The sequence below is a fragment of the Mycetocola lacteus genome (assembly GCF_003667575.1).
Classification (GTDB): domain Bacteria; phylum Actinomycetota; class Actinomycetes; order Actinomycetales; family Microbacteriaceae; genus Mycetocola; species Mycetocola lacteus.
The window spans coordinates 687,608-745,017 of the sequence record NZ_RCUY01000005.1 but is presented as its reverse complement, the minus strand read 5'-3'; the positions used below and the strand labels follow the sequence as shown (position 1 = coordinate 745,017).

Annotated in this window: 54 protein-coding genes, 1 tRNA gene and 1 pseudogene (2 of these 56 running past the window's edge); 39 read left to right on the top strand and 17 right to left on the bottom strand. The window is 66.0% G+C overall.

Going from position 1 to position 57,410, the window contains the following annotated elements:
- From D9V34_RS08935 to D9V34_RS08890, 10 genes are all read left to right on the top strand, one after another.
- Positions 1 to 552 carry the 3' end of an HtaA domain-containing protein gene (locus tag D9V34_RS08935; protein ID WP_121688454.1) on the top strand. It extends 2,004 nt beyond the left edge of the window, so the window shows 552 of its 2,556 coding nt (coding positions 2,005-2,556); its start codon lies beyond the left edge, outside the window; its stop codon occupies positions 550 to 552.
- Between the two features lie 197 nt (positions 553 to 749).
- Positions 750 to 3,911, top strand: a complete 3,162-nt coding sequence (locus D9V34_RS08930; protein WP_183091920.1) for an HtaA domain-containing protein — start codon at positions 750 to 752, stop codon at positions 3,909 to 3,911.
- Positions 3,912 to 4,153: 242 nt separating this feature from the next.
- Entirely contained in the window at positions 4,154 to 4,438 is a 285-nt protein-coding gene (locus D9V34_RS08925; protein WP_121688452.1) for a hypothetical protein, read from the top strand.
- Positions 4,435 to 5,271, top strand: a complete 837-nt coding sequence (locus tag D9V34_RS08920; RefSeq protein ID WP_121688451.1) for a TlyA family RNA methyltransferase — start codon at positions 4,435 to 4,437, stop codon at positions 5,269 to 5,271. The genes D9V34_RS08925 and D9V34_RS08920 overlap by 4 nt, the downstream gene beginning before the upstream one ends.
- Positions 5,268 to 6,182: an NAD kinase gene (locus D9V34_RS08915; RefSeq protein ID WP_121688450.1), complete on the top strand. Its 915-nt coding sequence runs from the start codon at positions 5,268 to 5,270 to the stop codon at positions 6,180 to 6,182. Before D9V34_RS08920 ends, D9V34_RS08915 begins: the two co-directional genes overlap by 4 nt.
- Positions 6,183 to 6,219: 37 nt before the next feature.
- Positions 6,220 to 7,953 (top strand): DNA repair protein RecN, encoded by a 1,734-nt coding sequence (gene recN, locus D9V34_RS08910; RefSeq protein ID WP_121688449.1) that lies wholly within the window; start codon positions 6,220 to 6,222, stop codon positions 7,951 to 7,953.
- Positions 7,954 to 8,217: 264 nt separating this feature from the next.
- The gene (locus D9V34_RS08905; RefSeq protein WP_043321320.1) at positions 8,218 to 9,930 is read left to right on the top strand and encodes a CTP synthase; all 1,713 of its coding nucleotides are present in this window, start codon (positions 8,218 to 8,220) and stop codon (positions 9,928 to 9,930) included.
- A gap of 1 nt (position 9,931) precedes the next feature.
- Positions 9,932 to 10,561 carry an NUDIX domain-containing protein gene (locus tag D9V34_RS08900; protein ID WP_121688448.1) on the top strand — a complete coding sequence of 210 codons (630 nt, stop codon included), beginning with the start codon at positions 9,932 to 9,934 and terminating at the stop codon, positions 10,559 to 10,561.
- A gap of 3 nt (positions 10,562 to 10,564) precedes the next feature.
- Positions 10,565 to 11,467, top strand: coding sequence for a site-specific tyrosine recombinase XerD (gene xerD, locus D9V34_RS08895; RefSeq protein ID WP_121688447.1), 903 nt, complete (start codon positions 10,565 to 10,567; stop codon positions 11,465 to 11,467).
- A 164-nt stretch (positions 11,468 to 11,631) separates the two neighbouring features.
- Complete coding sequence (locus D9V34_RS08890) at positions 11,632 to 12,666, top strand: NAD(P)-dependent alcohol dehydrogenase (RefSeq protein ID WP_121688517.1); 1,035 nt, start codon at positions 11,632 to 11,634, stop codon at positions 12,664 to 12,666.
- Between the two features lie 63 nt (positions 12,667 to 12,729).
- Here the strand turns inward: D9V34_RS08890 and D9V34_RS08885 are convergent, their stop codons facing one another.
- The gene (locus D9V34_RS08885; protein ID WP_121688446.1) at positions 12,730 to 13,380 is read right to left on the bottom strand and encodes a Pr6Pr family membrane protein; all 651 of its coding nucleotides are present in this window, start codon (positions 13,378 to 13,380) and stop codon (positions 12,730 to 12,732) included.
- A 257-nt stretch (positions 13,381 to 13,637) separates the two neighbouring features.
- Here D9V34_RS08885 and D9V34_RS08880 point away from each other — a divergent pair, with 257 nt between their 5' ends.
- From D9V34_RS08880 to der, 7 genes and pseudogenes are all read left to right on the top strand, one after another.
- On the top strand, positions 13,638 to 14,513 hold the full coding sequence (locus tag D9V34_RS08880; RefSeq protein ID WP_030142840.1) for a ParA family protein: 876 nt from the start codon (positions 13,638 to 13,640) through the stop codon (positions 14,511 to 14,513).
- Positions 14,497 to 15,318 carry a segregation and condensation protein A gene (locus D9V34_RS08875; protein ID WP_121688445.1) on the top strand — a complete coding sequence of 274 codons (822 nt, stop codon included), beginning with the start codon at positions 14,497 to 14,499 and terminating at the stop codon, positions 15,316 to 15,318. Before D9V34_RS08880 ends, D9V34_RS08875 begins: the two co-directional genes overlap by 17 nt.
- Positions 15,319 to 15,490: 172 nt before the next feature.
- Positions 15,491 to 16,087: an SMC-Scp complex subunit ScpB gene (gene scpB, locus D9V34_RS08870; RefSeq protein WP_245991979.1), complete on the top strand. Its 597-nt coding sequence runs from the start codon at positions 15,491 to 15,493 to the stop codon at positions 16,085 to 16,087.
- A 23-nt stretch (positions 16,088 to 16,110) separates the two neighbouring features.
- Positions 16,111 to 16,872: pseudogene (locus tag D9V34_RS18135) on the top strand (pseudouridine synthase); the annotation flags it as partial.
- A gap of 922 nt (positions 16,873 to 17,794) precedes the next feature.
- Positions 17,795 to 18,895, top strand: coding sequence for a prephenate dehydrogenase (locus D9V34_RS08860; protein WP_121688444.1), 1,101 nt, complete (start codon positions 17,795 to 17,797; stop codon positions 18,893 to 18,895).
- Positions 18,896 to 19,591: a (d)CMP kinase gene (cmk, locus tag D9V34_RS08855; protein WP_121688443.1), complete on the top strand. Its 696-nt coding sequence runs from the start codon at positions 18,896 to 18,898 to the stop codon at positions 19,589 to 19,591. It abuts the gene before it with no gap.
- Between the two features lie 96 nt (positions 19,592 to 19,687).
- On the top strand, positions 19,688 to 21,205 hold the full coding sequence (gene der / locus D9V34_RS08850) for a ribosome biogenesis GTPase Der (protein ID WP_121688442.1): 1,518 nt from the start codon (positions 19,688 to 19,690) through the stop codon (positions 21,203 to 21,205).
- Positions 21,206 to 21,337: 132 nt separating this feature from the next.
- Here the strand turns inward: der and D9V34_RS08845 are convergent, their stop codons facing one another.
- The 5 genes from D9V34_RS08845 to D9V34_RS08825 are packed head-to-tail and all read right to left on the bottom strand — an operon-like array spanning position 21,338 to position 26,376.
- On the bottom strand, positions 21,338 to 22,180 hold the full coding sequence (locus D9V34_RS08845; protein ID WP_121688441.1) for an ABC transporter ATP-binding protein: 843 nt from the start codon (positions 22,178 to 22,180) through the stop codon (positions 21,338 to 21,340).
- On the bottom strand, positions 22,173 to 22,982 hold the full coding sequence (locus D9V34_RS08840; RefSeq protein ID WP_121688440.1) for an ATP-binding cassette domain-containing protein: 810 nt from the start codon (positions 22,980 to 22,982) through the stop codon (positions 22,173 to 22,175). Before D9V34_RS08840 ends, D9V34_RS08845 begins: the two co-directional genes overlap by 8 nt.
- A complete protein-coding gene (locus D9V34_RS08835; RefSeq protein WP_121688439.1) occupies positions 22,979 to 23,911 on the bottom strand; it encodes an ABC transporter permease in 933 nt (310 codons plus the stop codon). The genes D9V34_RS08840 and D9V34_RS08835 overlap by 4 nt, the downstream gene beginning before the upstream one ends.
- Entirely contained in the window at positions 23,908 to 24,861 is a 954-nt protein-coding gene (locus D9V34_RS08830) for an ABC transporter permease (protein WP_121688438.1), read from the bottom strand. The genes D9V34_RS08835 and D9V34_RS08830 overlap by 4 nt, the downstream gene beginning before the upstream one ends.
- A 12-nt stretch (positions 24,862 to 24,873) precedes the next feature.
- Entirely contained in the window at positions 24,874 to 26,376 is a 1,503-nt protein-coding gene (locus D9V34_RS08825; RefSeq protein WP_121688437.1) for an ABC transporter substrate-binding protein, read from the bottom strand.
- A 182-nt stretch (positions 26,377 to 26,558) separates the two neighbouring features.
- Here D9V34_RS08825 and D9V34_RS08820 point away from each other — a divergent pair, with 182 nt between their 5' ends.
- Entirely contained in the window at positions 26,559 to 27,077 is a 519-nt protein-coding gene (locus tag D9V34_RS08820) for an SIP domain-containing protein (protein WP_121688436.1), read from the top strand.
- Between the two features lie 83 nt (positions 27,078 to 27,160).
- Here the strand turns inward: D9V34_RS08820 and D9V34_RS08815 are convergent, their stop codons facing one another.
- The 3 genes from D9V34_RS08815 to D9V34_RS08805 all read right to left on the bottom strand — a co-directional run bounded on the left by D9V34_RS08815 (position 27,161) and on the right by D9V34_RS08805 (position 30,550).
- Entirely contained in the window at positions 27,161 to 27,523 is a 363-nt protein-coding gene (locus D9V34_RS08815; RefSeq protein ID WP_121688435.1) for a Fe-S oxidoreductase, read from the bottom strand.
- Positions 27,524 to 27,688: 165 nt separating this feature from the next.
- Complete coding sequence (locus D9V34_RS08810) at positions 27,689 to 28,447, bottom strand: PspA/IM30 family protein (protein ID WP_121688434.1); 759 nt, start codon at positions 28,445 to 28,447, stop codon at positions 27,689 to 27,691.
- Between the two features lie 63 nt (positions 28,448 to 28,510).
- On the bottom strand, positions 28,511 to 30,550 hold the full coding sequence (locus D9V34_RS08805; RefSeq protein ID WP_183091919.1) for a TPM domain-containing protein: 2,040 nt from the start codon (positions 30,548 to 30,550) through the stop codon (positions 28,511 to 28,513).
- Between the two features lie 222 nt (positions 30,551 to 30,772).
- Here D9V34_RS08805 and D9V34_RS08800 point away from each other — a divergent pair, with 222 nt between their 5' ends.
- Entirely contained in the window at positions 30,773 to 31,519 is a 747-nt protein-coding gene (locus D9V34_RS08800) for a gamma-glutamyl-gamma-aminobutyrate hydrolase family protein (RefSeq protein ID WP_183091918.1), read from the top strand.
- A 103-nt stretch (positions 31,520 to 31,622) separates the two neighbouring features.
- Positions 31,623 to 32,468 (top strand): DUF3097 domain-containing protein, encoded by an 846-nt coding sequence (locus tag D9V34_RS08795; RefSeq protein WP_121688431.1) that lies wholly within the window; start codon positions 31,623 to 31,625, stop codon positions 32,466 to 32,468.
- A gap of 77 nt (positions 32,469 to 32,545) precedes the next feature.
- Here the strand turns inward: D9V34_RS08795 and D9V34_RS08790 are convergent, their stop codons facing one another.
- The 4 genes from D9V34_RS08790 to D9V34_RS08775 form a co-directional block, all read right to left on the bottom strand.
- Positions 32,546 to 33,745 (bottom strand): MFS transporter, encoded by a 1,200-nt coding sequence (locus D9V34_RS08790; RefSeq protein ID WP_121688430.1) that lies wholly within the window; start codon positions 33,743 to 33,745, stop codon positions 32,546 to 32,548.
- 166 nt (positions 33,746 to 33,911) lie between these two features.
- Positions 33,912 to 36,680 (bottom strand): hypothetical protein, encoded by a 2,769-nt coding sequence (locus tag D9V34_RS08785; protein WP_147441665.1) that lies wholly within the window; start codon positions 36,678 to 36,680, stop codon positions 33,912 to 33,914.
- Entirely contained in the window at positions 36,677 to 37,354 is a 678-nt protein-coding gene (locus D9V34_RS08780; RefSeq protein ID WP_121688428.1) for an ABC transporter ATP-binding protein, read from the bottom strand. The genes D9V34_RS08785 and D9V34_RS08780 overlap by 4 nt, the downstream gene beginning before the upstream one ends.
- Positions 37,355 to 37,510: 156 nt before the next feature.
- Positions 37,511 to 38,677, bottom strand: a complete 1,167-nt coding sequence (locus D9V34_RS08775; RefSeq protein WP_121688427.1) for an MFS transporter — start codon at positions 38,675 to 38,677, stop codon at positions 37,511 to 37,513.
- A gap of 185 nt (positions 38,678 to 38,862) precedes the next feature.
- On the opposite strand from D9V34_RS08775, the gene D9V34_RS08770 reads away from it, so the two are divergent.
- The gene (locus tag D9V34_RS08770; RefSeq protein ID WP_183091917.1) at positions 38,863 to 39,435 is read left to right on the top strand and encodes a TetR/AcrR family transcriptional regulator; all 573 of its coding nucleotides are present in this window, start codon (positions 38,863 to 38,865) and stop codon (positions 39,433 to 39,435) included.
- A gap of 98 nt (positions 39,436 to 39,533) precedes the next feature.
- On the opposite strand, the gene D9V34_RS08765 is transcribed toward D9V34_RS08770, so the two are convergent.
- Positions 39,534 to 39,606, bottom strand: a tRNA-Arg gene (locus tag D9V34_RS08765).
- Between the two features lie 96 nt (positions 39,607 to 39,702).
- The gene (locus D9V34_RS08760) at positions 39,703 to 40,374 is read right to left on the bottom strand and encodes a hypothetical protein (RefSeq protein WP_147441664.1); all 672 of its coding nucleotides are present in this window, start codon (positions 40,372 to 40,374) and stop codon (positions 39,703 to 39,705) included.
- A gap of 106 nt (positions 40,375 to 40,480) precedes the next feature.
- On the opposite strand from D9V34_RS08760, the gene argS reads away from it, so the two are divergent.
- The gene (gene argS, locus D9V34_RS08755; RefSeq protein WP_121688424.1) at positions 40,481 to 42,148 is read left to right on the top strand and encodes an arginine--tRNA ligase; all 1,668 of its coding nucleotides are present in this window, start codon (positions 40,481 to 40,483) and stop codon (positions 42,146 to 42,148) included.
- Positions 42,149 to 42,235: 87 nt separating this feature from the next.
- Complete coding sequence (locus D9V34_RS08750) at positions 42,236 to 43,081, top strand: LmeA family phospholipid-binding protein (protein WP_183091916.1); 846 nt, start codon at positions 42,236 to 42,238, stop codon at positions 43,079 to 43,081.
- Between the two features lie 26 nt (positions 43,082 to 43,107).
- On the opposite strand, the gene D9V34_RS08745 is transcribed toward D9V34_RS08750, so the two are convergent.
- Positions 43,108 to 43,308 (bottom strand): hypothetical protein, encoded by a 201-nt coding sequence (locus tag D9V34_RS08745; RefSeq protein WP_121688422.1) that lies wholly within the window; start codon positions 43,306 to 43,308, stop codon positions 43,108 to 43,110.
- A gap of 143 nt (positions 43,309 to 43,451) precedes the next feature.
- Between D9V34_RS08745 and D9V34_RS08740 the strand changes: the two genes are divergently transcribed.
- From D9V34_RS08740 to D9V34_RS08700, 11 genes are all read left to right on the top strand, one after another.
- Positions 43,452 to 43,916, top strand: a complete 465-nt coding sequence (locus D9V34_RS08740; protein WP_147441663.1) for a hypothetical protein — start codon at positions 43,452 to 43,454, stop codon at positions 43,914 to 43,916.
- Positions 43,913 to 44,233 (top strand): type VII secretion target, encoded by a 321-nt coding sequence (locus tag D9V34_RS08735; RefSeq protein WP_121688420.1) that lies wholly within the window; start codon positions 43,913 to 43,915, stop codon positions 44,231 to 44,233. The genes D9V34_RS08740 and D9V34_RS08735 overlap by 4 nt, the downstream gene beginning before the upstream one ends.
- Before the next feature lie 3 nt (positions 44,234 to 44,236).
- Positions 44,237 to 45,802, top strand: a complete 1,566-nt coding sequence (locus D9V34_RS08730; protein WP_121688419.1) for a TNT domain-containing protein — start codon at positions 44,237 to 44,239, stop codon at positions 45,800 to 45,802.
- Entirely contained in the window at positions 45,795 to 46,349 is a 555-nt protein-coding gene (locus D9V34_RS08725; protein WP_121688418.1) for a hypothetical protein, read from the top strand. Before D9V34_RS08730 ends, D9V34_RS08725 begins: the two co-directional genes overlap by 8 nt.
- A gap of 3 nt (positions 46,350 to 46,352) precedes the next feature.
- Positions 46,353 to 46,796: a hypothetical protein gene (locus D9V34_RS17530; protein ID WP_147441662.1), complete on the top strand. Its 444-nt coding sequence runs from the start codon at positions 46,353 to 46,355 to the stop codon at positions 46,794 to 46,796.
- A 705-nt stretch (positions 46,797 to 47,501) separates the two neighbouring features.
- Positions 47,502 to 48,107, top strand: a complete 606-nt coding sequence (locus D9V34_RS17525) for a hypothetical protein (RefSeq protein WP_147441661.1) — start codon at positions 47,502 to 47,504, stop codon at positions 48,105 to 48,107.
- A 91-nt stretch (positions 48,108 to 48,198) separates the two neighbouring features.
- Positions 48,199 to 48,636: a hypothetical protein gene (locus tag D9V34_RS17520; RefSeq protein ID WP_147441660.1), complete on the top strand. Its 438-nt coding sequence runs from the start codon at positions 48,199 to 48,201 to the stop codon at positions 48,634 to 48,636.
- A 538-nt stretch (positions 48,637 to 49,174) separates the two neighbouring features.
- A complete protein-coding gene (locus D9V34_RS08715) occupies positions 49,175 to 49,618 on the top strand; it encodes a hypothetical protein (RefSeq protein ID WP_121688416.1) in 444 nt (147 codons plus the stop codon).
- A gap of 353 nt (positions 49,619 to 49,971) precedes the next feature.
- A complete protein-coding gene (locus D9V34_RS08710; protein ID WP_220700566.1) occupies positions 49,972 to 50,232 on the top strand; it encodes a hypothetical protein in 261 nt (86 codons plus the stop codon).
- Positions 50,233 to 50,323: 91 nt separating this feature from the next.
- Positions 50,324 to 50,662, top strand: coding sequence for a hypothetical protein (locus tag D9V34_RS08705; RefSeq protein WP_121688414.1), 339 nt, complete (start codon positions 50,324 to 50,326; stop codon positions 50,660 to 50,662).
- Positions 50,663 to 50,849: 187 nt separating this feature from the next.
- A complete protein-coding gene (locus tag D9V34_RS08700; RefSeq protein ID WP_220700565.1) occupies positions 50,850 to 51,035 on the top strand; it encodes a hypothetical protein in 186 nt (61 codons plus the stop codon).
- Positions 51,036 to 51,226: 191 nt separating this feature from the next.
- On the opposite strand, the gene deoC is transcribed toward D9V34_RS08700, so the two are convergent.
- A complete protein-coding gene (gene deoC / locus D9V34_RS08695) occupies positions 51,227 to 51,925 on the bottom strand; it encodes a deoxyribose-phosphate aldolase (protein WP_220700564.1) in 699 nt (232 codons plus the stop codon).
- A 172-nt stretch (positions 51,926 to 52,097) separates the two neighbouring features.
- Between deoC and D9V34_RS08690 the strand changes: the two genes are divergently transcribed.
- The 5 genes from D9V34_RS08690 to D9V34_RS08670 form a co-directional block, all read left to right on the top strand.
- On the top strand, positions 52,098 to 52,703 hold the full coding sequence (locus D9V34_RS08690; protein WP_121688413.1) for a CGNR zinc finger domain-containing protein: 606 nt from the start codon (positions 52,098 to 52,100) through the stop codon (positions 52,701 to 52,703).
- A 146-nt stretch (positions 52,704 to 52,849) separates the two neighbouring features.
- The gene (lysA, locus tag D9V34_RS08685; protein WP_121688412.1) at positions 52,850 to 54,268 is read left to right on the top strand and encodes a diaminopimelate decarboxylase; all 1,419 of its coding nucleotides are present in this window, start codon (positions 52,850 to 52,852) and stop codon (positions 54,266 to 54,268) included.
- On the top strand, positions 54,265 to 55,581 hold the full coding sequence (locus D9V34_RS08680; RefSeq protein WP_121688411.1) for a homoserine dehydrogenase: 1,317 nt from the start codon (positions 54,265 to 54,267) through the stop codon (positions 55,579 to 55,581). The genes lysA and D9V34_RS08680 overlap by 4 nt, the downstream gene beginning before the upstream one ends.
- Positions 55,582 to 55,709: 128 nt before the next feature.
- Entirely contained in the window at positions 55,710 to 56,666 is a 957-nt protein-coding gene (gene thrB / locus D9V34_RS08675) for a homoserine kinase (RefSeq protein WP_245991967.1), read from the top strand.
- 152 nt (positions 56,667 to 56,818) lie between these two features.
- Positions 56,819 to 57,410, top strand: the start of a protein-coding gene (locus tag D9V34_RS08670; protein WP_183091915.1) for a DUF7927 domain-containing protein. 2,849 nt of this gene lie beyond the right edge of the window; the window shows 592 of its 3,441 coding nt (coding positions 1-592); the start codon lies at positions 56,819 to 56,821; its stop codon lies off the right edge, out of view.

Here is a 57,410-nt window from a genome sequence, read left to right as displayed (position 1 = left end):
ACTGGGCCGACCACTGGGCCGACCACTGGGCCCACGACGGAGCCTTCGACTGGGCCCACGACTGAGCCTTCGGCAGTGCCGAGTACGGATCCCTCCACCGTGCCCTCGGTCGATCCGGGCGCCCCGGATAACCGCACCGTTGTGCCCGTGACCATCGGCAGTTCTGCGGCCGTCGCCGGCGGCAGCGTGCACCTGCGGGCAGCCGGATTCGCGGCGGGGGAGACGGTCGAAATCTGGCTGCACTCGACCCCGGTGCGCCTGGCAACCGTCACCGCGGATGCGCGGGGCCTGGTTGAGGTCACCGTGACGATCCCCGCCACCACGCCGGCGGGCGCTCACGCGCTCAAGCTGGAGGGCACAACCGCGCGCGGTGAGGTCCCGGTCACGGTTTCGGCGGCGCTGTCCACCGGTGATGTTGCCCCCGTCTCGGCTGGCTCAGGCCAGCTCTCGCAGACCGGTGCCAATATCGCCGGAGTGCTCATCGCCGGCAGCGTGCTGCTGCTTCTGGGGCTGGGGTTTGTGCTCAAGCGGCGTCGCGAAGAGGGGATTTAGCTCCTCGCTATGGCCGGGGCCCGTGTACACGATCGGTGTGACGGGCCCCGGCTTTTCGGGTTATGTGGGAGGAAAATTCTCCGAGAAATAGGTTAATAAGGCATCCCTAACCTAAGCTAGGTAAGGCTAGCCTGATTAACAGCGACTGTGGTCGGGTGATGCTCCTTCCCCCACACCACACTCGGAAAGAGTCCTTCGTGATTACTCTTCATCGAGCGCTGAGTGTTGCGCCGCTGATCGGCGCGCTCGTGCTGGCACCGCTCATCGGTGCCGCACCCGCGCAGGCAGCCGGAGACAACACCCGCTCCTACACCTATTCGTCCTCGGTCGCCGCCGGTAAGCAGGCCCGATCGTTCGCTCTGGATGAGCGCAATGGGGCCCTCTATGTGCCCACCGACGATTCGAAAACCAAGACCGGCGCGCTAACCCGGGTGAGCACCTCGACCTTCACCGTGGGCGACACCTCGATCCCGTTCAGCAGCGGCATCGACAAGCTCACCGTCGACCCGGCCACCAACACCGCCTTCGTCCCACGTGCGCGCACCGCGGCCGACGATAAGAGCGGCATGCAGGGAACCCTGGATGTGGTGGACCTGGGCACCGGCAGCGTCGTGAAAACGATCGCCGGGACACCCACCAGCGTGAGCTCGATGGCGTTCTACCCGGCCACCCGGACCGTCTACCTGGCCACCTCGACCCAGGTGGTTCCGGTGGGCATCGACGCCGGCACCGTGGGCGCGCCCATCTCGGTGAGCGGTGCCAAGTATCCGTCGCTGACCAACATCGTGATCGATCCAGCCGGCGGCAAGCTCTGGGTGGGCGATAAGGGCAGCGCGGATGTGATCACCGCCATCGATCTGAAAACCAACACCTGGCTCTCCGCGATCCAGATTGGCGTGGGCACGTTCGAATTCCCCGGCGGCCCGATCGGTGGTTACCTGACCTCGCTGGGCATCGATCCGGTCCTGCACCACCTCTACGTGGCCTATGACGCCGACTGGATGAGCGATGACCAGGACGGCAAGCTCGTGGTGGTCGACACCGACACCAACCTGATTCTGGGCAGCCCGATCGGGCTCGGTGACACCACCCGCGGCATCGCCGTGGATGCCCGCAGCCACGAGGTCTATGTGACCTCCAGCGCCGACGCTGCCCTGCGCGTGATCAGCCCTGACACCTGGACCTCGAAGATCGCCGTGGACTTTGTGACCGCCGGAGTGGTCCGCGACTACGGTGCCGGCAGCGCCAACCTCTGGGCCGTGGCCGCAGACCCCACCAATAACGCGGTGTTTGTCTCCCACCCGTATGATGGCAACCCGATCAGCGCAACCAACTCGGCGATCTCGAAGATCGCGGTGGCCGGAGCGCTGCCGGTCGTCAGCGCGCTGGCCCCGGCCCCCGGCCAGGACGGCACCGCCCCGACCAAGCCCGCCGAGCCCAACCCGGCCTTCACCGGGCCGAAGGCACCCGCGCTCGCCGCGGCACCCGCCGGTGCCGTCGAGACCAGCGGAAACGCCCTCACCTGGGACATCTCGGACTACGCCAACGAGTGGGAAACCCACCCGTATGGCGAGGTGGCCGTGGACCGCGCCGGACTGTTCACCTTCTCGGGTGGACAGGGATGGAGCGATCCGAAAACCGGTGCCGCCCAGATCGGCTGGAGCGACGCGATTGAGTACCGTCCCTACCCGGGCCTTGCCCCCGATGTGTTCCTGACCTTCGCCAACCCCTACCTGATCCGTCAGGCCGACGGCTCGGCCGCGCTGAGTTTCGACGTGGCCTGGGGCGAGTCCAAGACCAACGTGTCGGCGGGATTCAAGCGCGTGACCGTGGCCACCTTTGCCACGCTCAAGCTTGAGGAGCAGTCCGATGGCACCACCAAGATTTCCGGGACCCCGGACTTTGCGGGTCGCGTGTATCAGGCACCGGGTGAGGCAGCATCGCCCAACTCGTTCCCCAAGTCGTTCATCGACTACCTGACCCCGGGCCTGCGCGGCTGGTGGATGACCACCTCGGCCTCGGCCGACGGTAACGCTCGCAAGGTCCCCAACCCGCTTTCGGGCACCTTTACCGCAACCACCACCCCATCCACCGCCAACGGTCCCGCCGTGGATGGGGGAGAGGGAGCCGGGTCCACCCCGACGCCCGAGCCCTCGACGGATCCCAGCACCCCGCCGACCAGCCCGACCCCCGAGCCCTCGACCGATCCCAGCACTCCGCCCGGGAAGCCCGGTAGCATCACCGGGTCTGTAGTCTGGGGTGTGCACGACGCGTTCCGTAAGTACATCCTGAGCGATATCGCCAAGGGTTCGATCACCGGGACCGAGGGGGCCGTGGCCGATGCCGCCGGCATCGTCACCTTCCCGCTGACCGAAACCACGAAGGTGCCGACCGACTCGATCGCCTTCTCCGGTACCGTGACCTACCTCGGCCACCTGGTGGGCGACACCTGGCAGCTGCGCAGCGTGCTGAAGGATCCGCGGATTGAGATCTCCGGCACCACCGCCTCGATCTTCGCCACCTACTCGGCACGGTCGATGGGCGGCGCGGACACCCCGGCGGGTGCCCCGGTCCTGATCGCCACCGCTGACCTGTCCGGCTCGGTGCTGAAGACCGACGCCAACGGCTCGATCACGGTCACCGCCGCACCGACCGTGCTGGCCGAAACCGGACGCGACCTGTTCGGTGGAATCTACCCGGCCGGCACCGCGCTGGCACCGTTGTCGCTCAAGGTGACCGTGACCCCGGCCACCGAGCCTTCGCCGGAGCCTTCGCCAGAGCCTTCGACCGGGCCGAGCGTGCCGCCGACCAGCCCGGAGCCTTCGACCGGTCCCTCGACCAACCCCAGCGTGCCGCCGACCAGCCCGACCCCGGGCCCCTCAACCGAGCCGTCCGTGCCGCCGACGAGCCCCGTGCCGTCCACCGGGCCGAGCACCCCGGACACCCGGGTCACCGTTCCGGTTTCGGTCGGGAAGTCCGCAGTGGCCGTGGGCGGGACCGTCCACGTGACGGCCTCCGGATTCACCCCCGACGAACCGGTGGAAATCTGGCTGCACTCGACCCCGGTGCGTCTGGCCGTGGTCAACGCGGATGCCCAGGGCCGTATCGACACCGTCGTGGCGATTCCCGTGGGCACCCCCGCCGGAGCCCACACGCTGATGCTTGAGGGCAAGACGGCTCGTGGCGAGATTGCGCTGACCGTAACCGGTGATCCGTCCGCACCCGCCGCAACCGGTGGCGCGGGCGAGCTCTCACAGACCGGTGCCGATGTGGCCGGAGTCCTCCTGGTGGGTGGGGTTCTCCTGCTGCTGGGTCTGGGCTTCGTGCTGAAGCGTCGGCGCCTGGCCGCGGCCGAGTAGCCCTCCGGCAGCCGCGTCACACAACCCGGCCGCCGAGAAATAAAACCTGGCCGCCGCGCCGTGATGCCTTCGGGCACCAGGGCGCGGCGGCTTTTGTTGGTGCGAGCGACCTGATGCCTTTGGGCACCGTGGCGCGGCGAGTTTTGTTGGTGCGAGCGACCTGATGCCGGGAGTGATGCGTGATTGGATGCGGGCGCGGGCGGGGCGTCGTCCGTGACGGTGGTCCACGATACGCTGGGACCGTGAGCGATACATCCGATCCCCGCCCCGGCGTAGGCCTGCCCGGCCCCCGCCCCGGTGAACGTGCCAGCCGCGGCGAAGAGCGCACCGCGTCTTCCGCGGAGCACACGGCTCCCGCGGAACACGCAGCCACCGCGGAGCAGGCCTCCATTGCCGAGCGCGCTCGGGCTGCCGAGGCGCTGGAACTGGATCAGCGTGCCGAGGCGCTCGCCGAGATTGTCCGCGATCTGTCCGAGACCCTGGATGCCTCCGATCGCATCACCCTGACCTCCGAGGAGAACCGATGATCCGCCTGGATGCCGCCCTAGCCGAGCGCGGCCTTGCCCGTTCCCGTTCGGCCGCGGCCGCGCTGATTGCCGAGGCGCGGGTCCGAGTGGACGGTGCCACGACCCTCAAGGCATCCACCAAGGTGTCCGAAAACCAGGAGCTCTCGGTGGACGGCGACTCCCACTACGTCAGCCGTGCCGCGCATAAGCTGCTGAGCGCGCTGGATAACTTCCCGGTGGATCCCACCGGCCGCGTCGCGCTGGATGCCGGCGCCTCCACCGGTGGCTTCACCCAGGTGCTGCGCGAGCGCGGCGCCCGCGAGGTGTTTGCGGTGGACGTGGGTCACGATCAGCTCGCCGCGTCCGTCCGCGCCGATGAGGGTGTACGCGTCTTTGAGGGCCTCAACGTACGCGACCTCCAGGGGCAGCACCTGCAGCATAAGAGCGTCACCAACTCCCTGCCGAGCCTCGTGGTCGGCGATCTCTCCTTCATCTCGCTGACCCTGGTGCTGCAAGCGCTGCGTGATGCGGCGGAGCCCGGGGCCGACTTCCTGCTGCTGATTAAGCCGCAGTTTGAGGTGGGCAAGTCGGGGATCAAGGAGGGGATCGTGCGCAAGGCCGACCTCCGCGCCCACGCAATTGCCACCGTGCTGTGGCACGCCTGGGACCTGGGCCTGGCCACCGCGGGCCTGCTGCCCAGCCCGATTACCGGCGGCGCGGGCAACCTGGAATACCTGGTGTGGTTCCGCGATGCGAAGATTCACGACGCCGACCCTGCCGCCACGAGCGGAAATCCGTCAGAATGGGAAGAGACGGTGAAGAAGCTCGCCGCGGAGGGGAAGTCCACGGCATGACCACGGCCAATTTACGCCCGATCCTTGTTGTTTCGCACACCGGACGGGACGACTCCATCGAGGCCGCCCTGCACGTCATCAACCAGCTGCGCCTGGCCGGGGCCACCCCGGTCCTGGAGCGCAGCGAACGCGATGACATCTGTGCGGCCGGCGTCGAAACCGGCCCGGTCCTGCTGCTGGATGAAGATATCTCCGCGGCCGACCTGGAGATCGTGATCGTGCTGGGAGGCGACGGGACGATCCTGCGCGCCGCCGAACTCGTGCGCCGCCATCCGGCCCCCCTGCTGGGCATCAACCTGGGGCATGTGGGGTTCCTCGCCGAAAGCGAGCGCGACGACCTGGACGATGCCGTACACCGGGCAATCAGCGGCGACTACGTGGTCGAGGAGCGCCTGACCCTGGCCGTGGCCGTGGAACAGGACGGCGAGATCGTCTACGAGACCTGGGCCCTCAACGAGGCCACCGTGGAAAAGGCTAGCCGCGAGCGCATGCTCGAGGTGCTGCTGGAGGTGGATGATCGTCCGCTGTCCTCCTTCGGATGCGACGGCGTCGTAGTTTCCACCCCGACCGGCTCCACCGCCTATGGTTTCTCCGCCGGTGGACCGGTGATCTGGCCCACCGTGGAGGCGATCATGCTGGTGCCGTTGAGTGCCCACGCACTGTTTGCGCGGCCGCTCGTGGTGGCCCCCGAATCCTCGATTGGGATCCGCCTATTGCAGCGCAACGCCGGGACCGGCGTGCTGTGGTGTGACGGACGTCGCACCTTTGAGCTGGGCCGCGGCGCGCACGTGATCGTGCGTCGCTCGGGTGTCCCGATCCGGTTGGCACGCCTGCACCAGGGGCCCTTCACCGATCGACTCGTACAGAAGTTCCGCCTGCCGGTGACCGGCTGGCGCGGAGACGGCAAGTGACCGATACTCGGGCAACACGCACACGCGGAGGAGCGTCATGATCGAAAGCATTGACATTCGGGATCTCGGCGTGATCGCGCAGGCATCGCTGCCGCTCGGTCCGGGATTCACCGCGATCACCGGGGAGACCGGCGCGGGCAAAACCATGGTGGTGACCGCGCTGGGCCTCCTGCTGGGTGGCCGGGCGGATGCCGCCGCCGTGCGCCGCGGCGCGCATCAGGCGAGTGTGGACGGGCGCTGGAACATCGACGAGGCAACCAGCGTGGCCGAGCGTGTGCGTGACGCGGGCGGGCTGCTGGATGAGATCGGCGTGAACGAGGCGGGGGAGCACCGGGTTGAACTGACCCTGGGCCGCTCGGTATCCGCCGAGGGCCGCAGCCGCGCGCAGGTGGGCGGCCGGTCAGCCCCGATCGGCGTGCTGGCCGAGCTGGGTGAAAAGCTTGTGGTGCTGCACGGACAGTCCGATCAGATGCGTCTGCGCACGGCCTCCGCCCAGCGCGATGCGCTGGACCGCTTTGCCGGCAAGAAGCTGCGCCGCGCGCTCACCGCCTACACCACAGCCTTCGAAACCTGGAAAACCACCCGCGAAACCCTGGCGATGCTGATCGAGCAGCGCGACCTGCGCCATGCCGAGGCCGAGCGCCTGCGGATCGCGCTGGAGGAGATCGAGGCCGCCGATCCTCAGCCCGGCGAGGAGGATGAGCTGACCGCGCTCGCCGAACGCCTCACCAACGTCGAGGACCTGCGCCTGGCCGCCGCCAGCGCCCGCGAGGCGCTCTCGGCCGAGGAGATCGAGGGTGGTGCAGACGTCTCGGCGCTGCTGGATCACGCACGGCGTCAGCTGGAGCGCGCGGTGGGCTTTGACGCAACCCTTGCCCCGATCGTCGAACAGCTCACCGGGCTGGGATACCAGGTGGCCGAGCTGACCGGCGAACTCTCGACCTACCTGGCGACCCTCGACTCCGATGGTGCCCACGAACTCGAACAGATTCAGGAGCGCCGCGCGCTGCTCTCCAACCTGGTGCGCAAGCACGGTCCGCGCTACGAGGACGTGCTGGAGCTGCGTGCGGTGGGCTCCCAGCGCCTGTTGGAACTCGACTCCGACGAGTCCCGGATCGACGAACTGGGTGCCCGGGTCGAAACCGAGCATGCGGCCGTGCTCGCCACCGCCGCCGAGCTGACGGCCGTGCGCACGGCCGCCGCCACCCGGATGTCGGCCGCGGTCTCCACCGAGCTGACGGCGCTGGCCATGGCCCAGGCCAAGGTCATCGTGGCCGTGGAGCCGCTGCCCGAGCCCGGCAGCCACGGTGCCGACCAGATCACCTTCCTGCTGGCCCCGCACAACGGTGCCGAGCCACGTCCGGTGGCCAAGGGCGCCTCCGGCGGTGAGCTCTCTCGGGTCATGCTGGCCCTCGAGGTGGTTATCGCGACCAACGAGCCGCTGCCCACGTTCGTGTTTGACGAGGTGGATGCCGGGGTCGGCGGGGCGGCGGCGATCGAGATCGGCCGACGCCTGGCGTCCCTGGCCCGCAGCGCCCAGGTCATCGTGGTGACCCACCTGGCCCAGGTTGCCGCCTTCGCCGGAAACCACCTGGCGGTGGTCAAGGACGACGACGGCCGCGTCACCGCCTCGAGTGTGCGACAGCTGCGCGAGGACGAGCGCCTGGCCGAGATGGCCCGACTGCTCTCGGGTCTGGCGGATTCGGAAAACGCGCTGGCCCACGCCGGGGAGCTACTCGCCCTGGCGGCTTCGGAAAACGCGGCTCCGTGAGTTCCGGTGCTTCACGCGGGGGAACTGCTCGCCCTGGCCGCTTCGGAAAACGCGGCTCCGTGAGTTCCGGTGCTTCACGCGGGGGAACTGCTCGCCCTGGCCGCTTCGGAAAACGCGACCCCGTGAGTTTTCTCGCTTCATACGACTCACCGAGTGCCGCGGCCCCCGCCGCGGCACTTTCCCCCGCCATCACGGCGGACTCCTCCTCTCCAGAACCCCGGCGCTAGCCGAGTCCCGATATTGCTGATAGGATCAAAGCCCGTGGTGAATAAATCAAACGCGGTATCTCAGAACGACACAACCAAGCATATTTTTGTGACCGGTGGTGTCGTTTCTTCGTTGGGCAAGGGGCTCACCGCCGCGAGCCTGGGCAACCTGCTGACCGCCCGCGGTCTGCACGTGGTCATGCAGAAGCTTGACCCGTACCTGAACGTCGATCCCGGAACGATGAACCCGTTCCAGCACGGCGAGGTCTTCGTGACCGACGACGGCGCCGAGACCGATCTTGATATCGGACACTACGAGCGCTTCCTCGACATCAACCTGTCCCAGGCGGCCAACGTGACCACCGGACAGATCTACTCGGAGGTCATCGCCAAGGAGCGTCGCGGCGAATACCTCGGTGACACCGTGCAGGTTATCCCGCACATCACCGATGAGATCAAGCGTCGCATGCGTCTGCAGGCCACCGAGGAACCCCGCCCCGACGTGATCATCACCGAGGTGGGTGGCACCGTTGGTGACATCGAATCCCAGCCGTTCATCGAGGCCGCACGTCAGCTGCGCCACGAGCTCGGCCGTCGCAACGTGTTCTTCGTGCACGTCTCCCTGGTGCCCTTCATGGGTGCCTCGGGTGAGCAGAAGACCAAGCCGACCCAGCACTCCGTTGCCGCCCTGCGCTCGATCGGTATCCAGCCCGACGCGCTGGTGCTGCGCTCGGACCGCCCGGTCACCGAGGCCAATAAGCGCAAGATTGCGCTGATGTGTGACGTCGAGGAAGAGGGCGTCATCAACACCGTCGACGTGCCCTCGATCTACCTGATCCCCTCGATGCTCAACAACCAGGGCCTCGACTCCTACATCATCGACCAGCTGGGCCTTGAGGCCGGCGAGGTCGACTGGTCCGGCGAATCCGGCTGGAACACCCTGCTGGACGCGGTCGCCGAGCCCAAGCACGAGGTCAACATCGGCCTGGTTGGCAAGTACATCGACCTGCCCGACGCCTACCTCTCGGTCACCGAGGCGCTGCGCGCCGGTGGATTCGCCAACCAGACCAAGGTCAACCTGAGCTGGATCCCCTCGGATGACTGCGAGACCCCGGAGGGTGCCGCCAAGGCCCTCGCCGGACTCGACGGCATCTGCGTGCCCGGAGGCTTCGGCATCCGCGGCATCGAGGGCAAGCTGGGCGCGCTGAAGTTCGCCCGCGAAAACAAGATCCCGACCCTGGGCTTGTGCCTGGGTCTGCAGACCATGGTCATCGAGTACGCCCGGAACGAGGCCGGCCTGGCCGGAGCATCCTCGACCGAGTTCGACGAGAACACCGAGTTCCCGGTGATCGCCACCATGGCCGAGCAGGTCGACATTATCGCCTCGGGCGACATGGGCGGAACCATGCGCCTGGGCGAGTACGAGGCCGCACTGGCCCCGGGCTCGCTCGCCGCCGAGGTGTACGGATCTGAGCTCATCACCGAGCGTCACCGTCACCGTTACGAGGTCAACAACCGCTACCGCGATCAGATCGCCGAGGCCGGACTGGTCTTCTCGGGCACCAGCCCGAACGGTGACCTGGTGGAGTTTGTGGAGCTGCCGCGCGAGGTACACCCGTACTACATCGCGACCCAGGCCCACCCCGAGCTGCGCTCGCGTCCGAACCGTGCTCACCCGCTGTTCCGTGGCCTGGTGGCCGCGGCGCTGGAGCGTCACGACGCGACCAAGCTGTTCGCCGAGAACGGTGCCGAGAGCGTGGTCGCCGACTAACATGACCGAACAGCTCCGGGACGTTCCCTCACACCCGCCCATCGCCTCCAGCGAGGCGGTGTTTGAGGGAGCGGTCTGGAACATTCGACGTGATGTGATCCAGTACCCCGGCGGTGATATCACCCGGGAATACATGGATCACACCGGTGCGGTTGCGGTGCTGGTACTGGATGATCAGGAGCGTGTGCTGCTGATCCGCCAGTACCGGCACCCGATCCGCACCCGGGACTGGGAGCTGCCCGCGGGCCTGCTCGACATCGTCGGGGAAGACCCGCTGATCGGCGCGCAGCGCGAGCTGGCCGAGGAGGCCGACCTGGCCGCCACCGACTGGTCCCTGCTCTCCGAATTTGCCACCAGCCCCGGCGGCAGCGACGAGGTCATTCGCATCTACCTGGCCCGCGGTATCAGCGACCTGCCCGCGTTTGAGCGCGAGGCCGAGGAAGCCGATATCGAAAAGCTGTGGGTTCCGCTTGAGGAGGTCGTGGAGGCCGCCCTCGATCGCCGAATCCAGAACTCGCTGCTCGTGGTGGGTGTGCTGGCCGCCGAGGCTTCGCGCCGTCGCGGATGGGCGAGCCTGGGCGATGCCCACGAGCCCTGGACCCGGCACCCGAAGTTCTCGACCGAGGACTAGCCCGTGGCCGCCGATCCCACCCGGCAGCTGGAAAACTATCTGCGCCATCTGAGCATCGAGCGGGGTCGCTCACACAACACCCTGCTCGCGTATCGGCGTGACCTGAATCGCTATCTGGTGTGGCTTGGCGAGCAGGACATCGCCGACCTGGGAAACGTCAGCCCCGAACACATCGCGCTGTTTGGGCGCTCGCTCACCGAGTCGGGTCTCGCCGCGGCGAGTGTCGCCCGCATTCTGTCGGCCGTCCGCGGCTGGCACCGGTTCCTCCTGGAGGAGGGTGAGCTGGAACGCGATAGCGCCCGCGAGGTCCTCCCGCCCAAGCTCCCCTCACGCCTGCCCAAGGCGCTGCGCATCGACGAAGTCGAGGCGCTGCTGGCCGCCGTGGCCGGGGATGATCCCCAGTCGCTGCGTGATCGCGCCCTGCTGGAACTGCTCTATGCGACCGGTGCCCGGGTCAGCGAGGCCGTGGACCTGAACGTGGACGATCTGATCGACGGCGACATCCTGCGCCTGCGCGGCAAGGGCAATAAGGAACGCATCGTCCCGGTGGGCTCCTACGCCCGCGCGGCACTGGACGCGTACCTGGTGCGTGCCCGCCCAATCTTCTCCGCCCGCGGCCTGGCCACTCCGGCACTGTTCCTGGGGGCGCGTGGATCCCGGGTGTCCCGGCAAAACGCCTGGCTGATCATCCGTCGGGCCGCCGATCGGGCGGAGATCAGCAGCGAGGTATCCCCACACTCGCTGCGTCACTCATTTGCGACCCACCTGATGCAGGGCGGGGCCGACGTGCGCGTGGTTCAGGAGCTGCTGGGGCACTCCTCGGTGGCGACCACCCAGATCTACACCCGGGTGACCGCCGATTCGCTGCGCGAGATGTTTGTGCAGGCGCATCCGCGGGCACGATAGCCGGATAATTCGGCTCGCCGGGTGCACGCCGGGGGACCGAGGTTCACGGCGTCGGGCCTCGGGGTGCAAACCCCGACGGGGGCGGCTTTTCCCGCGACGACGCGAGTAGCGTGGAGGTGCGGGGACAAACCGTACCTCGCGGAGGAGGAGAGCACCACATGAACATGAAGGCCGTACAGTACGTGGAAATCGGCCGTGCACCCGAGGTGCGCGAGATCCCCATTCCCGAGCCCAAGCCCGGTCAGGTTCGGCTGCGGATTACCGCGGCGGGCCTCTGCCACTCGGACTGGTTTGTGATGGGGCTGCCGCAGTCGGTCATGGGGCATGCACTGCCGATGACCCTGGGCCACGAGGCCGCCGGAATCGTGGACAAGCTCGGCGAGGGTGTCACCGAGTTCTCGGTCGGCGACGACGTGGCCGTTTACGGCCCCTGGGGCTGCGGCGCGTGCGATGAGTGCACCCGCGGCCGCGAAAACTACTGCCCGAACGCGGCCAAGCTGGGCATCCGTCCGCCCGGACTGGGTGCACAGGGCGGCATGGCCGAATACATGATCGTCGATAGCGCACGCCACCTGGTGTCCCTCCAGGGCCTCGACCCGGTCGAGTTTGTGTCCCTCACCGATGCCGGGCTGACCCCGTATCACTCGATCAAACACCAGCTCGCCAACCTGCCCGCCGGCTCGACCGCCGTGGTGATCGGGACCGGTGGCCTCGGTCACGTGGGTATTCAGATCCTGCGGGCGCTGACCCCGGCCACGGTCATCGCGCTGGATGTGAACGAGGAAAAGCTCGCCCACGCCCGTGAGGTGGGGGCCCACCACGTGGTGCTCTCCAACGCCGACGCCCCCGCGGCGATCCGCGCGCTCACCGGCGGTGTGGGAGCCGACGTGGTCTTCGACTTCGTAGGGGCAGCCCCGACCCTGGAAACCGCCCGGGCTTCGGTGCGGATCGACGGGGCAATCGAGGTTGTGGGCATCGGCGGCGGTAGCGTCCCGGTGGGCTACGGCACGGTACCCGCCGGTGCCAGCGTACGCGCACCATTCTGGGGGAGCCGCAGCGAGCTAATCGAGGTACTGGCGCTCGCCCGCACCGGACAGCTGAAGGTCAGCGTTGAGCGCTTCGATATCGCTGATGCCCCCACCGCCTATGCCCGCCTGCACGACGGTTCGATCGTCGGCCGCGCGGTTGTGGTGCCGTAACCGGCCCGTCTCGTTACAGAGAAATGGCCCGGAATCCTTGGATTCCGGGCCATTTTTGGGTGACTAGCGGGGGTCGCGTCCCGGGCGGAGACGGGCGATCCAGTACACCACCGCGGCCGACACCAGGAAGGCCACTACGACGCCCAGACAGTAGAGCGCCACGACGCCGTAGCCGTTTGCCGGGTTGAGGAAGGGGTAGGGAACCCAGCCGTCGGTCGCGCCGCGGATCAGGACCACGATGGTCCACACCGCCGGATACACGAGCACCCACCAGAAGGTGCGCCAGGGGAGGGCGACCCGGTCGGTGAAGATGATCCAGTCGAGGACCGCGATGATCGGGAACAGGACGTGCATCACGAAGTTGCTCCAGGGCAGCGAGGCCCCGCCATCTACCCCGACCAGCAGCGTGTTGTAGACGATGCCCACCACAGCCATATAGGACACCGCGAAGCCGCGGGCGAGACTCCACCCGAGGGAGGGGACGCGTCCACTCAGGCTGCGGATGGCCACCGCGATCAGGACCACACCCATCAGCAGGTTGTTCTGGATCGTAAAGTAGCCAAAGAAGTTAAACGGGTTGACCGGCCCCTGGCTTGCCGAATGGATCAGCGAGCCGGTGATTGCCGCCAGCGTGAGCAAACCAAACGCCACACGGAGAACGCCCGCGACCGGATGGGCCGCGAGGCCGAGGCGAGGCTGTGTGATGGTACTCATGATCTCCCTAATGCTGTGGGTGGCTCGATGTTCCGCTGAGGGGAGTCTAGGGGCAGCGAGGCCCGCGGGAAAAGAGAAGGCGGTCGAAGAACATCGTGGCGGATCTGCGTCCGCCGCCAAAACCCCTGAGGAACCGCCACGCTCGGAGCGTCGGCTTCGCGGAAATGGCGGACGGGCGCGCCCTCGGTGGTGATGTGGGTGGTCGCCGGTAGAATCGGTATGCAACCGCAGGAATTCGCCGGACGTTGGGATACGCAGTGGCAAGAGCAGGACAGAACACACCGCTTGAGGGCATCGACTTCGGCCCGACCGGCCGCATTCAGACCGAGTTCCCCGAGCCGGCCCCGCTGTCCGAGCACGGTCCCGCCCGCATCATCTCGCTGTGCAACCAGAAGGGTGGCGTGGGCAAAACCACCACGACCATCAGCATGGGAGCGGCGCTTGCCGCCTACGGACGCCGCGTCCTTGCCGTCGACTTCGACCCGCAGGGTGCGCTGAGCGCCGGCCTCGGCGTGGTTGCCCACGACACCCCCACGATCTACGACCTGCTACTGGGGCACACCAAGGACCCGCACGAGGCGATCGTCTCGACCAAGGTGCCCGGGCTCGACCTGATCCCCGCCAACATCGACCTGTCCGCCGCCGAGGTACACCTGGTGGGTGAGGTTGCCCGCGAGCAGATCCTCGCCAGCGTGCTGCGCAAGGTCAGCGCCGAATACGACGTGATCCTGGTGGACTGCCAGCCCTCGCTCGGCCTGTTGACAGTCAACGCCCTCACCGCCTCCCACGGCGTGCTCATCCCGCTGGAGTGCGAGTTCTTCGCGCTGCGCGGTGTGGCCCTGCTGATCGAGACCATCGATAAGGTGCGCGACCGGCTGAACCCGGCGATCAAGCTCGACGGCATCCTGGCGACCATGTATGACTCCCGCACCCTGCACTCGCGCGAGGTCCTGGAGCGGGTTGTTGAGGCGTTTGGCGACTCGGTGCTGGAGACCGTGATCGGTCGCACCGTGAAGTTCCCCGACGCCAGCGTGGCCGGGGTTCCGATCACCGATTTTGCGCCGGAGCACCAGGCCGCCAAGGCCTACCGTCAGCTCGCGCGTGAGCTGGTAGCGCGTGGTGCCGTCGCCTGATCCGGTGCGTGAAGCCCCGGAAGCCGGGGTGTTTCGGGTTGCCCTGGATAACTTCGACGGCCCGTTTGACCTGCTGCTGACCCTGATCGGCAAGCGCGAACTCGACATCACCGAGATCGCCCTTTCGGCGGTCACCGACGAGTTTTTGGAGTACCTGCGCGGGCTCGATGCGGCCGAGGAGATGGACAAGGCCTCGGAGTTCATCGTGGTCGCGGCAACCCTGCTGGATCTGAAGATCGCCGGGCTGCTGCCCCAGGGCGAGGTGGTGGACGCCGAGGACGCGGCACTGCTCGAAGCCCGCGACCTGCTGTTCGCCCGGCTGTTGCAGTACCGCGCCTTCAAGGAGGCCGCGCGCTGGTTTGAGGAGCGACTCCGGGTGGAATCAACCCGGCATCCGCGTACCGTGCGCCTGGAGGAGAAGTTCCGCGCCCGTACCCCCGAACTGCACTGGACGCTGGGACCGCAGGACTTCGCCGCGCTCGCGCTGATCGCGCTGACCCCGCGGGAGATCCCCACCGTGGGCCTCGACCACCTGCACGCGCCGCTGGTGAGCATCCGCGAGCAGGCCGCACACCTGGTGGCGATGCTGCGCGGGGGAGAACCGAAGAGCTTCCGGGAACTGGTGTCCGGGGTGAGCGAGCGCGGGATCGTGGTTGCCCGTTTCTTGGCACTGCTGGAGCTGTACCGCCATGCCGCGGTGACCTTTGAACAGATCGAACCGCTGGGTGAACTCACCGTGACCTGGAGCGCGCTCGACTGGGATGCCCACAACCTCGTGAACCTCGGAGCCGACTATGACAACTGAGCCGCTGTCCGCTGAAACCCTGGCCCCTGAAACCCTGGCCGCGGAGCCGACGGTTGCGGGCGCCTCGATGGCCGAGCCACTGGCTACGGAGGCGCTGGCTAGTGGATTCTCGGCTGACAAATCCCCGGCCGTCGATGCCGCGGGAGCCGATGCCACGGAAGCCGAACCCGCCGTGGACTCCCCGCTCGCCCCGCACGCAGCCGCCGACCTCCCGCTGGAGCGTGCGCTCGAGGCGATCCTGATCGTAGCCGACGAACCCCAGCCGCTGGTGGACCTGGCCTCGGCCGTGGGGGCCCCGCTGCGTGAGGTGCGCCAGGCGATCGCCAACCTGGTGGCCGACTTTGACGGGCTGCTGGCCGGAAGTGTGCGCCGCGGATTCGAGCTGCGTGAGGTGGGTGGCGGCTGGCGAATCTACGTCCGCACCGACTACGACGAGGTGGTGACCGACTATGTGCACACCCAAAATCCCGCCCGTTTATCGCCCGCAGCCCTGGAAACACTGGCCGTGATCGCCTATAAGCAGCCGATCACCCGCGGTGCGGTAGCCGCCATCCGTGCAGTCAACGTAGACTCGGTGGTGCGCACGCTCGCCGGCCGTGGCCTCATCACCGAGGTATTCACCGATTCCGAGACCGGCGCCATACACTACGGCACCACCGATCTGCTGCTCACCCAGTTGGGACTGAACTCCCTGGATGAGCTCCCGCCGATCTCACCGCTGCTGCCCGATGGTGCGGACGGATTCGACTCCGACCTGCGCCCTGCCTGACCACAGAATAGGAAACCTCGCGGATGCCCGCTTCCCCGCTTCACCCCACCAACCAGCCCGACGGCGTGCGCCTGCAGAAGGTACTCGCTCAGCGCGGTGTCGCCTCGCGCCGCGTGTGTGAGGACATGATCACCGCCGGTCGGATCGAGGTGAACGGTCAGGTTGTGACCGAACTCGGTCGCCGCATCGACCCCGAGGTTGACCTCGTCTCGGTGGACGGCCAGGCCGTTCAGCTCGACGAGACTAAGCGTTATGTGATGCTGAACAAGCCGGTGGGTGTGGTTTCCTCCCTCGCCGATGAGAACGGTCGTCCCGACCTCTCGGCGTACACCTCGGAGTTCGAGGAGCGCGTGTACAACGTGGGCCGCCTCGACCAGGAGACCTCGGGTCTGATCATCCTCACCAACGATGGCGAGCTGGCCAACGTTCTCGCGCACCCCTCCTTCGGTGTGACCAAGACCTATATTGCCCGGGTTTCCGGCACCATCACCCAGGCCACGATCACCCGCCTGCTGCGCGGCATCGAGCTGGATGACGGCCCGATCCGCGCCGACCGTGCTCGCCTGGTGGACGAGTCGGGCAAGACCTCGATGATCGAGATCACCCTGCACTCGGGTAAGCACCGCATCGTGCGCCGCATGCTGGCCCACGTCGGTCACCCGGTCATCGACCTGGTGCGCCGCTCGTTTGGACCGCTGCACCTGGGAACCCTGCCGCAGGGCCGTTACCGCGAGCTCAGCGCCGCAGAGCTGGGTCGCGTGCTGACCCTGGCCCGCAAGGCCAGCGCCCAGCCCGCCGAGCACATCGAGATCGATCACATCGAGCGTCGTCAGGCCGAGCGTGAGCGCGAGGACCGCGAGGCCAAGCGCAACGGCGGCTACCGTGCTCAGCGCGGCGGCGAGCGTGGCGCCTACGTGCCCACCGAGCGTGGCCCCAAGCGCACCGGCCGTGACGAGCGTCGCGGCGAGCGTGGACCGCGCGAGGGTGGACCCCGTGAGCGTGGATTCAACCGCGAGGATCGTGCACCCCGCGAGGGCGGCTATGGCCGGGACAACCGGAGCGAGGGTCGCGGCGGTTATGACCGCGCTCCGCGTGAGGGCGGCTACAACCGCGATGCACGCGGCGGCTATGACCGGGCTCCCCGCGAGGGCGGCTATAAGCGGGATGACCGTGGCGGTCGTCCCGAGCGCGGCGGTTACGACCGGGATAACCGGGCACCCCGTGAGGGCGGCTACAGCCGTGACAACCGCGGCGAGAACCGTGGCGGTTACTCCCGCGACGAGCGTGGCGGACGCGGCGGTTATGACCGCGGACCACGTGAGGGCGGCTACAACCGCGACAACCGCGGCACGGACAGTCGTGGCGAGAACCGTGGCGGTTACTCCCGTGACGAGCGTGGCGGACGCCCCGAGCGTTCGGGCCACGGCGACCGTGCCGGCCGTCCCGAGCGCGGTGACTACCGTGCCCGCGGTGCGGGGGCACAGGACCGCGGCGGCCGCTCCGGTGGCGAGCGTCGCGATGACTATCGTGGTGCCGGCCCCAAGAGCGCCGGCCCGAAGAGCGCCGGACCCAAGCAGCCCGGCCGTGGCGGCGAGCGTCGCGATGGCGGCCCGCGCGGCGGCGGCGAGCGTTTCGGCCGGGACGACCGCAAGCGCTACTAACAAACCGAGGTTTGTCACCACACCCGATCTGAGATAAACAGGAACGATGGTAGAACAGAAATCCAACGCGACCCGCACCCAGGGTCCGGTCCGCATCGTCGGTGCGGGCCTGCTGGGGGCGAGTCTCGGGCTGGCGCTGCGGGAGAAGGGTGTCGAGGTCATCCTCGATGACGCCTCACCCAGCAACCTGCGTTTGGCCGTCGACTACGGTGCCGGACGACTGCCTGCCGCGGGGGACGCCCCTCGCCTGGTGATCGTATGTGTCCCGCCGGATGTGGTGGCTGACGCCGTGGAGCGCGCGCTCGCCGACTACCCCGACGCCGTGGTCACCGATGTGGCCAGCGTCAAGCTGGCACCGCTGCGCACCCTCGAGGCGCGCGGCATCGACCTGACCCGCTACATCGGTTCGCATCCGATGGCCGGACGCGAGCGCGGCGGGGCAATCTCCGCCCGCGCCGACCTGTTCTTCGGGCGTCCCTGGGTGATCTGCCGCGACGAGGAAACCCGCCGTGAAGACCTCGCCCTGATCGAGGCCGTGGCACTGGATGTGGGTGGCGTGCTGATCGAAATGACCCCCGAGGAGCATGACGCCTCGGTGGGCCTGGTTTCGCACCTGCCGCAGCTGGTGTCCAGCCTGCTCGCCGCAGGCCTCGCCGATGCCCCCGATACCGCGATCCAGTTGGCCGGTCAGGGCCTCCGCGACACCACTCGGCTGGCCTCAAGCGCGCCCGAGCTGTGGCTGCAGATCCTCGCCGCTAACTCGGGTCCCGTGGTGGAGGCACTCGAGGCGATGATCGCCCGTCTCGGCGCCGTGACCGACGCCCTGCGCGACCCGGACGCCCCCGGTGCCCGCCGCGCGGTGGCCGATGCGATGGCCGCCGGCAACTCCGGCGTCGCCCGGATCCCCGGGAAGCACGGTCAGTCGCAGCGGTTTGCCACCATCGTGGTGATGGTGGACGATACTCCCGGCCAGCTGGGCCGGCTCCTCACCGAGCTCGGTGAGATCAATGTCAACATGGAGGACCTGCGTCTGGAGCACTCACCGGGTGCGCAGATCGGCCTGGCCGAGATCGCGGTCCTTCCCGAGGTTAAGCAGCGCACCATCGAGGATCTCGGGGCGCGCGGCTGGAGAATCGCGAGCGTATAGATGTCAAACGTATTTGTGGTGGCCGTTGATGGCCCGGCCGGCAGCGGCAAGTCCTCGGTTTCCAAGGCCGCGGCGAAGCAGCTGGGTTTTGCCTACCTGGACACCGGTGCCGCCTACCGCGCCCTGGCCTGGTACCTGGATGACGCCGGAATTGACGGGGGAAACACCGCGCTGGTGATCGCCTCGCTGCCCGGGTTCGACTACCGCATCGGTACCGATCCCGACGAGTATTTTGTCCTGGTGGGATCCACCGAGGTCACCGATGCCATCCGCGAACCGCGCATTTCGGCGCTGGTGAGCCAGGTGGCCCGGGTTCCCGAGGTTCGCACCTTCGTCAATAACCTGTTCCGCACCATTATTGCCTCGACCGAAAAGCCGGGTATTGTGGTCGAGGGACGCGACATCACAACCGTGGTGGCTCCGGACGCTCCGGTCCGGATTCTGCTCACCGCCTCGGAAGAGGTGCGCGCCGCACGCCGGGGAGCCGAGCTCACCGGTGATGCCGCCAAGACCGCGGCCGAAGCACTCGCCAAGCGGGATCGTGCCGATTCCGCCGTGACCGAGTTCATGACCGCCGCCGAGGGTGTTTACACCCTCGATTCCACCCACCTCGATTTCCCGGCCACCATTGCCGCGGTTGTCGAGCGGGTACACAACGGGCTCGCAACACCTGAGCCAGCACACACAACCGAATAGACCCTCCGGTGTCCACCGACCCCGGAGGTACGATCGCCTAGCGGTCACCATCGAGCCCGCAACACCTGGGCTCCCTTCAGAAAGAGAACACCGCAGATGTCACCTGACAACTACGAAGACCTGCCCGCGGATGAGGATTTCGCCGAGCGCCTCGAAGGCCTCGATGACGAGCTCATCAGCCAGCGCGCCAGCGCGCTGCGCCTGGGCCTAGACGACTATGAGCTGGATGAGGACGACTTCGACGTCCTCGCCGGCGTCACCGATGACCCCAACGCGATCCGCTACCTGCCGGCCCTGCCGGTCGTGGCGATCGTGGGCCGCCCGAACGTGGGTAAGTCCGCGCTGGTCAACCGTATCCTCGGCCGCCGTGAGGCCGTCGTGGAGGACACCCCCGGCGTGACCCGTGACCGCGTCACCTATAAAGCCGAGTGGAACGAACGCAAGTTCTCCCTGGTCGACACCGGTGGGTGGGAGCCCGATGCTCGCGGTATCGACGCCTCCGTCGCCGCCCAGGCCGAGGTAGCTATCGAACTCTCCGACGTGGTGATGTTTGTGGTTGACTCCAACGTGGGTCCCACCAGCACCGACGAGCACGTCGTGAAGCTGCTGCGCAAGATCAACAAGCCCGTGTTCCTTGTGGCCAACAAGGTGGACGATGTGCGCCAGGAGCCCAACGCCGCCTCGCTGTGGTCGCTGGGCCTGGGCGAGCCGTGGCCGGTTTCGGCCCTGCACGGTCGCGGCGTCGCCGACCTGCTGGATGCCATCATGGGCAAGCTGCCCGAGGTGTCCGCGGTTGCCAAGCAGGAGGTCGGCGGACCCCGTCGTGTCGCCCTGCTGGGTCGTCCGAACGTGGGTAAGTCGAGCCTGCTGAACAAGGCCGCCGGTGAGGAGCGCGTGGTTGTCAACGACCTCGCCGGAACCACTCGTGACCCGGTGGATGAGCAGATCACCCTGGCCGGTAAGGTCTGGCGTTTTGTGGACACCGCCGGTATCCGCCGCCGCGTGCACCTCTCCCAGGGTGCCGACTTCTACGCCTCGCTGCGCACCTCCGCGGCCCTGGAGAAGGCCGAGGTCGCGGTTGTGCTGATCGATGTGACTCAGCCGATCTCCGAGCAGGACGTCCGCATCATCGACCTGGTGCTGGAATCCGGCCGTGCGCTGGTGCTCGCCTTCAACAAGTGGGACCAGCTGGACGATGACCGTCGTCGCTACCTGGAGCGCGAGATCGAGCAGGACCTGGCCCACGTGGCCTGGGCCCCGCGCGTGAACATCTCGGCCCGCACCGGCCGTCACCTGGAGAAGCTGGTTCCGGCCCTGGAGCTTGCGCTCGAGTCGTGGGACACTCGCATCCCCACCGGAAAGTTCAACGCCTTCCTCACCGAGCTCGTGGCCGAGCACCCGCACCCGCTGCGTGGTGGCAAGCAGCCGCGCATCCTGTTTGGTACCCAGGCGATCAGCCGTCCGCCGACATTCGTGCTGTTCACCACGGGCTTCCTGGACCCGGGTTACCGTCGATTCATCACCCGCCGTCTGCGTGAGGTGTACGGCTTCGAGGGTTCGCCGATTCAGGTCAACATGCGTGTGCGCGAGAAGCGCGACCGCACCAAGAAGTAGTCGCAACGCATAAACGCGGCCGTCCGGTTTTCCGGGCGGCCGCGTTTGTGTGTGCGGGCGATTAGATCTGACCGATTCGGGATGCGGCAGGTGCCTGGGTGGGGCGGCGATAACGGCCGAGGCCGCCGCGTTTTAGGCGTCGGGGAGCGGGAGCGCCGAGGACAGCAGCCGGGCGGTGTAGGGGTGCTCGGGGGCCGCGAAGACCCGGGCGGTGGGGCCGTGCTCGACGATGCTGCCCGCGTGCATCACCGCGACGTTCTCGCACAGCTCCTGCACCACACCGAGATCGTGGGAGACCAGGATCAGGCTCAGGCCCAGCTCCTCCCGGAGCGAGACCAGGAGCTCAAGAATCTGGGCTCGCACGGTCACATCCAGCGCGCTGAGGGGTTCGTCCCCCACCAGCAGGGTGGGCCGGTGCACGATCGCTCGGGCAATGGCCACGCGCTGACGCTGGCCGCCGGAGAGCTGGTGCGGGTATCGATCGGCAAACTCAGCCGGGAGTCCCACCTGAACCAGGACCTCGTGGACCCGTGCCCGTCGGTTTTCGGACAGGCCGAGCCCGATCAGGGGTTCCGCGATGATCCGGCCCACGCTCATCCGCGGATCCAGCGAGGCATACGGATCCTGGAAAACCACCCCGGTGTGCTTTCGGAACCAGTTCAGGGTCTTGCCACGAATCTGCTTGCGCACCGATCCCTCGGCGCTGACAATGGTCTGCCCGTGGAAGTCGACCCGTCCGCTGCTCGGGGCATCCAGAGCGGTCAGCAGACGTACCAGGGTGGACTTGCCTGAACCGGATTCCCCGACGATGCCGAGGCTTTCCCCGTCGTGCATCACTAGATCGGTGGGGGCCAGCGCCACCCGCTCGCCGCGTCCGGCGGTGCCGCGGGGCACATGGTAGCTGCGGCCGAGCCCGACGGCCTGAAGCAGTGGGGGGCCGGGGAATGCCTGTGCGGGGAGGGGCGGGTTAGTCATTGGTGGATTCCTCCCGAGCGATGGGAGCCGGGCGGAACGCGGTGCGGCGCGCGGCGGCCAGCAGGCGACGTCCCAGCTCGGACTGTGGGGCCTCCAGCAGGGCCCGGACCGGCGTGGATTCGACCACCCGGCCGTCGGCCAGGACCACCGCGTGGTCGGCGATCTTTGCGAGCACCGCCAGGTCGTGGGTGATAAACACCAGGCCGCTGCCGCTCTCGCGCACCAGGGAGTCAAACGTGTTGAGGATCTCGGACTGCACGGTCACATCCAGCGCGGTGGTGGGCTCATCCGCCAGCAGATAGCGCGGACCGGCCGACAGCGCGGCGGCGATCGAGACGCGTTGCCGCTGTCCACCGGAGAGCTCATGCGGGTAACGGCGCAGCATCTCGGCGGGCTCGGGCAGCCCCACCAGCTCGGCCAGTTCGAGCGCGCGGACCTGGGTCTGCGCCTTCGAGAGGCGGCCGTGCAGGCGCGCGGGCTCGGCGATCTGCCGTTCGATCCGGCGCAGCGGATTCAGGGCGGTACGCGGTTCCTGGAAGACCATCGCGATCCGGTCCCCGCGGATGGCCGCTAGTTCTCGATCCGGGCGGCCCAGCAGCTCCTCGCCGTCCAGCCGGATGCTCCCGCTCGCCCGGGCACCCTCGGGCAGTAGCCCCAGGATCGCCAGCGCGGTGAGCGACTTCCCCGAACCGGACTCGCCGATCAGGCCCAGCCGCGCGCCGGGGGACACCTCGAAGGAGACCTCGTGCACCACCGTGCGTGCGCCGAAGTCGATGCGCAGATTCTCGACGATCAGGCTCATCGTGTTCCCTCCGGTGTCTCGGGTGTCTCCGACATCGAGGCGGCTTCAGATGTTTCCGGGGATACCGGCGCGATGCGAGCGGGCACCGTCTCGGACAGGATCGGGTCGGCCAGGGTGGGGTCGGTGACGTCCCGCAGTCCGTCGCCCAGCAGGTTGAAGCCCAGTACCGTGATCGTGATCACGGCCCCCGGCCAGAACACCGAGAGCGGCTGGATGCCGATATAGGTCTGTAGCTCGGAGAGCAGGCGGCCCCAGGACGGCGTATCCGCCGGGGCACCGTAGCCGAGGTAGCTCAGCCCCGCCTCGGCGAGGATCGCGATGGCCATGCCCCAGGAGAGCTGCACGATCAGCACCGGAAGGATGTTGGGAATCACATGGCGTCGTAGGATTCCCAGGCTGCCGATGCCCGAGGCACGCGCCGCCAGCACATAGTCGGCGGCGAGGACCGCGCGAATCTCGGGCCGGGTGACCCGGGCGATGTTTACCCCGAACCCGATCGAGACCGCCACGATCACCACGAGCAGCGAGCCACCCCAGGCGGCCGCGAGCAGCATCGCGATCAGCAGGGTCGGGAAGGCGATCAGCACGTCGATCAGCACCGCCACACCCTCGCGCACCCAGCGCCGGGTCAGCGCGCCGAGCGAGGCCAGCAGCAGTCCCAAAATGCCCGCGCCGAGCGCCGAGCCCACGGCCACCAGCACGGTGACCCGGGATCCGGCGAGGATCAGGCTGAAGATATCGCGACCGGAGTTATCGGTCCCAAACGGATACGCCCAGGTGGGGGCGAGCCAGCGCCGGGCCGAGTCGGTGAAGACCGGATCGTGCGGGGTCCACACCAGTGACACCAGTGCCGACAGCACCAGCACGGCGACCACGATGGCCCCAAACACGCCTGCGGGATGCCGGAACAGTTTTCGGAGCGGGTTCATCGAGCCACCTCCCTCTGGCGCGGATCAAGCAGGCGGTGCACCACGTCGACCAGGGTGCCGATGATCAGCACGATCGCGGTGAGCACCAGGATTTCGCTCTGCACCTTGGTAAGGTCGCGGTTGCCCACATCGGCCACCAGCATGCGTCCGATCCCGGGCAGGGTAAAGAGGTTTTCTACCAGCACCGTTCCCACCAGCAGGCCGGCGACCTGGATGCCCAGGACCGAGACGATCGAGAGGGCAACGCTCGGCAGGCCGTGGCCCAGCAGCGCACCGGTGCGGGTGCGTCCGGCGGCGGCGGCCGTGCGTACAAAGTCCTGACCCATCACGCCCAGGGTCGCCGAACGCACGAAACGGAGCATCGCCGCGCCCTCCACGATTCCGATGGTGAGTGCCGGGAGCAGCAGTGAGCGCAGCGCCGCCGCCGGATCCGACCAGCCCGCGCGCGGGAAACCCTGTGCGGGCAGCCAGCCCAGCCACAGCGAAAACACGATCACCAGCAGCATCCCGGCCCAGATCACCGGAACCGCGGCCAGCGCCTGTGCGCCGCCGCTCAGCACGAAGCCGGCCGGACGTCCGCGACGCAGCGCGGCGGCAACTCCGAGCGGACCGGCGATGGCCAGCCCGATCAGCATCGAGAGCAGCGCGAGCGGCAGCGTGACCTGCGCCTTCTCCCAGATTTCTCCGGCCACCGGCGTTCCGGTGACCACCGAGTTGCCGAGGTCGCCGCGCAGCAGTCCGCCGATCCACTCGCCATACTGAACCGGCAGCGGACGCTCAAGCCCCAGACTGTCGCGGATCGCGGCCAGCCGTTCCGGGGTCGCGTCGGTGCCGGCGATCACCTGGGCGACGTCGCCGGGAAGCAGACGCAGGGCCAGGAAGATCAGCACGCTGGCCACCGCGAGCCCGAGGACCAGCAGGAGGGCACGCGTCAGCAGGAATCGGGTCATAGGGTACAGATTTTACTCGGAAACCGCGAGGTTTCCGAGGTACAGCCGCGAGGTCGTGGAATCGGTGGGGAAGCCGGTGACGCCCTTACGGATCGCGGTCAACGCGGTGCCGGTAAATAGCCAGTCGGCGGGGTTGTCCTGGGCGACGATCTTGGCGGCCTCGGCGAGCTTCGCATCGGCGACCTTGGGGTCGGTGGCCGCCACGGATTCCTTGTAGAGCTCCTGAACGTGCGGGTTGTTGTACCCGAAGTAGTAGGTGGGGTCGGTCCAGTTGGCGAAGTCGCGGGACTCGGCATGGTTGACCAGCGACAGGTCAAAATCGTGGTTGGTGTAGACGTCGTTGAGCCAGGTGGGGAACTCGACCCGGTTGACCTTGAGGGTCACACCGATGTTCTTGAACTGCGAGGTCAGCACGTTGGAGATCACGGTGGGGTAGTGGTTGGCCACGGTGAGGGTCAGCGTGAGATCGCTCTGTCCGGCCTCGGCGAGCAGCGCCTTGGCCTTCTCCGGGTCGAAGGGAACCAGCCCGGTCAGGTCCTGATAGCCGGGATCCAGCGCGGGGATCGGGCCGCCCTGGGGAACGCCGGCCCCGCCGATCGAATCGATGATCGCCTTGTGATCGATGCCCAGGCGCAGCGCCTCGCGCACCTTCGGATCGGCCAGTGCCGGCACCTTGGGGTTGAACACCAGCGTGTACTTATCGGTGGTGCGGCCCTTGGTGAGGGTGACGTCCTTATCGCGTTCGAGCTGCGGGCTCAGGCTCGCATCCACACCGGTCTGCACGTCCAGATCGCCGGTCAGGGTCGCGTTGATCGCCGCGGTCGGGTCCGGAATATAGGAGAACACCACCTCGCGCACCTTGGCCTTGGTGCCGTAGTAGTTGTCGTTGCGCTCCAGCTTGAGGCTGTCGCCCTGCTTCCAGGCGCCGGCCTTGAGTTCGAACGGCCCGGTGCCGTTGGCGCTGGTGGCCAGATCGTTGGTGGCCTTCTCCTCGAGGATCTGCCCCGCCCGGCCGCCGAGGTTCCACAGCAGGTTGCTATCGGGGTTGGCAAGTTCGATGACCACGGTCTTGGGGTCGGGGCTGGAGACGCTGCGGATCGCGGCAAGGGTTGCGTGATCCTTGATCGAGGCATCGGTGACCACCTGGTTGAGCGACCACACCACATCGCTGGCCTTCAGCTCGGCACCCGAGTGGAACTTCACGCCGTCGTTGAGGGTGAAGGTATAGGTCAGGCCGTCGGCGGAAATCTCATGCGACTTCGCCAGCGAGTCGACCACCGAGCCATCGGCCTCGCGGCGCACCAGCCCCTCATAGACGTTGTCCAGCAGGACCTGGTCGAGGGCGACGCCGGAGGTCTTGCGAATATTCAGGTCCGTGGGCTCCAGGATGAGTCCCACGTTGACCGAGGCATTGGTACCCGTGTTGTCCGAGGTGGACGGGGCAGCGCAACCGCTGAGGGCCAGGACCGTGGCCAGACCGGCGGCAAACAGAAGCCGGGAACGAGGGGTGCGCATGGGTGATGCCTTTCAAACGTTCGGAAGGGCGGTGAGCCCCTCCCTATTTTCACCTACTTTTCCCCGAATTATCGCCGTCGAACGCCCCGCTGTCCATTTGTGACGTAATCGAGAAGACGGCACACGCGTGCGGAAAATCGGCTCTGGCATTTGGGGTTAGGTAAGCCTATACTGAAGAGGAAATGATCTCGACCACTGCCGCACCCAGCACCCGCCGCGCCCCGCACTCTCCCGCCGGACACGCTCACCGCGTTACCCATTTGGTAGCCGGCACGTTTGCTGAACTTCCGGAGATCGAGGCGCTGCTCGCCACGCTGCCGATGTGTGCCACCGGCCGCGTCTTTGTGGAGGTTGATACCGCCGATCAGGTGGGGCTGCTCAGCGCCCCCAGCCGGATGGTGGTTTCCTGGCTGGTGCGCGCCGAGCGTACCGGTGCCCCGGGCACCGGACGAGCCTGCGCCCCCGGCGAAGCGCTCTCGCGGGCGGTTCAGGCATGGGCGGCCGAGATGCTGTGCGCTGAGACCATCGAGACGATGGACATCGCGGACGCCGCGGAGGTCTCTGACCGTGACGCAGCGGCGCGGGTGTGGCTTTCGGGCCCCTACACGGCCGTGGCCGACTGCTTTGACTATCTGACCGAGTCGCTGAGCCTCCCGGCATCCGCCGTGGATACTCCGGCCCGGTTCGGGTTGCGCCGCTAGTTCAGCCCGACGGGTCCTGGGTGTTGTGCCGCTAGCCCGGCCCGCCCGGTCGTGGGTGTTTTACCGCTAACCCGGCCCGTGTCCTAGCGGCGGGGCAGGTAGCCGCCGTCCTCCAGGCCGGCCTCGATCTCAAATCGGTTCTTCAACGGATTGCGCCCGGCCAGGGCATACAGCAGGGGCATCAGCATGCCGTAACGCTGCCACTGACGCTTGTGGATCGCCTCGTGTCTCAGGACCGTGGGGGAATCATTGGTATCGGTCAGATACACCCCGCCCACGCACACGCCGCCGCGGCCAAAGGCCCAGTTCGGCAGCCCGGTGAAAACGATCAGTCCCGCCTCGCGACGGATGCGTCCGGTTGACCAGATCGCGCCCCAGACGCAACCCACGGAGGTGGCGTAGAGGTAGCCAAGCCGGCTGATCCAGGAATCAACAAACGGGTTCATGATCTGCTCTCTCACGGGGAAGGTTACTGCGCTCACGCTACCATCGGGACCGCCGCCTGCATCGGTGCGTGGAGACGCCGAGGGCGAACAGGTGGGGTGCGGAAATAGAACGGGAGGGGAGGCACGCGCCAGCGTCCCTCCCCTCCCTCGATCGGTGCCGCGAGACTACTCGATCGCGGGATAGGCGGTGTTGGGCGTCACCGCCGGAGCCGACTTCCCTACCTTGAGGGCGGCGAGACGGGCGTCCACCTCGGAGAGCTCGCCGAGGTCGTCCAACGACTCGAACTGTGCATCCAGGGTCGAGGAGGCCAGCTCGGCTTGGCCGCGCACCTTGGCCTCCTCGCGGCGAATCTTGTCCTCGAAGCGGGATACCTCGCTGGTGGGATCGAGGATGTCGATGCTCTTGACGGCATCGGCAACCTTGGACTGAGCCTCGGCCGACTTGGCCCGCGCGACCAGTTCGCTGCGCTTGGACTTCAGCTCCTCCAGCTTCTGCTTCATCCCGGTCAGACCGGCCTTGAGCTTATCCACCACGTCGGTCTGCGCGGCGATCTGCGGCTCGGCGGCGCGCGCCTCGTTCTCGGCACCGATCTGGCGTTGCAGGGCTACCTTGGCGAGATTGTCAAACTTATCGGCGTCGGCGGCGTTGCCCGCCGCCCGATACTCATCGGCCTTGCTGCTGGCGGCCAGCGCTTTCTTGCCCCAGTCTTCGGCGGCCTGAACGTCCACGCGATGGTCGTCCTCGAGCAGGCGCAGGTTGCCGATGGTCTCGGCGATCGCACCCTCGGCGTCGGAGATTGAGCCCGTGTAGTCCCGGACCAGCTGGTCGAGGATCTTCTGCGGATCCTCGGCCGAATCGAGCAGGGCATTGATGTTGGCTTTGGCGAGGGTCGCGATGCGACCAAAAATGGACTGCTTTGCCATGATGTGCTTCCTTTCGATGGTGTTGCTGATGATGAAGGTGATGCCGATGAAACCCGTGTGGGGCTAGAAGCGTCCGCCTCCGCCGCCGGAGCGTCCGCGTCCGCCGGAGGAACTGTTTCCGCCGCGTCCGCCGCCGCCGCCGCCGCTGCCACGCCCGCCGCCGCTGCCACGCCCGCCGCCGCTGCCACCCCAGCCGCCGCCCCCGAAGCCGCCGCCTCCGCCGCCGCCGAAGAGCGAGTTGAGGATGATGCCGCCGAGGATCGCGCCGCCCAGACCTCCGCCGCTGTTCCCACCGGTGCCGCCGCCAAACATGCCGCCGTCGCCGCCGGAGAATCCACCCACATCACGCTGAGCGAGGGCGAGGGACTGACGGGCGAGCGCATCGGCGCGCTGGGCGTGGGTCAGCGCGGTGGCCGGATCGGAGACGGCGAGCTCGCGGGCCTGAACCAGCGAGCGTCCGCCCTCGGCCAGGGCTGTACGAGCGTCGGCACCAATCGCCCCGCGGCGGGCAACAATGTAGTCCTCGGCCGCCGAGAGCTGCGACTGGGCCGACACCAGGGTGGCCTGGAGGGAGGAGGACTGACGCTCGGCGCTGGCCTGGATTCCGCGGGCTTCGGCAAGGACCTGGGTCAGAGCCTGATCGGTTTCACCCAGCTTTTCCAGGGCGCGGATCGGGTCGGTGTCGCTGCGTGCGGTCTCGACCGACTGCGCGGCCGCATCGATGATCGGGGCGAAGCGTCCACTGCCTTCGGGCAGTCCTCGCAGGGCCGCCAGGTCGTGTTCCAGGTCGGCGATCTGAGCGGCGACCTGGGCGCTCGCCGCAGCCAGTTCCTCGCCGTGCCGGGTCACCGCGGAGGTGAGGACCGCGACCTGGGACGCCGCCTCCTGAGCCGCATGGATCGCGACCGCCGCGGCCGAACGATCCTCGGCGGCGAGCTTCTGCTCAGCCAGCCCCAGCGCGTTGCGGGCGAAGGACACCCGTTCGGTGGCCTGGGTCACGTTATCCGCGACCGGTGCCAGGGCCGAGGCCGCATAGCGAGTGTTGAGGGCGGCCAGGGCCGCCTGGGCCTGGGCGATTCCGGTCTCGGCGCGATCGGTTTCGGTGCGCACGGCCTGGATTAGGGCCGGGGCATCGGTCTCGATCTTGCGCAGTTCCTCAAACGCCGCCGTCTCGTTGGTGAGCGCGGTGATCGAGGTGGTGCAGAGCTCGATGATCTGGATGTTCCAGTCCCGGGTCTCCTGCTCGGTGTCGGGGATATCGTCGGTGAGCTTCTGCTTGAGTGTGAACGCCTGAGCCAGGCTGGTGCGCGCATCCTCCAGCGCACCGGCGAACGCGGTGCTCGCCTCCTCCCCGTACTGGGCGATCGCGAATCCCAGCTCCTGTTCGGCGGTTTTGACCGCGTCGTCCGCGGCAATCAGTGCGCTGCCGGCCTCGCGCTCGAGCTCGGCGAGGGGACGCTGCTGCGGGGCATCGGAGCGGGCAGTGCCCGCGCGCCGGCGGCGAGTGACAAAGAAGAGGACGATTGCCACCGCGGCGATCACCAGGATCAGCAGCAGGATCCAGCCTCCGCCGCCTCCGCCGCCCGTTCCCCCGAGCCCGTCGATGGCGGCCTGGGCGGCACCGGCAAAGTCGTTCTGGGTGAGCTTGGGTTTGATCTGGTCCTGCTCGATCTGGGTGAGGCGATCGTCGCTGACCGGTCCGTTGGCCGGGGCCGACAGGAAGAAGCTGCGTCCCTCGGTGGCAATCGCCAGCAGGTACTGTTTGGGGCCGAGCCCGTTGTTGGTCGCCACGGTATCGGCCCAGCGCTGCGCATCCGAGGGGTTTTCGAAGGTGTCAACCAGGACGATCCACAGGTCCAGGCCTGATTTTGACGACAGCGCTCGGCTCGATTTTTCCAAACCGGTAGCCTGTGAACTGCTCAGCGAATCGGTGAGATCCAGCACGCGGCCGCTTTCCAGCTGCACCGGGGCCTGCCCGGGGACGCGGGCCGAAACCCCCGCCGAGGGAGCGAATACGAGGCCTGTGATCAGCGCGGCGAGAAGGAGTAGCGGCAGAAGGAGTGGGGCGAGGGAACGGCCTTGATCAGCCGCGGTGCCCGCCATTGGGTGCCCTGTTTGGCGCATACGTCGCCACCTTCCCCTGGTATTTCGCCGTGCGTTAGGCCGATTCTAGGGCCCACCAACGCCGTTAGTCCACAAACGATTGGCATCAATTCGGGGGATGTTCCCGCCAGTATGACCGAAGATGACAGCCCAGGCTCGCATCTTGGCGCGTTAACCCGCAGAATGGTAGAAATGTCTGCCGATCGTGAAAGGAGCCCCGACATGACCACCACGCGTGAACTCGCCGTCATCGAGGTAGTTTCCCAGCGCCCGCACGCACGGGCTTACGAACGGTACACCCGGGCGATGATCGACGGGCTTGTGGCCCGGGCAGAACTCGCCGGATGGTCGGTTACCCGCGTCTGCGCGGAGGACCTCGGCACCGAGCGCCTGCTCGAGCGCACTCAGAACGCCGACGCGATTGTTGTGTGTGGTGGCGAAGACATTGACCCGCGCTTCTACGGAGGCAGCGAGGTGTATGAGGGCCGTGGTAAGCACTATCCCACCGCCGACGCCGCCCAGATCGCCGTGGTCCGCCGCGCCGCGACCGCCGGTACCCCGCTGCTGGGCATCTGCCGCGGACACCAGATCATCAACGTCGCCTTCGGGGGCACGCTCGTGGAGCACATCGAGCACCCCGGTCACCGCAACGAGTTTCTGCCGATCGAATACCTGCTGACCGAGCACCCGGTGCAGCTGGACCCCGAGTCGGACCTGGCCGCAACCCTGGGCGAGTCCTACATCCTGGGCCAGAGCGCCCACCACCAGGTCATCGAAACCCCCGGTGCCGGGCTGAGCGTCGTGGGTTGGGCTCACGACGGACTGCCCGAGGCCGTCGAGCACGCGACCCTGCCAATCACCGGCGTGCAGTGGCACCCCGAGGCACCGGCCGCACCCACCGAGCAGCTCGATGCGCTGCTGGCGGGCTTGGGAAGCCGGGTTCGCGGTCGTTCGCTGGTTGCAGCCTAGACACGCACTCGGGTCTTCCTTCCGGCCGTGCTGTACATCCGCTCATCCGGCCCGAACCGGCACGGTTTTGAACCGCGTCGGCTCTCCGAGATAGGTTAGCCGGGTGGACTTTGATCAATACGGCGACGACGTACTGGCCGGCAACTGGCGTACCCGCGGCACCCTGACCTCGGCTGAAATCCCCGCCGACAACGGCTTGGTGGTGGAAGAGGTGCAGAGCGGCTGGGTTGGCGCGGTGGTGGGCATCGAAACCCGCATGGTCAAGCTGGAGGATCGGCACGGCAAGGTACGGGTGTTCCCGCTGGGCCCCGGATTCCTGGTCGACGGCAAACCGGTTTCGCTGGTGGTGCCGAGCCGAACCCAGACCCCGATACGCAAAAAGACCGCATCCGGGTCCTTCGCCGTGGCCGATGCTCCGGCTCGGGTTGCGCGGGCCAGCCGCATTCTGGTGGAGGGACGCCACGATGCCGAGCTGGTGGAGAAGGTGTGGGGCGATGACCTGCGCATCGAGGGCGTCGTGGTGGAATACCTCGGCGGCATCGATGATCTCGATGCACTGATCGCCACCTATCAGCCCGGTCCCGGCAAGCGGATCGGTGTGCTGGTGGACCACCTGGTGCCCGGATCCAAGGAGAGCCGGATCGCCGAAAAGGTGCGCGCCGGTAAATATGGCGACTCGGTTCTGATCGTGGGGCACCCCTATATCGACGTATGGCAGGCGGTCCTGCCTAGCCGACTTGGAATTAAAGAGTGGCCCACCGTGCCCCGCTCGATCGAGTGGAAAAAGGGCATCTGCAAGGCGTTCGGTTGGCCCTACGACGACCAGGCCGACATCGCCCGCGCCTGGCAGACCATCCTGGGCCGGGTACGCACCTTTGCCGACCTGGAGCCCGCCCTGCTCGGCCGGGTCGAGGAACTGATCGACTTCGTGACGGGCGAGCCCGAATAGGCGCGGCGCGCCTGAGCCGGCGAATAAGGAGGGGCCGGTCGCACCTTGCGACCGGCCCCTCCTTATGTCCGGGCGGATTAGACCGCGGCGGCGGAGAGTTCCGCGGCCCGGGCCCGGGTGAACTCGCCCCCGCGCAGTCGGCCGGCGATTAGCAGGACCACCAGTGCACCCAGGGTCATCGCCGCACCCACCCAGAGCGGGGAGGTGTAGCCGAGGCCCGCGCCGATGGTCAGGCCGCCGAGCCACGCACCAACCGCGTTACCGATGTTGAACGCGGCGACGTTGGCGCCCGATGCCAGGGTCGGTGCCGCGGCCGCATGCGACATGATGCGCATCTGCAGGGGCGGGACGGTGCCGAAGCCGAAGCCACCCATCAGGAAGAGCGCGGCGATCGTGATGATCGGGTTCTGTGCGAAGGCCGCGAAGAGTGCCAGCACGATGGTCAGCCCGATGAATGCAATCAGCAGGGTGCGGGCGGGGAAGCGGTCGGTGAGCTTACCGGAGATGATGTTTCCGATTACCATGCCGGCCCCGAACACGATCAGCAGCCACGGGACCGCGCCGGTCACGAAACCGGAGACATCGGTGAGCGTAAAGGCAATGTAGGTGAACGCTCCAAACATTCCGCCAAAGCCCAGGATGGTGAGCACGATCGAGTACCAGACCTGCGGGTTTTTGAACGCCGCAATTTCGCGACGCAGCACGCCGGGGGCGGGTTTCTCGCCGGAGTTCGAGGTGTTGGGCACCAGGATGATGATGCTGATAAACGAGACGATGCCGATGATCGTGATGGCCCAGAAGGTTGAGCGCCATCCGGCCGCCTGGCCGAGCAGGGTTCCCAGCGGGACTCCGGCGACGTTGGCGATGGTCAGCCCGGCAAACATCGTGGCGATGGCCGCGGCCTTACGCTCGGCGGTTACCAGACCGGTAGCGACCACGGTTCCGATGCCGAAGAATGCGCCGTGGCAGAGGGCCGCGAGGATCCGACCCACCAGCATCATCGAGTAGTCGGTCGCCAGGGCCGAGACGAGGTTGCCGGCGATAAAGAGGATCATCAGGCCCAGCAGCGCCTTTTTCTGATCGAAGCGCAGTAGGGCGGCGGTAAGCAGTACCGCGCCGAGTGCGACGCTGAGCGCGTATCCGGAGATCAGATATCCGGCGGTGGTTTCGCTCACGCCGAAGTCGGTGGCGACCTCGGGGAGTAGGCCGAGGATGCCAAATTCGGTGAGGCCGATGCCGAATCCGCCAATGGCGAGGGCATAGAGGGCGAGGGGCATGGGGTCTCCTTGAGTGCGACTGGGCGCGCATCCGGGATGCCGTCCAACAATAATATCCCGCGCCCGCAGTAGTTGCAGGCGCGGGATATATTGTTGCACGCGCGGGATATCCGCGCAAGCACGACGGCGTGGCCCGGGTGCGACCGGGGGAGAAAACCCGGGGAGATTAGGGCTTCAGGGCGCGGCCCAGGCCGCGTGCGCGGATCAGCGCTATGGCACCCAGCGGAAACAGCACGCCGGCACTCGTACCCAGGAAGATGACCGCCGGGCTCAGGATCGCCGCGGGGGAGAACTCGGCCGGTATCGCCCAGAAGAGGAGAATGACACTCAGTGCGGCGATGCCGCCGATCCCCGCCAGCTCGATCGCGGTCAGACGCCGCAGCCTGGACCGGGTCCACCCGCTCACCCGAACCAGGGTTGTCGCCTGCCGGGCGAAGGCCTGATTCTGGCGTGCGGTGGTGCTTGCCGTGAGTACACATGCGGCCAGCATCCCCACACCCATCGTGGCGAGCAGCGCGGGGAGTTGCGCGGTCCCCAGCAGCGAGCCCAGCGGCGTACGCGCGGTTTCGCGCAGCGCCACGGTGAGCAGACTCGAGGCGAACAGGGCGGCGGACACCAGGAAACCCAGCAGGATGCCCTGGGTGAGGATCGTGGGTATCCGGCTAATCGTGAGTCGCCAAGTTGCCGTACGCACCCGAACCTTCCCGCCCCGCCCCGGCGAGGTTGGGTGAGGTGAGCGGGTGTGTTTGAGTGGGACCTGTGCTCGCCGCCGGCGACGCGGCTCGGCCAGGCTGCGTCGGGCCACGACCATCACCAGAACCGCCACCGCACTCAGACACAGGCCCGTCAGGATCGCGGTATCCGCCGCGCGGGTGGGAACCAGCAGCATGCCGAGAACACCGGCCAGGGCCACCGCCGTAAGAACCGGCACCCCCTCGGCCGCGAACCAGCGAGCACGGCGAGCCCGGGTAAAACCGGCTACCGTGAGCACGGCATTCGTGCGGCGATTCGCGCGCACCTGCACCATCCCCAGAACCGGCAGCATGAGTAGGGTCACCAGGACCGCGCCGATCCCGATGCTGCGCGCGAGCGAGGTCAGTGTGGAGACGGTGGATTGAGCCACGTTGAGCGAGAGCGCCTCCACCTCAACCCAGCCCAGGGGAGAAACCTGCTGTCGATCCTGCGGCTCGGTGACCCCGAAGGCATAGTCGGGAACCCAGACCTGGACGCGCTGGCGTGATGATCCGGCTACGATGAACGCCTCGAGACCCAGATCCTGGATCGCCGCGGCAACCCGGTCGATGCGCGCCAGGGACTCGGCCGAATAGGTCTCGGCACCGGCCACCCGGACCCTGATCGCGGTTACCGGTGCCTCCACCCCGAGGGCGTGGGCACCCCGCAGCGAGGTGAGTGCGGTGGCGGGTTGAGCCACAATTCCCAGCCCCGACAGTACGGGTTCCAGCGGGGTGGGGGTGATCGGGTTCCCGCGGGCATCGGAAACCCGGGTGGCACGCACCGGATCGTAGGCACCGAGCGGTGCGGCATCCTCTTTGCCGGTGACGATCTGCGCATTACGGTATTCGCCCACGATCAGCGGGGCCCCGAGCCTGGTCGATCCGGCGCTGCCGACCCGCAGCGCGCTGGGGGGCTGATCGGAGCGGAACGTTTGGGTCTGACCCGGCGTGAGTCCGTCGGGTTGCTGGCGTGAATCCAGGGGGAGCGAGCGGATGAATCCCTGTGGTTCCAGGGTGGCGGCGGGCAGATCCGGGTCCGGGGGCTGAATGTGCGAGGGAGCCGGGGAGAGCACGGTGGCCCCCACACCGGTGACCGCCGTCGGCTGAACGTAGGTGGTGGGAATGCGGGCATCGGTGCCGGGCCAGGGAATGACGATTCCGGAACCGGCGAACGGGGTGAGCGCCGCCGCGGCATCCACGGTGGCTTCACCCACCGACGTGAACTCCGTGTCCGTGTCACCGTGTGTCCCCAGTTCGAAGCCGACGCGGAGCGCGAGTTCGGGGAGCGCGTCGCGGGCAACAACCACCGGGGCGATCGGTGCATCCGCGCCGTACTGTCCTCGCAGGGCTGGGGTGTTGCGCAGCTCCGGAACCAGGGCTTCCAGAGCCTGGCGGGTGGGGCTTTCGGGGCCGAGGTTCGCCAGAAGCTCGCCGCTGGCCGGGGAGGAGTTCTCGTCGGTCGCGGCCAGTGCGGCGTCGGCGTCGGCCAGTGCCGTGAGTGCGGCGGGGGCACGGTCTCCGAGCAGGCGTCGCTCGGCATCCGGATCCACCGCGAACACGGTGGAGGCGACCGAGGGAAGGGGCCAGATTCCCAGCCTCAGGGTTTCCCCGCTCAGGGTGACCTCGGCTGGGACATCTCCGGACACGGCAATGGTATCGGCGGATGGCCCCACTTCACTCTGCCCGTCCCAGGCTCGTGCGTCGATGGTGAGGGTGGCCGAGCGTGCGTCGGCGATGCGGGGACCGAGACCGTCGTTGGTGGTCGCGGTCCAGGTGAGCCGGATGGTGCGCACCGGATTCTCGCGCAGCAGCGAGGCGGGAATCTGGATGATCGGGAAGTCTCGCACATCCCCCATCCGGCCGAGGAAACCGATCGGGGCGGAAATCTCGACCCCGTCGATCTCGGCGACACGGGCCACCCGTTCCGGCGCGATGGCCGGTGCCGAGGTATTGGCAAAGTTGGGATCAAGAAGCGTCGGTCCGCCCGAGAAGTGATCCTCCGCGGGAGCGCGGACCAGAATATCGTAGGATCCGCGCCAATTCTCATCCACCGCGTCCTGCAGGGCGGCCAGCCCCACCCCGGCCGTGAGCGGCTGGCAGAGGAGCGCGGCCGCCAGGCAGAGCACCGCCCAGACCTCGGCTCGGCGGCGAGACCAGCGGCGAATACCGCCGGGAGTTCCCGAGGTGCGCCGCATGGTCACAGGTGGATGATTCGGTCGGCGCGGTTCAGAACCAGATCGTCATGGCTGGCAACGAGGATCGCGGCCCCCTCCGTGCGCGCCTCATCGAGAACGTCCAAAACCAGGGTGGCGCTTCGCGCATCAAGACTCGCGGTGGGCTCGTCAAAGATCAGGAGCGGGACGGCACGGAGCAGAGCCCGGGCAATTGCCGCACGCTGACGCTCTCCACCCGAGCACTTCCGTGGCCAGGATTCGGCGAGGTGTCCGATGCCCAGGCGCGTGAGTACCGCGTGGGCGGCGTGGATATTCGCGGTGCTCGGGCGTGCGATGCCAAGCAGGACGTTTTCCACAATGCGCAGTTCCTCCAACAGCGAGGAGCCCTGATCCAGATATCCCACGGTGGCGCTCCGCCAACGTTCGAGGGGGCGATCGGGCAGGGCGTGAAGGCGTGTGCCCGCCCAGAAAAGCTCCCCGGAGGTGGGTCGGACACCGCCCGCGCACACTTCGAGCAGGGTGGATTTACCGGTTCCGCTACGCCCGGATACACACACCATCTCGCCAGGGGAGACCTCGAGGTTCAGGTCGTCGAGCACCGGAACGGAGGTGCCGTCCGGACGGGTTCGCACCAGCGTGACACCGTGTGCCGTGAACCCGGCCGAGTGTGTGCGCGCCGTGGTCGTTCCCTGCTCGCTCATATCTCACTTCCTCGGCCGCAGATGAGGGGGTGGGATGCCCCGGGTCTCCACCACGCTAGGCGGTTTGAGACCCGAGGTCAATCGTCCAAACTTCACTCTCGTTGCCCCTGTTGCCAGTTTCCGGGCGGGTGACCGAAGTGAGGCCGAGTGATGAGCCTAGGCGGAAACGCGCTCTCGCACCGGGCGCGAGGCGAGGGTGATCACCCAGCCGATCGCCACGATCAGCGCGGCGAGCAGCATCAGTGGCGTGCCGCCCGCCAGGTCAAAGATGAGGCCACCGGCGAGGGACCCGATCGCAATCGAGCCGTTGAAGACCCCCGACCACATCGAGGAGCTGGACTCAACCATTGCCGGGTTGGCCACCCGAATCCACGCCTGCAGGGCCACACCGATTCCCCCATAGGCGGCCCCCCAGAAGGCCAGGACCAGTAGCGCGAACCAGGTGTGAGTCGCCGCCAGGGGGATGAGGGCGGTGCCGATGGCGATTCCCGCGAGCGCCCAGAGCAGTGCCGTGCGCGGCGATTTTCCGGCCACGGCGCCGATGGCAAAGTTCCCGGCGATGCCGGTGAGCCCGAATACGGCCAGCGCGATCACGATCAGGGTGGGGGTGGTCTCGGGGTTGGTTTCCAAGACCGGGCGAATGAACGTGTAGGCCCCGAAGTGGCCGATGACCACCAGGGCGGTGATGATGTAGCCCGTGCGCACGCCGCGATCGCGCCACGGGCTGAAGAGTCCGTCGAGGCCCGTGCGTTTGGTTGTGGGAAGGGCGGGCATCGCGATACGGGCAAAGATCGCCGCGAAGGCACCGAGCGCAGCCAGGGCCCAGAAGGCCGTGCGCCATCCGGCGAGGTTGGCAATCAGGGTGCCCAGGGGGAGGCCCAGCACCATGCCGATTGACACACCCGAGAAGATCGCGGTCATCGCACGCGCGATGTGGGCGGCGTCGGCGAGGCGGGCACCCAGGCCGCCGGAGCTGGCCCAGACGATTCCCATCGAGATGCCGATGAGGACGCGAGCGAGGGCGAAGACGGCAAACATGGTGGCCACGGCGCTGAGGACGTTGGCCACCGCCAGCAGAATAAGGAACGCGATTAGGGCTGTGCGTCGGTCCAGGCGCCCCAGGATGACCGGGGTGAGAGCGGCCACCACGGCCGCCATGATGCCGGTAATGGTGAGCGACATTCCGGCCAATCCGGGGGCGATGTCCAGGGCGTCGGCGATCGGGGTGAGCAGACCCACCGGCATCATCTCGGCTGTGACCACGCTAAAGGTGGAGAGGGCGACCGCGAGGACCGGTGACCAGCGGAAGGGGGGAGTGGGCATGCTGAGGGCTTCTTTCAAGCGGGATAAGGTTTTGCATACGCAATGTATGTGAGTGATGTTAGGTCACATACGTCATGTATGTCAATTCATATGCGCTGCGTATGTGAATGTTCTTTTGTGGGTGGGCGCGCTACGATGGCGGCGGAGGAATGATGCCCAAATCAGAACGTCGAACGCGCACCGAAATGCTGGATCACACGCGGGAGCAGCTCCTGGCGGCCGGTCGGCGCTTTTTTGCCGAGCAGGGCTATGCGGCGACCTCGATGGACGAGCTCACGGCCTCGGTGGGGCTCACCCGAGGCGCGCTCTATCACCACTTCGGTGGCAAGAGCGGACTGATGGATGCGGTGGTGCGCTCGATGGATGACGAGCTCTGCGTCGAGCTGCGCGCGATCCTGCGCTCCACCGAGGACCCCCTGCTGGCCCTCGCTCGGCGAGGCCGCGCCTATATCGAAAAGACCCAGGCCCCCGAGTTTCAGCGCATCATGTTCACCGATGCGCCGGCGGTGGTAACCGACGCGGTCGAGGAAACCGCCCGTGCGTGCATCGCTACCCTGGCCGAGGTGGTTCAGGATGCCAAGGATCGGGGGACCGTCTCGGAGCGGGTGTCTCCCGTGGTGATAGCCACAATGCTCAACGGTGCGCTGGCCGATGCCTCTCGCTGGGTGGCTGCGGCGAGTGGCGATGCAGAGCGCGAGGAACGTCTGGATGCGGCCATCGAGTCGGCCGCAGCCCTGGTGGAGGGCCTGCGGCTCTAGGTACACGATCGCATCGGTGTGACGGCGATCGAGCCGGCCCTAGTCGCCGGGTTAAACCAGAAACTGCGACAGGGAAACCCTGTCGCAGTTTGCATTTGTGCCCCCGGAGGGATTCGAACCCCCGACCTGCGGTACCGGAAACCGACGCTCTATCCCCTGAGCTACGGAGGCGCACGAGAGCTACATTAGCACTAAATGTGATGGTGCTTGAACCGGAACGGCGCGTCGCGAATGCGACACGCCGTTCCGGTTCCGAGGACGTGCGAGCTAGAGCTTCGCGGCCTTCAGTGCGGCAATCGCCGGGGTGCTCAGCTGCTCCAGCGCACCGGGCTCGGTGAACTCCTCGGAAGAGAGGGTGAGCCAGTAGTTGCCCACGAAGATCTGGGCCTCATTGATGCGCTTGTTGTTCTTCAGCAGAACCGGTCCGAAGTATCCCTCATCCGGCGGCGTCGTGTAGGTGGGAACCTGCTGACTGGTTTCGGCGGCCTTATTCTTGAGGTCCTCAAGCTCCGAGGGGTCCAGTGAGGCGACGGCGATGTCAATCGTGATCCCGCTGGAGTTGTTGGTCAGCTGGCAGGCCATGCCGCCGATTCCCTGAATCGTGGCGGCGGTGCTTCCGGCTGCCGGTGCCGCCTGGGTCGCCGAAACGTTGGGGTTATAGGCGTAAACGGTCTCGGGCGTGAGTAGCTGATCGCAGGTCAGCGGCACGACGCCGCTCTCAAGCGGTTCGGCGGTCGCACTCGGCGCGGAGGAGGGCGCGGTGCTCGGGTCGCTCGACGCGTGCGGCGTGGCCGACGGCTTCGCCTGCGAGGACGCCGTGGGGCTCGCACTGGCATCGCCCGACGAGGTCGGGGCGCAGCCGGTGATCAGCAGCAGGCCGACGCCAGCCAGGGCGAACAGGCTCGCGCGACGCGCGGAGCGGGGAAGAAGCGTGTTCACGATGGGGTTCCTTTCAAAGCGGACAGGTTGACGTTAGCAATAAACGCGCCAGGATGCCGAAATCTCGGGGTACTTTGAGCATTCCTGACGCCTGTAGACTGGCTTGGTGACTCCTGATGATCTCTCCCTCGCCCTGTACAACATCGTGCTGCCTCTCTCCGAGGCCGCCCGCGCCGGTTCCTCCGACGAGATCGCGCGTGAGGACATCACGCTGGAGCGTCCGAAGAACCGCGATCACGGTGACTGGGCTTCGAACCTGGCGATGAAGTTCGGCAAGAAGCTGGGTGTGAACCCGCGCGAGCTGGCCACCAGCGTGGTTGCCGCCCTGGGTGAAATCGAGGGTGTGGCCGGTGCCGAGGTTGCCGGTCCTGGATTTATCAACATTCGCCTGGATGCTGCCGCCGCCGGTGCGCTCGCCCAGACCATCGTCGAGGCCGGATCCACCTACGGGCAGGGTTCGAGCCTGGATGGCGAAACCATCAACCTGGAATTTGTGTCGGCTAACCCGACCGGTCCGCTGCACATCGGCCACACCCGCTGGGCCGCCCTGGGTGACTCGCTGGGTCGCGTGCTGCGCGCCGCCGGCGCGAAGGTCGCCAACGAGTACTACATCAACGATGCCGGTAATCAGATGGATAACTTCGGTGCGTCCATCCTCGCCGCGATCCGCGGTCAGGAGACCCCGGAGAACGGTTACCCGGGCGCGTACATCACCGAGCTGGGTGTCGCCGTGCTGGCCGCCCACCCGGAGATCACCGAGCTGGATGACCAGGCCGCCCTGGACCTGGCCCGCGAGGCCGGATACCAGCTGCAGCTGGGCGAGATCCGCGAGTCCCTGGCGCGCTTCAACGTGCACTTCGACGTGTGGTTCAGCGAGCGCACCCTGCACGCCGAAGGCGAGAACGGTGCCCCCAGCGCGATCGACGCCTCGATCGACCGTCTGCGCGAGCAGGGTCACGTCTACGACAAGGACGACGCGATCTGGGTGCGCACCACCGACTTCGGCGACGACAAGGACCGCGTGATCCGTCGTGGTAATGGTGTCTTCACCTACTTCGCCGCCGACGCCGCCTACTACCTGAACAAGGGCGACCGCGGATTCCAGCACAAGATCTACCTGCTGGGTGCCGACCACCACGGCTATGTACACCGCCTGAAGGCCGTCGCCGGTGCCGCCGGGGACAACCCCGAGCGTGACATCGAGGTGCTGATCGGCCAGCTGGTGTCGATCAACGGTGCCCGCCTGTCCAAGCGTGCCGGAAACATCATCGAGCTCAACGACCTGCAGGCCTGGCTCGGCACCGACGCGCTGCGTTACTCGCTGGCCCGCTACCCTGCCGATTCGCCCATCTCCCTGGACCCGGATCTGCTGAAGAAGCGCACCAACGACAACCCGGTGTTCTACGTGCAGTACGCCCACGCTCGTACCTGCGCGGTCGCCCGCAACGCCGCCGAGTCCGGGGTGGACCGTTCGACCTTCGCCCCCGAGCTGCTGGTGCACGAGAGCGAGTCGGCGCTGCTGGGCGCGCTGCAGGAGTTCCCGCGGATCGTGGCCCAGGCGGCGACCCTGCGCGAGCCGCACCGCGTGGCCCGCTACATCGAAGAGGTCGCCTCGCTGTACCACCGCTGGTACGACGCCTGCCGCGTGCTGCCGTTTGGCGACGAGGCCGTGGGTGATCTGCACCGCACCCGCCTGTGGCTGAACGATGCCACCGGAACCGTGCTGCGCAACGGTCTGGACCTTCTGGGTGTTTCGGCACCCGAGCGCATGTAGGTATTTTCTCAAACGCCCACCCGTCCGCGGGTGGGCGTTTGGCGTTATTGTCGAAGGAGCAGGATTTCAATCGAGGGGGAGCACGGCGTGAGCGAACGGAACGAAACCGAGGTTTCGGCCAACCAGGTGCTGTTTGAGCGTCTGAACGCGGCCCGGATCGAGCAGGAGTCCGAACCACCCAAGAAGCGCCGAACTGGGCGTCGCTGGCTGGTTACCGGAATCGTCACCGTGGTGGTACTGGGCCTCGTGGGTGGGGCGATCGTGATCGCCAACAATCTGGTGCGCGACGTGGCGCAGGACTCGGTGAAGTCCCTCGGAGCGAGCGCTGGAGCCACCTTCCAGGGGCCGCTGGACGTAAAGATCGGCGGCGACTGGCCGCTGTTCCAGCTGATCTCGGGCTCGTTTGACGATGTTCGGGTGAGCGCCGAACACGCAACCCTGCGCGGTGTGCCGCTGAGCTTTGACGTGCGGGCCCAGGGTGTGCCGCTGGATCCCAAGAAGCCCGCAAAGTCGGTGCAGATGACCACCGTGGTGGATCAGGACGGCCTGAACGAGTTCATCAAGCCGCCCACCGAGGGGGGCACGCTGACCCTGGGCGACGGGGTATTCGGGTACCACGAGGAGGTGACCGGCCCGTTCGGTATCAAGCTGGGTGTGCAGGTTTCCGCGCGTCCGGCCGTGAGCGGAACCACGATGACGCTGACTCCGGTGGGGGCCGAGGTGACCTCCTCGGTGGGGAACATCAACGTGGACCCGATCGTGCAGGCGGTCCTCGGTAAGGCCCCGATTCCGGTGTGCCTGGCCGATCGTCTGCCGCCGGGAGCGGAAGTGAAGTCCCTCACCGTGACCCCGCAGAATGCGACCATCGTGGTGGATGTTAAGGACATCGTACTCACCGGTGATCTGCTGAGCAGCCGCGGCAAGTGCGAGTAGCGCGGCGGTAGCTCGCCCGTAGCTCGCTACGGGTTTTGCGGTGCGGTGTGGGGCTCCGCGCTCTCCTGGAGAGCCTGGATTCGCGCGGCAATCGCCGCGTTTTCCTCGACTTCGTCGGCGTGCGCGCGCAGCGCCGAGAGAACCGCTGCGCGGATCACACAGTACAGGACGTAGAATCCGGCGGCGATGATGACCGCGATAAACGCGAGCTGTGAGAGCCCGTCCATGTTGCCTCCCAGACGGCAGTAGTAGTGGATCCACGATAGCAGCGCCTGAGGTCGGGGACGGTATCTCATATCCAGTTGGGGAACTTCCTGCAAAATCGGTTTTCGCGCCCGCACTCGCCATCCCTGTGTGTTTAGCTGTGACCATGATTCAGGATCCGGATGAGGTACTCGCGGGTATCGATGAAGACGTGCGCCGCGCCGAGCGCCGCATGGCCGCGCAGGCACAGTTGGTCGAGACGATGGGGCAGCTGCGGGGTATTGCGACCGACCGCGGTCGGGACATCACCGTCGAGGTAGACACCTCCGGTGCGATTACCAACCTCAAGCTGACCGATCGCGCGACCGCTCTGGGCGGGACCAAGCTGGCTCCGGAGATTCTGCGGGTTGTGGCCGATGCTCGTGGGAACCTGCAGGAACAGATGCTCGCCTCGGCTCAGGAACTCCTCGGCGAGGACGATCCCGCCCTGGGTGCGCTGCGCGCCGAGGTGGAGGATCATCGCGAGCGTCAGGAGCGCGCTGCAGGGTTCCACGGTGAGGGGCTGCGAGTTGATGGCCCGCGCCTGGGCGGACCCCGACCGGGCGGTCCTCGGCTGGGTGATCCTCGATGACTGACGGCGAGATCGCCATCGATATGGCGATGCTGCGTCAGCATGCCGGACGGGTCAGCCAGGTGGGTCGAGAGGTCAGCGAGGCCGCGAGTGCCGTGGGAAGCCAGAACATGGGCGACGGTGCATTCGGAATCATGTGCGCGTTTCTGGTGCCGCCGGCCACGATGATCACCGACGCGATCACCCAGACGATCCGAGACGCGGCTGATGCGTTGGATCGCACGGCCGCCGAGGTGCGTCAGGTGGCGGCGGATGTGGAGCAGCGCGAGGAGGACATTATCGCGCAGATCCGCGATCTGGAACGGGATTTGAGGTAGCGGATGTCAGGGGGGGGGAATTCGCTGGTTGCGGGGCCAGTTAACACGACGACGCCGTTCTCGGGGCTGTGGCTGATCGAGGATGGTCAGGGCATCGCCGCCGGTATCGAAAACGGGGACTGGCTGGCGACCGGGATGAGTGTCCTGGGCGGGGCGCTCGACGCGGCCGCGGCGATCATCGACCCGATCGGGCAGCTGCTGGGGATGGGCATGGCGTGGGTCCTGGACCACATCGCGCCGGTTAGTGACTGGTTCAAGCAGCTCACCGGCGATGCCGGTCAGGTTGCCGGTTTTGGTCAGACGTGGGCAAACGTGGCCACGCGCATGCACGAGTCCGGCGACCTGCTGAGCAACCGCCTGGGCGACCTCGAAGGCATGGCCGGGGCCACGATCGACGCCTATCGTGCCTACGCCGGCGATTTCGCCAAGCACCTGCACATGCTCGGCGACTGGTCGAAGGCGATCAGTACCGGACTGCAGGCGGCGTCGACGCTGGTGCAGGTGGTCCACGACCTGATCCGGGACATCCTGTCGCAGTTGGTGGGCACGGCCATCTCCGGAGCGATCACCTCGGCACTGTCGTTGGGAACCGCGGTCCCCCTCGTCATCGCCCAGATCGGGACGCGCATGGCCGCGCTCCTGCCCAAGGCGATGAAGGCGGTCAAGGGCCTGGGCGAGTCGTTCAAGGCACTTTACAACCTGATCCGGCAGCTGGGCCCGATTATTGCCAAGGCCGGTGCGACGTTTAAAAAACTGCTACACAGCCCACGCCAGACGGTCGGGGAGCTTTCGAAACTGATAAAGCCTGGCCTGCCGATTACGATCGATAACCTCAAACATAACCGGCCTCTGTGGTGGGATGACGGAAAATCACCGATTCACTATCTGCTTGATGCGGATCCCGTGCGCACCGGCACGGTTTGGGTCGGAGACGAGCGAGTAACCGTTCCAGTGTGGACGAGGCAACCAGACTCCACAGCCGCGGAGCTAGGTGCCGGCACAGGTGAGATTTTCGAGGTTCATGGGACAAGCAAGGCTTATCCTGTGTATAACGGCAGGAACGCTGAATCTTTGGCGCTTGTACAGCACCCGGATGTGCCGTATGGTCGTGATTTCGATTCGAACCTGCCGTTGGATAAGGCGGGGTATGACGCGAGATACAAGGACGTGCAGGAAGACTATTTCCGTTTTCCCGGGAATGATGGTGCAGACCGTGGAACCATCGTGAAATATGTGTCCGCCGATGTGTTCTCAGTAGATCACGGCATACATTTTGATCGGATCGGTGAGCCTACCGGCAAGTACCTTGCTGTGGTTGAGGACGGGGTACCTGCGTCATTCGAGAGTCGGGCACTTCCGCTTTCTTCCCTCGAAGAAAAATACTATAAATACACTTTGAATCCGGGCGCGGATGAGATCCTCAACAATCGGGGGATTCAGATTGAAGTGTCAAGGGTGGCCAGAGGTTTTGGACAGCCAGGCGGTGCGTCTCAGATTCGATTCTTCGACAGTAAGGGCAAACCAATTGTGATTTGGAAACTGATTAAGTATGGAGTGTTAGATGGCTAATCAATTGGAAATTGAGGACCTTAGCGAGTTGTTACGTAACTGGCTCAAACAGTTCTCAAGTAGCTGGGCACTTCGTTCCTATGAGGGCCAGCTCGGGCTGAGCCCCGACTACGGCGAGACTACCTACGTGGTTTCGCGGCTCGACTCGGGGTGGATCCGATTGGGAGATTCATCCAAGGGCGGGCCGCCGGTTTACTTTGGCGACTTTTGTGATCTTGACGGATTCGAACGGTGGTTTGTGATGTATCAGAACGGTGGGTATCGATTAGCGAATAAACTGCCGTTCTTGGACCAGGACACAACCGCGGCATCGGTTGCGCCGGGGTTTCAGGTTCGTCCGGTGACGCTTTTTATCGATTCGCAACCGGTTCCCGGAGAGGAGCTCATCGAGGGTGAGCTCGCCATCGCTCGATTCCGCAGTTTTCCGGGGCTCAAAGAGACTGAAGCTGCCGGAGCATCATGGTTCTTAGGCGCGTCGCTCGAAACGATTATTAAGTCGTGTTCGAGTCCGACGGGGGCACCCCTGTTCACCGCGAAAAACAGGTGAAAGATGAACGAACGCAATAACGAAAGCCCAAGGAAGTCTTATGGACGTTGGGCTGAAGACATGGGGAATATGATCTCGGCGGAACCATCGGGACGATATTCGCACCGACCGTCCGATGCCGTTACATTTGCGCGGATAGTTCAGGACGGGATAACTGGTCTAGAACTCGTTGGATTTATTTGGTTTAGTGACGCCGAACACGCCGCCGGATACTTTCCGGCCGATGCGAACATCCCAATCAGCGGAAACGCGGGCAGAGTTTGGTCTGACGAACTCAACAAGCGGTGTGCGAAAGGCCGTACGCCTTCGGAAGCATTCGCTGCGCTTGCGCTGTTTGACCTGGGAAATCGAATCGGCCGAATAAACGTTGATTCTGTTCAAGAGGCCTCAAACATCGAGGGCGTACGCGTCATCGCGAAGTCGGCTGGTATCGACGATGTCGCGTAGACGAAATCGTAATTGTCAGTGTTGGACACGCTCACTAGCCGTGTCGATGTCTTGGACTAAATTCGCTCCAGAAACAATCAGATTCTCGCTGCTCACGACTCGTTAGAAGGGCGCTTCCTTCAATGACGGTCACAAATTCTATCGACTTCATGTCTCCCGATTTCATCGCATGGATGCAGCGCGTTTCGCCGCAGGCAGAGGTAATTTCGGCCTCGGAGAGCACCACTATTGAATTCCGATTTACCTCCGATACCACCTATTTTTTTGAATCCACCGATGCGGGAGCGATCAGGGCTGGTCGTTCTAGTCGAGGTATGCCGACTACTTTCTGCCGAATTCGCCACTCTCGACTTCGCTGAACGGTATCTCGCAATGGTTGTTGGGGGTTCGATTCGTCGCAAGCTGGGACTCGGGCAGCTCCGGGAGCGCCGTGAAGCCTACGCGGTTTCCCCAGTTCCACGGGTGCGCAGAGGATACCTCCTTGTAGATAGTTCGGGTCAGACTCTCGGGACTGAGGCGGTAGGGCTGAGCGGCAGGGTGGTGGCTCGATTACCCAGCGAATCGGTGGGGCGAACCTCTTTGGCTGCGGGTGCCTCATGGTTCCTGCAGTACACGGTGCCGCAAATCATTACGGCAAGCCTTGACCCGTTCGGCAAGCCATTCTCCAACCTGCGCTCCGTCGAGGATTGAGTGAACGGACGCAAAATGGAAAAGTTACTGACCGGAACTGATTGGACTGCGGAGTTCCGAGACTGGCTTCGATATGGCAACCCTGCACAGTTGCGCGAGAATCGAGAAGAGGGCGCGCTTGCTCTTTCCTACGACGATGGTGCCTACTTTGTGTTTGTTTCTACTCTGCATGACGGATGGTTGACAGTCTCCGAGGCATATCAAACTGACCCTAATGGAGTGAGGCATGAGCTCTTCCAGGCCCGGGCACTTGCCGACGTGGAAAAGAATCTCGCAGTCCGGCACGATTGGGCAGTGCGCCGCTACGCAGGTTTCACCTGGATTCCTGAGCATGCAGATCCGGCTCCTGGGGCCCGACTAGACTTCCGCATCGCCTCGTGGAACCCCGATTCGAAAAACCAGCGCCACGCATTCCCCGACCGAGCAATTGAGGACGTCTATGTTAACGAGGTAAAGGTTGCAACCTTCGAGGGCATCGAGGGTGCCAAACGTTCGCAGGCTGCGGCAGCATCGTGGGTGTTGGCGGCTTCTCTTGGGGAGATCATCAATACCTATTCGAGTGCCGACGGGGTTCCGCTTTTTCCGCTTGAGTCTTCGGTTCCTCAGCCCGATACCGACTGATTCTGGATTTCGACGGTATTTTTGCGTGTGTCCCTCGACACTCGCAAGCTAGAGGATGGGATATGGCACATTTTTGCGGAGGTAGTCACTGATGAATAGCAATATTGGTCAAGAACCGCGTCGGGCATACGGTCGTTGGGCTGAGGACGTGGGATTTAAGATTGTAAGCACCCCGGCAGGACGGTATCTTCGCACGCCTGTGGGCGAGATTAGCTTTGCACGAATCGTGCGGACTCTTTCGGACTGTCAACTCCTCGTGGGCTTCGTATGGTTCAGCGATGAGGAAAATGCGGCCGGCTACACGAGCATCGCTTCAAACGATGTGGTCAGCGGAAGAGCAGGAATCGTCTGGGTACGAAAGATTGACGAAGGATGCGCGCAGGGCATTACGCCATCGGCACGGTTCGCTGAGCTACTGGATATAGACATGCCTGAGCAGTTTGGTCATATTGCAGCCGATTCTGTTCAGCGAATCGAAAGTCTTTCCCGACTGCGCACACTCGCAAAGACTGTGTCGTTCCGTGTGTAACCGATCGGCTTGGGGACAAAAGCGTGAGCTTTTACAGCCCTGGAACCTCGCCTATCAAGTTGAGCAAGCCACTCAAACTGAAGACGGCTACAGGCATTTATTTGCGGAGATAACGAACATTGAACAGTAACGCTGATGACCGTGGGAGGCGCAATGCTCATGGCCGTTGGTCTTTCGATGTCGGTCTTCGAATCGGTTCTACACCGGCTGGCAGATATTCTCGCGAACCGGCCGGTGAAATCTCGTACGCTCGTATTATCCATGCTGGTCCGAATGCCTCTGAACTAATTGGATTCATCTGGTTTAGCGACGCTGACGAAGGGTGTGCTCGGGGGCATCCTTCTGCCAGAGCGATGTGCGGAACTGTGAGATGAGGATTTCGGTCACGCACTAGGGCAAGTTAATTCGTACTCGCTACGGTCCATAGCAAGCCTTTCTGCCCTCGAACAACTTGCTCTAACAGTGTTGCTGCATGACGATGAGTTGTGATAACTGGGCACGATAATCTGACCAACTACGTGTGGTGAGGGGGTAAGAAATGAGCAGAGACACGGATGAAGGGTCCCTGGAGCCTTATGGCCGGTGGAAGGAAGTCTTTGGCACCGAGGTAGTGGACTCTCCGCCAGACCAGTATTCACGCCAACCTGCGGGGAGGGTTACGTTTGCTCGGATTGTTCAGGACGGCCCTTCTGGAATCGAGCTTGTTGGATTCATCTGGTTCGAAGATGAAGAATTTGCAGCGGGGTACCTGCCGGCGAGATCGAATATCCCCGTGGGCGTAAATGCGGCTGCAGTGTGGGGTCCAGAGATCGATCAGGGGTTCGTCCGGGGCATCGCACCGTCTGCGAGATATGCAGAGCTTGTCCAGCTCGATTTTGGCTACCGGATTGGTCGGATTGATGGCGAATCGTTGAGCGAAATTGGCAGTCTTGCTGAATTGCGCACTCTTGCGAAGTCGGTCCCGTATCAGAACATAAGCTGACTGAGGGGGTAAACAGTGAAGCCGAAAACTTCCATTTGTGGTGTGCCGGGAGCGAATGAAAGATACCCTTGACCGCGTCGATCATGTGAGTTGGTCGCTAGGGCGCACCGGGCCTGTGAGGTGGGGGTGTTTTGACGTGTCAAATACTCGTCAAAAAACGATGCGGCTAGCGCAGGCACCTGCGGGAACTATATTCGCTCCGTGAACAATTCATAAACCCCACGCTGGTGGCATGGGTTGAGGGCATGGCCAGCTATGCTTCACGACGTGGAGCAGGCGAGGGCGCGGGTGTGCACCGCAGGGAGGGGATTCGGTCCATTGGCTTCGAGAGGGAGAAGAAACCAGTGAAAGTAGTGCCACGTAACACCTACCTTTCACGCGAGCACCGTTTCTGGCTGGGCAGAGACGATGCGTCGGGTCGTAACTATGTGGCGATCCCCGTGACCAACGGACTCGTGGACTACATCGAGTACTACGGCATCGCCCCGGTCACCTACGAGAGATTTCTGGCCGATCCGAGCCTGGCTGTGCCCTTCGCTGAAGAATGTCGGGCGCGGCTGCACGATGACCTGTTGATCCAGAAACCGGGGTGGAACCGTGGTCTTCCGATTTAGAAAGCGCCGCAGGGCGGCCGGTCCCGACACCGAACTTCGCGTTGCGTATGGGCGTTGGGCCGAGGACGTGGGGTTCGCAATTGTCGGAAGCGTGGACAACCACTTTGCACGACAGCCTCTCGGGGCGGTATCGTTTGCTGCAATTGCGCGAGGTGACGGGCCAGAAATCCTCGGCTACTTCTGGTTTTCGGATCAGGAGGCCGCTGCCGGCTACGTTACTCGGCGTGCGTGTGATCCGGACGGCTACAACGCCGGTGCCGTGTGGAACGAGTACCTTAACCGCGGCTACCTCGGCGGGGAGGCCCCCTCACAAACATACGGAAGCCTGATTGATGAAAACTTTGGACACCGCATCGGACGAATAGACTCCGGTTCGCTGCGGAGAATTGAGAGCCTTGCCGAGCTACGCGAGCTGGCCGCACTGCCCTAGATGCCGATGGGAATACGAGGCACGATCGGGATAAATGCGGTGGGGCATCCCGGTGGAAGAGTCGGGTGCAAATAGCGATTGGTTCCCGGTGGGAAGGTATCAAATGAGAATTCGTGATCGTGACACATATTTTTCGAAGGAGAATCGATTCTGGTTGGGTATAGATGAGGAGTCAGGGAACTTCTATGTGTCTATCCCCGTCACGATCGGCGTGGCGGACTACATCGAGTACTACGGCATCACCCCGGTCACCTACGAGAGATTTCTGGCCGATCCGAGCCTGGCTGTGCCCTTCGCTGAAGAATGTCGGGCGCGGCTGCACGATGACCTGTTGATCCAGAAGCCGGGGTGGAACCGTGGTATTCCGATTTAGCTAGGATCCTATAGCTGGTGAGCGCAAACGCGGTGCTTAGTTGCTTGGGGGGCGTGGAACCCGGGTGTGGTCCGCTTATCGGTACCCGGTCTGTGCGCCAGAAACGTTTTGACGTGTCAAATACGTGTCAAAACACGAGGCGTTGAAAAGGGGCACCACCGGAAACCGGCGGTGCCCCCTGCGAATGAGTGTTAGTAGCCCACGGGGCCCTCGGTGGCCGAGTCGGCCAGCAGGGCGGCGCTGCCCGAGACACCCAGGCGGGTGGCACCGGCGGCGATCATGGCCTCGGCCTGCTCGCGGGTGCGGACGCCACCGGAGGCCTTGACGCCCAGGCGTCCGCCGACGGTCTTCGCCATCAGGGCAACCGCGTGCACGGAGGCGCCGCCGGCGGGGTGGAAACCGGTGGAGGTCTTCACGAAGTCGGCACCGGCGCGTTCGGAAGCTTCGCAGACGGCGACGATGGCCTCATCCGACAGGGTGGCCGATTCGATGATGACCTTGAGTAGCACGGGGGCCGGAGCGGCCTCGCGGACGGCGCGAATATCGGCCTCGACATCGGCGTAGCGGCCCTCGATGGCGGCACCGATATCGATCACCATATCGACCTCGTCCACACCCTCCCTCGCGGCCAGGGCCGCCTCGGCTGCCTTGATCGAGGAGTGGTGCTTACCGCTGGGGAAGCCCACCACCACGGCGAGGCTCAGGTCCACGCCCTCGGGCATCTGCACCGGCAGGACCGAGGGGGACAGGCATACGGCCTTGGTGCCCAGGCGTGCAGCCTCGGCGATGGTGGCCGCCACGTCCGCGGTGGTCGCGGTGGGGGCCAGCAGGGTGTGGTCAATGAACTGCGCCAGTTCGGCGGTGGTCAGGGGGGAGTTTGACTCGGTCACGGTACTCGCCTTCGAAAGTAGGGGATGTGATGCCTTCAGCCTACTCGGACGGGCTTCGAGTGCCGCGTCACCGAACGATCAGACACCCAATCGATATGCTCGCGGGCGCAATGTAAAGCGCAGCAGACAGAATCATTAGGGAAACACCACTGTCGGGGGTTACGCTGCATGTATGGGAACCACCAGCGAGCGATACGGCGTCATCACCGGACCGGATGATGCGGGAGCGATTCAGGATCTGCTCAATACGTTTGCCAATGGTCGTTCCGGCAAGCCCGATCTCCTGGCCGCCGATGACGTGGCCGCACACTGGTGGTCCGAGCGATTCGGATCACTCGGATTAGCGCAGAATGGAGTTCCGGGAGGCTCGTCCCGGTTGCGTGCCCTCCGCGATGCACTGCGCGCCGCGCTGACCGAGGGTGGGGTGGTCCCGGGGGTTGAGACCGCTGCCGAAGTGTCGGGTGGAGATGTCCGCACGGTCCTGGACATGAGCCTCCGCGCCGACGGCACGGTCGCCCCCACTCCTGCGGGCACCGGCTGGGATGCCGCGCTCGCCGAAGTGTTGCTGTGGGCCTATCGTTCGCAGCTTCAGGGCACCTGGCCGAGGCTCAAGGTGTGCCGTAACCCCGAGTGTGAGGTCGCGTTCTACGATCGATCCCGCAACTCCAGCGGGGTCTGGCATGACGCCCTGGTCTGTGGAAACGTCGCCAACCTGCGGGCCTCCCGCGCACGCAAGCGGGAGCGTGCCGAGGTTGCCGCATCGGAGAGCGGTAACTAGGGATCCCCCTGGCCGACGCGGGAGGAAACATGTGCACCGCGCGGCATACGGATTCTGGGAAAATGGGCAGGTGCCGCCCGGTTAGACTGGTCGGACTCCGCCCCGGATAGCCGCGCGCTATCCCCACGACTCAGATTGGTTCCGCCGTGGCCGCTCACTCTCTCGACTCCGCCGATCTCGCCCCCGCCTGGCTGGAGATTCCCGCAGACCCCAACGACCTGGCGCCCGGACTCTGGCCCGCCAACACCACGCGCGCGGCCGATGGCCGGTTGAGCCTCGCCGGAATCCCCGTGGACGAGCTGGCGGCAACCTATGGCAGCCCGCTGTATGTGATCGATGAGGCCGACTTCCGTGGTCGCGCGGCGCGTACTCGCGCCGCCTTTGATTCCGAAACCGCACGCATCGGTACCAGCGCCAAGGTGTACTACGCCGCCAAGGCCTTCCTCAGCGCGGATATCGCCCGCTGGGTGGCCGAGGAGGGCCTCTACGTCGACGTCTGCAGCGGGGGAGAACTCGCCCTCGCGCTGGCCGCGGGGATTCCCGCCGCGCGCCTCGGCCTGCACGGCAACAATAAGTCGCTGGCCGAAATTGATCGCGCGGTCGGCGCGGGTATCGGCGCCATCGTGCTGGACAGCCTGCAGGAGATCGACCGCGTCGCCGATGCCGCCGCCCGCCACGGCGTGGTCCAGAACGTGCGTCTGCGCGTGAACTCGGGTGTGCACGCCGACACCCACGACTTCCTGGCCACGTCCCACGAGGACCAGAAGTTCGGCATCACCCGCGCCGACGCTCCCGCCGCGGTGGCGAAGATCCGGGCCCGCGGGGAACTCAAATTCCTCGGACTGCATTGCCACATCGGATCGCAGATCTTTGGCTCGGCCGGTTTCGGTGAGTCTGCCGCCCGCATGCTGGAGCTCCACCGCGACCTGCTGGCCGGCGGCGACATCCCCGAGCTGAACCTCGGTGGCGGATTCGGAATCGCCTACACCCGGGCGGATGACCCGGCCGAAATCGAAACCCTCGCCGCCGACATCGCCGATCAGGTGGCCACCGAGGCCGTGCGCCTGGGCATCGCCGTGCCGGTCCTGGCGTTTGAGCCCGGCCGCTACATCTCGGGACCCACTACGATGAGTCTGTACGAGGTTGGCACCACCAAGGATGTTTCGGTGGCGCTTCCCGAGGGTGGCACCGCGATCCGGCGCTACCTGTCCGTGGACGGCGGCATGAGCGACAACGCTCGCCCCGCACTCTACGGAGCTCAGTACTCGGCCCGGATGACCAACCGCGTCTCCGCTGCCGCACCCGCACTCTCCCGGGTGGCTGGAAAGCACTGCGAGTCCGGCGACATCGTGGTGTACAACGAGTATCTGCCCGCGGATGTGGTCCCGGGCGATCGCATCGCCGTCCCCGCGACCGGTGCCTACTGCTGGTCGCTCGCCAGCAACTACAACTTCCTCGGCCGTCCCGCCGTGGTCGCCGTACTGAACGGTGAATCACGTCTGCTGGTGCGCGGCGAGACCGAAACCGAACTACTGGCTCGCGATGCCGGATTGGACAAAAAGTGAGTGAACTTCGGACCCTGCGCGTCGCGCTGCTGGGCGCAGGCTCGGTGGGATCGCAGGTGGCACGACTGCTGACCGAGGACCGGGAGGAGCTCGCCGCCCGCGCGGGCATTACCCTGGACCTGGTGGGTGTGGGCGTGCGCAGCCTGGACTCCGCCCGCGACTGGGACATCCCGGCCGAGCTGCTGACCACCGACGCCCACGACCTGGTGCAGCGCGCCGACGTCGTGATCGAGCTGATCGGTGGCATCGAACCGGCCCGCACCCTGATCCTTGAGGCCATCGCCGCCGGCGCGGATGTGGTCACCGGAAACAAGGCGCTGATTGCCGCCCACGGTCCCGAGCTGTTTGAGGCCGCCGCCCGGGTGGGCGCGTTGATCTCCTATGAGGCGGCCGTTGCCGGTGCGATCCCGATCCTGCGTCCGCTGCGCGAGAGCCTCGCCGGCGACCGCGTCAACCGCATCCTGGCGATTGTCAACGGCTCCACCAACTTCATCCTGGACCGCATGGACCGCTTCGGCGACACCATGGAGCAGGCCCAGAAGACCGCGTTTGAGCTGGGCTTCCTCGAGGCTGACCCGACGCTGGATGTGGACGGTTACGATGCCGCGCAGAAGGCAGCAATCCTCGCCCGTCTGGCCTTCCACGCCGATGTGCCCGCCGAGGCCGTCTACCGCGAGGGCATTGCCGATATCACCGCCGAGCAGATCGCCGATGCGTCCGCCGCCGGTGCGACGATCAAGCTGCTGGCCATCGCCGAGCGCGTGACCGGCGAGCACGGCGAGGGCATTTCGACCCGGGTCTACCCGGCACTGATCCCCAAGGAGCACCCGCTCGCCTCGGTGCACGGCGGCAACAACGCGGTCTTCGTGGAGGCCGCCGCGGCCGGACCGCTGATGTTCTACGGTGCCGGTGCCGGTGGTGTGCAGACAGCTTCGGCGGTGCTGGGTGACCTGGTGTCCGCCGCCCGACGCCACGTTGCCGGCGGCCCGGGGCTCACGGATGGTGCCACCGCCAAGCTCCCGCTGATCCCGATCGGCGAGGTACGTGCCCGCTACCAGATCGCCCTGCGGGTGAGCGACCGTCCCGGCGTGCTCGCCCAGATCGCCGGGATCCTGGCCGAGGCCGGCGTCTCGGTCGAGACCGTGGTGCAGTCGGTCGCCGAGGCTGCCGACGATTCCGAGGAGCGCACCGCGATGCTTGTGATCGGCACCCACACCTCGCGCGAGGACGCGGTACAGAACACCGTTTCCGAGCTGCGCTCCCACGAGGCCGTGCGCGAGGTTGTCAGCGTGCTGCGCTTCGAGGGCGAGTAGTCTCAAAACAATCGGATGGCGCGGCACCGTGCGGCGCCATCCCTCGCCGATTCTTGGCACCCCATCATCACCACGACCACACAGGTGGTCAGTATTCCGAGCCCGCTCGGTGTTAGGACTAAACAGGAATGAGCCCCTCGGACATGCCCGAGAACGTCGCGACCCTGCTCGGCCGCGGCGTTCGTGTTCGCGTCCCCGCAACCTCCGCCAACCTCGGCCCGGGGTTTGACACCCTGGGACTCGCGCTCAGCGTGTACGACGAGATCGAGGTGAGCGTGCGGGAGGAGCCCGGAGCGTTTGTGGACATCCACGGCGTGGGGGAGGGAACCGTCCCCACCGACGACACCAACCTGGTGGTGACCTCGATGGCCTATGCGTTCACCGCCGTGGGTCAGCCGGTGCCCGGCGTCAACATCGTCGCGCACAACACGATCCCGCACGGTCGCGGCATGGGTTCCTCGGGGGCCGCCGTGGTCGCCGGGATCATGGCCGCCAAGGGCCTGCTCGAGGGAATCGTCGAGTTCTCCGATGAGGACCTGCTGCGCATCGCCACCGAGATCGAGGGCCACCCGGACAACGTGGCCCCGGCCCTGTTTGGTGGACTGACCATCGCCTGGGAAACTCCCGCCGGTCCCAAGCACAAGAAGCTCGCGGTGCACCGCGGCGTCTCGCCGCTGGTCCTGGTGCCCGAGCACACCCTCTCCACCAAGGTGGCCCGTGGTCTGCAGCCCGCACAGGTGCCGCATGAGGACGCGGTCTTCAACGTGTCGCGTTCGGCCCTGCTGATCGCCGCGCTGACCCAGAGCCCCGACCTGCTGTGGGACGCCACCGAGGACCGTCTGCACCAGAACTACCGTGCCTCGGCGATGCCCGCGACCCACGAGCTGGTCACCGCACTGCGCGAGCAGGACTTCCCGGCCGTGGTTTCCGGTGCCGGGCCCTCGATCTTGGTCCTCGCCGACGGCACCGGTGCCCGCACCGCCGCCGCCGCGTTTGTGAGCGAGCATGCGAGCGTGCCGTGGCAGATCCACTCGCTCGCGGTGGACGTGCAGGGAGCCAGCGTGGCCCCGCTCTCCGCGGCCTAGATCACACATTTCGGAATGGCGACCCTCGATCGGGGGTCGCCATTCGGCTTTTTTATACCAATTGGTTTCCGTGTGTCAGAAACCCTAGCCAATCGCCCAAAAACCCCGATAGTGTGGCGCTCACCAAGGGGAATGGGTGGTGTATGTGGCCGATGAAGCGCACACGTGGTGATCGAGGCGCGCGGATAACTCCGAGTCCGAGTCGGGCGCGGTCCCGGATCGCCGGGACGCTCGCCCTGGTCCTCGTAGCGGCCGGAGGATATGCGTTGGATGCGGTGAGTGCGCCGCCCGCCTCCGCCGAATCCGGAGTTGAGGGAACCTCGGTGCAGATTCCGCAGCGCTGGTACAGCTATGTGAGCCCGGGGGAGAGCTTCCAGGTGCGCTCCGCGTTCCGCACCAACACCGGTGCCAACGGCGGGGACCTCTACACCAAGTGGGTTGTGTACGCGCCCGACGGGACCAAGGCGTGGGAATGCTCGGACACCACAAGCTCTGGGAAGCGCTGCGACTGGCAGAGCCCGGTTCAAACCGAGGCCGGCGTGTGGGTAGCAGCCCTCGAGCCCCTACGTGGATCCCACCCCAACAATCACGGCCGCAACGTGGTGACCTGGCAGGTGAACCCGCTGCGCGGATCCTCCATCGTGCCCGGCCGCACCTGGAGCGAACGCTTTGACCTCACCGACTCCTCCACCACTGCCTCGTACCCGATGTGGGTGCAGACCGAGTTCGGCTACACGTATGAGG

What these genes read in the sequence shown, in the direction of transcription:
- D9V34_RS08920 (WP_121688451.1), top strand. Translation starts at nt 4,435, where the DNA reads ATGATCCGCCTGGATGCCGCCCTAGCCGAGCGCGGCCTTGCCCGTTCC.
- D9V34_RS08915 (WP_121688450.1), top strand. Translation starts at nt 5,268, where the DNA reads ATGACCACGGCCAATTTACGCCCGATCCTTGTTGTTTCGCACACCGGA.
- recN (WP_121688449.1), top strand. Translation starts at nt 6,220, where the DNA reads ATGATCGAAAGCATTGACATTCGGGATCTCGGCGTGATCGCGCAGGCA.
- D9V34_RS08900 (WP_121688448.1), top strand. Translation starts at nt 9,932, where the DNA reads ATGACCGAACAGCTCCGGGACGTTCCCTCACACCCGCCCATCGCCTCC.
- D9V34_RS08890 (WP_121688517.1), top strand. Translation starts at nt 11,632, where the DNA reads ATGAAGGCCGTACAGTACGTGGAAATCGGCCGTGCACCCGAGGTGCGC.
- D9V34_RS08885 (WP_121688446.1), bottom strand. Translation starts at nt 13,380, where the DNA reads ATGAGTACCATCACACAGCCTCGCCTCGGCCTCGCGGCCCATCCGGTC.
- D9V34_RS08860 (WP_121688444.1), top strand. Translation starts at nt 17,795, where the DNA reads ATGGTAGAACAGAAATCCAACGCGACCCGCACCCAGGGTCCGGTCCGC.
- cmk (WP_121688443.1), top strand. Translation starts at nt 18,896, where the DNA reads ATGTCAAACGTATTTGTGGTGGCCGTTGATGGCCCGGCCGGCAGCGGC.
- der (WP_121688442.1), top strand. Translation starts at nt 19,688, where the DNA reads ATGTCACCTGACAACTACGAAGACCTGCCCGCGGATGAGGATTTCGCC.
- D9V34_RS08845 (WP_121688441.1), bottom strand. Translation starts at nt 22,180, where the DNA reads ATGACTAACCCGCCCCTCCCCGCACAGGCATTCCCCGGCCCCCCACTG.
- D9V34_RS08840 (WP_121688440.1), bottom strand. Translation starts at nt 22,982, where the DNA reads ATGAGCCTGATCGTCGAGAATCTGCGCATCGACTTCGGCGCACGCACG.
- D9V34_RS08835 (WP_121688439.1), bottom strand. Translation starts at nt 23,911, where the DNA reads ATGAACCCGCTCCGAAAACTGTTCCGGCATCCCGCAGGCGTGTTTGGG.
- D9V34_RS08830 (WP_121688438.1), bottom strand. Translation starts at nt 24,861, where the DNA reads ATGACCCGATTCCTGCTGACGCGTGCCCTCCTGCTGGTCCTCGGGCTC.
- D9V34_RS08825 (WP_121688437.1), bottom strand. Translation starts at nt 26,376, where the DNA reads ATGCGCACCCCTCGTTCCCGGCTTCTGTTTGCCGCCGGTCTGGCCACG.
- D9V34_RS08820 (WP_121688436.1), top strand. Translation starts at nt 26,559, where the DNA reads ATGATCTCGACCACTGCCGCACCCAGCACCCGCCGCGCCCCGCACTCT.
- D9V34_RS08815 (WP_121688435.1), bottom strand. Translation starts at nt 27,523, where the DNA reads ATGAACCCGTTTGTTGATTCCTGGATCAGCCGGCTTGGCTACCTCTAC.
- D9V34_RS08810 (WP_121688434.1), bottom strand. Translation starts at nt 28,447, where the DNA reads ATGGCAAAGCAGTCCATTTTTGGTCGCATCGCGACCCTCGCCAAAGCC.
- D9V34_RS08805 (WP_183091919.1), bottom strand. Translation starts at nt 30,550, where the DNA reads ATGGCGGGCACCGCGGCTGATCAAGGCCGTTCCCTCGCCCCACTCCTT.
- D9V34_RS08800 (WP_183091918.1), top strand. Translation starts at nt 30,773, where the DNA reads ATGACCACCACGCGTGAACTCGCCGTCATCGAGGTAGTTTCCCAGCGC.
- D9V34_RS08790 (WP_121688430.1), bottom strand. Translation starts at nt 33,745, where the DNA reads ATGCCCCTCGCCCTCTATGCCCTCGCCATTGGCGGATTCGGCATCGGC.
- D9V34_RS08780 (WP_121688428.1), bottom strand. Translation starts at nt 37,354, where the DNA reads ATGAGCGAGCAGGGAACGACCACGGCGCGCACACACTCGGCCGGGTTC.
- D9V34_RS08775 (WP_121688427.1), bottom strand. Translation starts at nt 38,677, where the DNA reads ATGCCCACTCCCCCCTTCCGCTGGTCACCGGTCCTCGCGGTCGCCCTC.
- D9V34_RS08770 (WP_183091917.1), top strand. Translation starts at nt 38,863, where the DNA reads ATGCTGGATCACACGCGGGAGCAGCTCCTGGCGGCCGGTCGGCGCTTT.
- D9V34_RS08745 (WP_121688422.1), bottom strand. Translation starts at nt 43,308, where the DNA reads ATGGACGGGCTCTCACAGCTCGCGTTTATCGCGGTCATCATCGCCGCC.
- D9V34_RS08740 (WP_147441663.1), top strand. Translation starts at nt 43,452, where the DNA reads ATGATTCAGGATCCGGATGAGGTACTCGCGGGTATCGATGAAGACGTG.
- D9V34_RS08735 (WP_121688420.1), top strand. Translation starts at nt 43,913, where the DNA reads ATGACTGACGGCGAGATCGCCATCGATATGGCGATGCTGCGTCAGCAT.
- D9V34_RS08730 (WP_121688419.1), top strand. Translation starts at nt 44,237, where the DNA reads ATGTCAGGGGGGGGGAATTCGCTGGTTGCGGGGCCAGTTAACACGACG.
- D9V34_RS08725 (WP_121688418.1), top strand. Translation starts at nt 45,795, where the DNA reads ATGGCTAATCAATTGGAAATTGAGGACCTTAGCGAGTTGTTACGTAAC.
- D9V34_RS17530 (WP_147441662.1), top strand. Translation starts at nt 46,353, where the DNA reads ATGAACGAACGCAATAACGAAAGCCCAAGGAAGTCTTATGGACGTTGG.
- D9V34_RS17525 (WP_147441661.1), top strand. Translation starts at nt 47,502, where the DNA reads ATGGAAAAGTTACTGACCGGAACTGATTGGACTGCGGAGTTCCGAGAC.
- D9V34_RS17520 (WP_147441660.1), top strand. Translation starts at nt 48,199, where the DNA reads ATGAATAGCAATATTGGTCAAGAACCGCGTCGGGCATACGGTCGTTGG.
- D9V34_RS08715 (WP_121688416.1), top strand. Translation starts at nt 49,175, where the DNA reads ATGAGCAGAGACACGGATGAAGGGTCCCTGGAGCCTTATGGCCGGTGG.
- D9V34_RS08690 (WP_121688413.1), top strand. Translation starts at nt 52,098, where the DNA reads ATGGGAACCACCAGCGAGCGATACGGCGTCATCACCGGACCGGATGAT.
- thrB (WP_245991967.1), top strand. Translation starts at nt 55,710, where the DNA reads ATGAGCCCCTCGGACATGCCCGAGAACGTCGCGACCCTGCTCGGCCGC.